The sequence below is a fragment of the Mycobacterium sp. MOTT36Y genome (assembly GCF_000262165.1).
Taxonomy (GTDB): Bacteria; Actinomycetota; Actinomycetes; order Mycobacteriales; family Mycobacteriaceae; genus Mycobacterium; species Mycobacterium intracellulare.
Window position 1 is genome coordinate 3,950,926 of the sequence record NC_017904.1, and the last position, 57,671, is coordinate 4,008,596.

44 protein-coding genes and 3 pseudogenes (2 of these 47 only partly in view) are annotated in these 57,671 nt (G+C 68.6%); 11 read left to right on the forward strand and 36 right to left on the reverse strand.

All coding sequences use genetic code 11. The annotated features are described in order from the left end of the window. The 4 genes from W7S_RS17790 to W7S_RS17805 form a co-directional block, all read right to left on the reverse strand. Positions 1 to 1,424, reverse strand: the 5' portion of a protein-coding gene (locus W7S_RS17790) for a molybdopterin-dependent oxidoreductase (protein WP_014712071.1). 67 nt of this gene lie to the left of the window's left edge; 1,424 of the gene's 1,491 nt are visible here — the first part of the coding sequence; it begins with the start codon at positions 1,422 to 1,424; the stop codon falls past the left edge of the window. A gap of 11 nt (positions 1,425 to 1,435) precedes the next feature. Continuing rightward, positions 1,436 to 1,936 (reverse strand): hypothetical protein, encoded by a 501-nt coding sequence (locus W7S_RS17795; protein ID WP_014712072.1) that lies wholly within the window; start codon positions 1,934 to 1,936, stop codon positions 1,436 to 1,438. Positions 1,937 to 2,075: 139 nt separating this feature from the next. Then, positions 2,076 to 3,053, reverse strand: coding sequence for a phosphatidylserine decarboxylase (locus tag W7S_RS17800; RefSeq protein WP_008258805.1), 978 nt, complete (start codon positions 3,051 to 3,053; stop codon positions 2,076 to 2,078). 343 nt (positions 3,054 to 3,396) lie between these two features. Continuing rightward, entirely contained in the window at positions 3,397 to 3,810 is a 414-nt protein-coding gene (locus tag W7S_RS17805) for a ChaB family protein (protein ID WP_008258806.1), read from the reverse strand. Positions 3,811 to 3,942: 132 nt separating this feature from the next. On the opposite strand from W7S_RS17805, the gene W7S_RS17810 reads away from it, so the two are divergent. Further along, positions 3,943 to 4,368, forward strand: a complete 426-nt coding sequence (locus W7S_RS17810) for a MarR family winged helix-turn-helix transcriptional regulator (RefSeq protein ID WP_008258807.1) — start codon at positions 3,943 to 3,945, stop codon at positions 4,366 to 4,368. Here the strand turns inward: W7S_RS17810 and W7S_RS17815 are convergent, their stop codons facing one another. Genes W7S_RS17815 through rpsB form a run of 3 tightly spaced genes read right to left on the reverse strand, consistent with a single transcriptional unit; the run spans position 4,369 to position 7,480 of the window. Next, positions 4,369 to 5,772 carry an amidase gene (locus W7S_RS17815; RefSeq protein WP_008258808.1) on the reverse strand — a complete coding sequence of 468 codons (1,404 nt, stop codon included), beginning with the start codon at positions 5,770 to 5,772 and terminating at the stop codon, positions 4,369 to 4,371. It abuts the gene before it with no gap. Between the two features lie 31 nt (positions 5,773 to 5,803). Continuing rightward, positions 5,804 to 6,631: a translation elongation factor Ts gene (gene tsf, locus W7S_RS17820; protein WP_008258809.1), complete on the reverse strand. Its 828-nt coding sequence runs from the start codon at positions 6,629 to 6,631 to the stop codon at positions 5,804 to 5,806. A 12-nt stretch (positions 6,632 to 6,643) separates the two neighbouring features. After that, positions 6,644 to 7,480 (reverse strand): 30S ribosomal protein S2, encoded by an 837-nt coding sequence (rpsB, locus tag W7S_RS17825; RefSeq protein ID WP_008258810.1) that lies wholly within the window; start codon positions 7,478 to 7,480, stop codon positions 6,644 to 6,646. A gap of 333 nt (positions 7,481 to 7,813) precedes the next feature. Between rpsB and W7S_RS17830 the strand changes: the two are divergent. After that, a pseudogene (locus W7S_RS17830) lies at positions 7,814 to 8,275 on the forward strand (M23 family metallopeptidase); the annotation flags it as partial. Positions 8,276 to 8,506: 231 nt separating this feature from the next. Here W7S_RS17830 and W7S_RS17835 read toward each other — a convergent pair. The 5 genes from W7S_RS17835 to W7S_RS27725 all read right to left on the reverse strand — a co-directional run bounded on the left by W7S_RS17835 (position 8,507) and on the right by W7S_RS27725 (position 22,964). Continuing rightward, on the reverse strand, positions 8,507 to 9,403 hold the full coding sequence (locus W7S_RS17835; protein WP_008258813.1) for a tyrosine recombinase XerC: 897 nt from the start codon (positions 9,401 to 9,403) through the stop codon (positions 8,507 to 8,509). A gap of 32 nt (positions 9,404 to 9,435) precedes the next feature. Continuing rightward, complete coding sequence (locus W7S_RS17840; RefSeq protein WP_014712074.1) at positions 9,436 to 10,596, reverse strand: lactate 2-monooxygenase; 1,161 nt, start codon at positions 10,594 to 10,596, stop codon at positions 9,436 to 9,438. Positions 10,597 to 10,621: 25 nt separating this feature from the next. Further along, positions 10,622 to 11,491 carry a siderophore-interacting protein gene (locus tag W7S_RS17845; RefSeq protein ID WP_008258817.1) on the reverse strand — a complete coding sequence of 290 codons (870 nt, stop codon included), beginning with the start codon at positions 11,489 to 11,491 and terminating at the stop codon, positions 10,622 to 10,624. Positions 11,492 to 11,658: 167 nt separating this feature from the next. Beyond that, positions 11,659 to 12,384 carry a hypothetical protein gene (locus W7S_RS17850; RefSeq protein ID WP_008258819.1) on the reverse strand — a complete coding sequence of 242 codons (726 nt, stop codon included), beginning with the start codon at positions 12,382 to 12,384 and terminating at the stop codon, positions 11,659 to 11,661. A gap of 248 nt (positions 12,385 to 12,632) precedes the next feature. Continuing rightward, positions 12,633 to 22,964, reverse strand: coding sequence for a PPE domain-containing protein (locus W7S_RS27725; protein ID WP_014712075.1), 10,332 nt, complete (start codon positions 22,962 to 22,964; stop codon positions 12,633 to 12,635). A gap of 591 nt (positions 22,965 to 23,555) precedes the next feature. On the opposite strand from W7S_RS27725, the gene W7S_RS17860 reads away from it, so the two are divergent. After that, positions 23,556 to 23,999 carry a hypothetical protein gene (locus tag W7S_RS17860; RefSeq protein WP_008258870.1) on the forward strand — a complete coding sequence of 148 codons (444 nt, stop codon included), beginning with the start codon at positions 23,556 to 23,558 and terminating at the stop codon, positions 23,997 to 23,999. 226 nt (positions 24,000 to 24,225) lie between these two features. On the opposite strand, the gene dprA is transcribed toward W7S_RS17860, so the two are convergent. Beyond that, positions 24,226 to 25,398: a DNA-processing protein DprA gene (gene dprA, locus W7S_RS17865; protein WP_008258871.1), complete on the reverse strand. Its 1,173-nt coding sequence runs from the start codon at positions 25,396 to 25,398 to the stop codon at positions 24,226 to 24,228. A gap of 113 nt (positions 25,399 to 25,511) precedes the next feature. Here dprA and W7S_RS17870 point away from each other — a divergent pair, with 113 nt between their 5' ends. Beyond that, positions 25,512 to 25,787 (forward strand): DUF4190 domain-containing protein, encoded by a 276-nt coding sequence (locus tag W7S_RS17870; RefSeq protein ID WP_008258872.1) that lies wholly within the window; start codon positions 25,512 to 25,514, stop codon positions 25,785 to 25,787. Between the two features lie 26 nt (positions 25,788 to 25,813). Here W7S_RS17870 and W7S_RS17875 read toward each other — a convergent pair whose 3' ends face one another. The 5 genes and pseudogenes from W7S_RS17875 to W7S_RS17895 form a co-directional block, all read right to left on the reverse strand. Continuing rightward, a complete protein-coding gene (locus tag W7S_RS17875) occupies positions 25,814 to 27,325 on the reverse strand; it encodes a YifB family Mg chelatase-like AAA ATPase (protein WP_008258874.1) in 1,512 nt (503 codons plus the stop codon). After that, positions 27,325 to 27,699 (reverse strand): YraN family protein, encoded by a 375-nt coding sequence (locus W7S_RS17880; protein ID WP_008258875.1) that lies wholly within the window; start codon positions 27,697 to 27,699, stop codon positions 27,325 to 27,327. Before W7S_RS17880 ends, W7S_RS17875 begins: the two co-directional genes overlap by 1 nt. Positions 27,700 to 27,822: 123 nt before the next feature. After that, a pseudogene (gene fdhD, locus W7S_RS17885) lies at positions 27,823 to 28,645 on the reverse strand (formate dehydrogenase accessory sulfurtransferase FdhD). Further along, on the reverse strand, positions 28,645 to 31,002 hold the full coding sequence (locus W7S_RS17890) for an FdhF/YdeP family oxidoreductase (protein ID WP_170320604.1): 2,358 nt from the start codon (positions 31,000 to 31,002) through the stop codon (positions 28,645 to 28,647). The pseudogene fdhD and the gene W7S_RS17890 overlap by 1 nt, the downstream one beginning before the upstream one ends. Positions 31,003 to 31,067: 65 nt before the next feature. Beyond that, complete coding sequence (locus W7S_RS17895) at positions 31,068 to 32,057, reverse strand: NAD-dependent epimerase/dehydratase family protein (protein WP_008258878.1); 990 nt, start codon at positions 32,055 to 32,057, stop codon at positions 31,068 to 31,070. A 191-nt stretch (positions 32,058 to 32,248) separates the two neighbouring features. Between W7S_RS17895 and W7S_RS17900 the strand changes: the two genes are divergently transcribed. Next, the gene (locus W7S_RS17900) at positions 32,249 to 33,019 is read left to right on the forward strand and encodes a GAF and ANTAR domain-containing protein (protein ID WP_008258879.1); all 771 of its coding nucleotides are present in this window, start codon (positions 32,249 to 32,251) and stop codon (positions 33,017 to 33,019) included. Between the two features lie 6 nt (positions 33,020 to 33,025). Here the strand turns inward: W7S_RS17900 and W7S_RS17905 are convergent, their stop codons facing one another. From W7S_RS17905 to rplS, 4 genes and pseudogenes are all read right to left on the reverse strand, one after another. Next, positions 33,026 to 33,331: a DUF2469 domain-containing protein gene (locus W7S_RS17905; protein ID WP_003875077.1), complete on the reverse strand. Its 306-nt coding sequence runs from the start codon at positions 33,329 to 33,331 to the stop codon at positions 33,026 to 33,028. Between the two features lie 15 nt (positions 33,332 to 33,346). Then, positions 33,347 to 34,118 (reverse strand): annotated as a pseudogene (locus W7S_RS17910) (ribonuclease HII). Positions 34,119 to 34,120: 2 nt separating this feature from the next. After that, complete coding sequence (lepB, locus tag W7S_RS17915) at positions 34,121 to 35,017, reverse strand: signal peptidase I (RefSeq protein ID WP_008258883.1); 897 nt, start codon at positions 35,015 to 35,017, stop codon at positions 34,121 to 34,123. Positions 35,018 to 35,119: 102 nt separating this feature from the next. Then, complete coding sequence (rplS, locus tag W7S_RS17920; RefSeq protein ID WP_007775353.1) at positions 35,120 to 35,461, reverse strand: 50S ribosomal protein L19; 342 nt, start codon at positions 35,459 to 35,461, stop codon at positions 35,120 to 35,122. 351 nt (positions 35,462 to 35,812) lie between these two features. Here rplS and W7S_RS17925 point away from each other — a divergent pair, with 351 nt between their 5' ends. Next, positions 35,813 to 36,799 (forward strand): hypothetical protein, encoded by a 987-nt coding sequence (locus W7S_RS17925; RefSeq protein WP_008258885.1) that lies wholly within the window; start codon positions 35,813 to 35,815, stop codon positions 36,797 to 36,799. On the opposite strand, the gene trmD is transcribed toward W7S_RS17925, so the two are convergent. The 5 genes from trmD to W7S_RS17950 form a co-directional block, all read right to left on the reverse strand. Continuing rightward, positions 36,796 to 37,491 (reverse strand): tRNA (guanosine(37)-N1)-methyltransferase TrmD, encoded by a 696-nt coding sequence (trmD, locus tag W7S_RS17930; RefSeq protein WP_008258887.1) that lies wholly within the window; start codon positions 37,489 to 37,491, stop codon positions 36,796 to 36,798. The genes W7S_RS17925 and trmD overlap by 4 nt on opposite strands. Before the next feature lie 11 nt (positions 37,492 to 37,502). Next, positions 37,503 to 38,018: a ribosome maturation factor RimM gene (gene rimM, locus W7S_RS17935; RefSeq protein ID WP_008258891.1), complete on the reverse strand. Its 516-nt coding sequence runs from the start codon at positions 38,016 to 38,018 to the stop codon at positions 37,503 to 37,505. 9 nt (positions 38,019 to 38,027) lie between these two features. Further along, positions 38,028 to 38,270 carry an RNA-binding protein gene (locus W7S_RS17940; protein ID WP_003878715.1) on the reverse strand — a complete coding sequence of 81 codons (243 nt, stop codon included), beginning with the start codon at positions 38,268 to 38,270 and terminating at the stop codon, positions 38,028 to 38,030. 8 nt (positions 38,271 to 38,278) lie between these two features. Then, the gene (rpsP, locus tag W7S_RS17945) at positions 38,279 to 38,800 is read right to left on the reverse strand and encodes a 30S ribosomal protein S16 (RefSeq protein ID WP_008258899.1); all 522 of its coding nucleotides are present in this window, start codon (positions 38,798 to 38,800) and stop codon (positions 38,279 to 38,281) included. A 219-nt stretch (positions 38,801 to 39,019) separates the two neighbouring features. Continuing rightward, entirely contained in the window at positions 39,020 to 39,439 is a 420-nt protein-coding gene (locus W7S_RS17950) for a nuclear transport factor 2 family protein (RefSeq protein ID WP_008258903.1), read from the reverse strand. 59 nt (positions 39,440 to 39,498) lie between these two features. Here W7S_RS17950 and W7S_RS17955 point away from each other — a divergent pair, with 59 nt between their 5' ends. Next, positions 39,499 to 40,386 carry a D-alanyl-D-alanine carboxypeptidase family protein gene (locus W7S_RS17955; protein WP_008258904.1) on the forward strand — a complete coding sequence of 296 codons (888 nt, stop codon included), beginning with the start codon at positions 39,499 to 39,501 and terminating at the stop codon, positions 40,384 to 40,386. Positions 40,387 to 40,470: 84 nt separating this feature from the next. On the opposite strand, the gene W7S_RS17960 is transcribed toward W7S_RS17955, so the two are convergent. The 4 genes from W7S_RS17960 to ffh form a co-directional block, all read right to left on the reverse strand. Then, positions 40,471 to 41,052: a TetR/AcrR family transcriptional regulator gene (locus W7S_RS17960; RefSeq protein ID WP_014712076.1), complete on the reverse strand. Its 582-nt coding sequence runs from the start codon at positions 41,050 to 41,052 to the stop codon at positions 40,471 to 40,473. Between the two features lies 1 nt (position 41,053). Then, the gene (locus W7S_RS17965) at positions 41,054 to 42,886 is read right to left on the reverse strand and encodes an amidohydrolase family protein (protein WP_008258907.1); all 1,833 of its coding nucleotides are present in this window, start codon (positions 42,884 to 42,886) and stop codon (positions 41,054 to 41,056) included. Positions 42,887 to 42,989: 103 nt separating this feature from the next. Further along, positions 42,990 to 44,072: an amidohydrolase family protein gene (locus tag W7S_RS17970; RefSeq protein WP_008258908.1), complete on the reverse strand. Its 1,083-nt coding sequence runs from the start codon at positions 44,070 to 44,072 to the stop codon at positions 42,990 to 42,992. Positions 44,073 to 44,091: 19 nt separating this feature from the next. Continuing rightward, complete coding sequence (gene ffh / locus W7S_RS17975) at positions 44,092 to 45,648, reverse strand: signal recognition particle protein (RefSeq protein WP_008258909.1); 1,557 nt, start codon at positions 45,646 to 45,648, stop codon at positions 44,092 to 44,094. 139 nt (positions 45,649 to 45,787) lie between these two features. Here ffh and W7S_RS17980 point away from each other — a divergent pair, with 139 nt between their 5' ends. The 4 genes from W7S_RS17980 (at position 45,788) to W7S_RS17995 (ending at position 49,329) form a co-directional block, all read left to right on the forward strand. Further along, the gene (locus W7S_RS17980; RefSeq protein ID WP_014712077.1) at positions 45,788 to 46,582 is read left to right on the forward strand and encodes an alpha/beta hydrolase; all 795 of its coding nucleotides are present in this window, start codon (positions 45,788 to 45,790) and stop codon (positions 46,580 to 46,582) included. A gap of 101 nt (positions 46,583 to 46,683) precedes the next feature. Beyond that, positions 46,684 to 48,447 (forward strand): DEAD/DEAH box helicase, encoded by a 1,764-nt coding sequence (locus W7S_RS17985; RefSeq protein WP_014712078.1) that lies wholly within the window; start codon positions 46,684 to 46,686, stop codon positions 48,445 to 48,447. A 61-nt stretch (positions 48,448 to 48,508) separates the two neighbouring features. Next, complete coding sequence (locus W7S_RS17990) at positions 48,509 to 48,937, forward strand: DUF6188 family protein (RefSeq protein WP_014712079.1); 429 nt, start codon at positions 48,509 to 48,511, stop codon at positions 48,935 to 48,937. A gap of 23 nt (positions 48,938 to 48,960) precedes the next feature. Next, a complete protein-coding gene (locus W7S_RS17995) occupies positions 48,961 to 49,329 on the forward strand; it encodes a VOC family protein (RefSeq protein ID WP_041297949.1) in 369 nt (122 codons plus the stop codon). An 18-nt stretch (positions 49,330 to 49,347) separates the two neighbouring features. Here W7S_RS17995 and W7S_RS18000 read toward each other — a convergent pair whose 3' ends face one another. From W7S_RS18000 to smc, 5 genes are all read right to left on the reverse strand, one after another. Then, on the reverse strand, positions 49,348 to 51,810 hold the full coding sequence (locus W7S_RS18000; RefSeq protein ID WP_081490125.1) for a [protein-PII] uridylyltransferase: 2,463 nt from the start codon (positions 51,808 to 51,810) through the stop codon (positions 49,348 to 49,350). Between the two features lie 45 nt (positions 51,811 to 51,855). Then, positions 51,856 to 52,194, reverse strand: a complete 339-nt coding sequence (glnB, locus tag W7S_RS18005; RefSeq protein WP_003878721.1) for a nitrogen regulatory protein P-II — start codon at positions 52,192 to 52,194, stop codon at positions 51,856 to 51,858. Beyond that, on the reverse strand, positions 52,191 to 53,612 hold the full coding sequence (locus tag W7S_RS18010) for an ammonium transporter (protein ID WP_008258928.1): 1,422 nt from the start codon (positions 53,610 to 53,612) through the stop codon (positions 52,191 to 52,193). The genes glnB and W7S_RS18010 overlap by 4 nt, the downstream gene beginning before the upstream one ends. 153 nt (positions 53,613 to 53,765) lie before the next feature. Further along, a complete protein-coding gene (ftsY, locus tag W7S_RS18015) occupies positions 53,766 to 55,091 on the reverse strand; it encodes a signal recognition particle-docking protein FtsY (protein WP_014712082.1) in 1,326 nt (441 codons plus the stop codon). Between the two features lie 62 nt (positions 55,092 to 55,153). Further along, positions 55,154 to 57,671, reverse strand: partial view of a chromosome segregation protein SMC gene (smc, locus tag W7S_RS18020; protein WP_014712083.1) — the 3' portion only. Its footprint extends 1,073 nt past the window's final position; 2,518 of the gene's 3,591 nt are visible here — the last part of the coding sequence; its start codon lies beyond the right edge, outside the window — the gene reads right to left on this strand; the stop codon is at positions 55,154 to 55,156.

The following is a 57,671-nucleotide window of genomic DNA, read 5'->3' on the forward strand; positions in this document are numbered from 1 at the left end:
CCGGAGTAGTCGTCGATGAACTCGATCTGGTTGATCCACTTCGCCATCTTGAAACCGACCTGGGTCTCCACCCGCAGCCGCAGCGGCGCCCCGTGCTTGATGGGCAGCGGCTTCCCGTTCATCTCGTAGGCCAGCAAAGTCTGTGGCTTGTAGGCGAGTTCGAGATCGATCACCTCGTAGAACTGGCCCTCCCCCTCCGCGCTGGGCTCGTCGCGGCCGGTGTCCTGCATGGTCAAAAAGCAGATGTACTTCGCCTGCGGGAGCGGACGCACATGATCGGCGAGTTGGGCCAGCGGAATTCCGCTCCACTGGCCGATGCTGGTCCACCCCTGCACGCAGTTGTGCATCACGCGTTGCGATTGCTGTTCGGCCAGGCCGCGCAGCGCGTCGAGGTCCAGCGTCACCGGGTTTTCCACCAGCCCGCCCACCCGCACGCGCCAATCGACGAAGTTGTGCACGGCCATCACCTTGTACTCGGCGCTGGTCGGCGGCTTGCCGTTGACCCGGTGCTCCTTGGACGTCATCCGCTCGGGGTAGTTCTGCCTCGAATTCAGCGGCCGCAACAGGATTTTGCGGGCGCGGGTGACCACGGCGCCGAGCACGCGGCGCACCTGAACGGGCCGGCGCAGGCTCCACACCGTCGCCGCGACGTGGACGGCGACGATGGCGGCGACGATCACCAGCGACAGGGCGGTGGCCCAACCGATGTTGCGCACGGAACCGAAGATCATCGACGCGGTGAGCTGGCCCCAACTCCAGAAGAAGATCATCGACAGGTGGATGACGATGAACACCACAAACGCGATCAGGCCGAGGAAGTGCAGGCTGCGCGCCCATTGCCGGCCGCCCCACATGCGCACATACCAGGGGAACGCGGCCTCGATGGCCGGTGACTGCGCGGCACCCGTCAGGATCTGGAACGGCGCCAGCACGAAGATGACCCCGGCGTAGGTCAGCTTCTGGATGGCGTCCAGTGGCTCGCCCGGCAGCAGCGGCGGCAGGTTGAAGCTCATGTAGGTGACGATGTCGTTCCACGCCTCACCGAAGATCGACCACGACGCCGGCCAGTACCGGTGCCACTGCCCGGTCGCGAACAGCAGGATGTAATACGAGAGGCCGACGAGGATCCAGCCGATCACCGAGAAGAAGTGCCAGTGGCGGCCCATGCCGAGTTTCTTGTGGCCGGGCAACGAGAACAGCGAGCTGTAGTCCTCCTCCTCGTCGAGGGTGTCGTAGAGCTTGTTGACCGGCATTTCCTTGACCGTGAAGCGCGCCCACTCGCTGCCGGGCCTGCTGTCGTCGTGCCAGTACAGCTTCGGGTGCGTGGACAGGATCTCGATGCCGCTGCGGATCACCAGCGTCAGAAAAAGGACATTGAGCCAGTGGTCGATGCGCAGCCACGCCGGATAGTCGAGCACTGTCATGTCGTCACCGTTCAGTCGCGCCAGTTCTGTCGTTGCGGATACGCCACGTTGATGCCGGACAGGACGGTGGTGTGCACGGCGATGAAGGCACCGGCCAACGCCATGGCAAACGTTCCCGGGGCCAGGTCCCACCGCCCGGTCACCGCCACCAGACCCGGCAGGCTGACAAAGCGGCTGACCAGATAGATCACCAGGAAGGCCGCGCACACCAGGCTGCCGGCGTACCAGCCCGCTTGCGGCACAAGGGGTTTGGCGGCAAAGGCCATCGCGGCGGCGACGGCCAGGCAGGCGGCGATCAGCGCGGCCAGATACACCCAGAAATACAGCGGCAGGCCGGGCCGGGTGGCCGCCAGGTAGGCGTGCACCGCCACCAGGCCCATGAGCAGCGATGTGCCCAACGCGGTTACGGTGCGCGGCAAGTCGAAGGCGACGTAGCCGTTGAGCGTGAGAAGGGGCGAGGACAGCACCTTGTGCCACGCCGTGAGCCACAGTCGCCCCAGGAGACCGGCCATTGCGGCTGACTACCCCGACTGATAGCCCCACAAACGATCGACCGAGGCGACCTCGAACGGCTCAATCCGCACCGTCGGAGAAGCCGCCTTGCCCCCCGCAGGCAGGGCTTTTACCCCTTGGGCGGCGTAATAATCACCCTCACTGCGGGTTTCGCGGCGCGGCGCAGCGCGCCACCGGCGAACCGACCAGCCGGAACTCCTCACTGCTGTCCAGCTGGGGATCGACCCCCTCCTGGAAGAGGATGATGATGTCCGAGCCGCCGAACTGGAAGTACCCGAACTCCTCCCCCTTGGCCATGTGTTTGCCGGGCACCGCGGTGAGGACGACCGACGACACGTGGGCCATGCCCACCGGGATGACCGCCACGATGCCGATGTCGCCGCAATCCGATTGCGAGGTGTCGACGGTGACCACGCCGCGGGTCTGGGAGAACTCGTACCCGCTGCTGGCGCTGTCGCTGGAGGCGAACTCGTGTTCTTCCAGGCCCACCCGCATGAAGACTTTCCCGTTGATCCGGAAGGACTCCTCGACCAGTCCCGCGACGGGCAGGTGATAGCGGTGGTAGGCATGCACGGGCAGCATGTAATGCACGAAGGTGCCGCGGGCGAAGCTCTCGCTGTATTGGCTTCCTTCGATGAGTTGCTTGATGTTGCCGTACTTTTCGTTCTTGACGGTGGTGGCGGGGATGCTCGAGTCGGCAGCGATGTCGTAGGCGTGCTGGTATTTGCAGTCGGCCGGTGAGGTCACCACCAGGTTGGTGGTCGGCTCGGCGATCGGGCGCAGCCCCCCGTTGATTTCCCGCGCGATGAACTGGTTGGCGGTCAGCCATCCGCTGGGCGCGTTCGGGGCACCGTCGACCAGCGACTCATGGATGCGGTACTCCGGCGCGTTGTCGATGAACGACTGCAGGGCTTCGGGGCTGAACGACTCCGGCGTGTCCAGGAAATTCCCCCACTGCCGGGCGAAGTCCGTCAGCCATTCCCGAAAGACACCGGAGCCCTGGGCCGGCTCGTCGCCCTGGTCGACCAGGAAGTAGAAGTGCGCCATGCGATCGCTGACCTCTTGAGCCTGCCGCTTTTCGTTCTTCCAGGCGTCCGCGTCCGACTCGTGGGGCACCCATCGGAGGAAGCGCTTCAGGTAGGCCTCGTACTCGCCGATGTCGCGCGGCCACTCGAGCGCCTCGTACAGCTCCGGGTTCAGCTCGGATTCGGCCCGCCCGCGCCTGATGCAAAGACCGCTCGAGCCGATCCGCGAGACCGGGCTCGTTGTTGAGCGTGTCGCGCAGATTGTGGATGACGGAATCCGGCTCGCTCATGTCACTGCTCCCTGGTGTCGTCTGTGCGCGAACGCTTCGCGACCACGGGCAGTCACGTACCCGCGGACTCGGGCGGCAAACGGCGCCGCATCGCCGCGGTGCGCACGCGAACGCAAAGGACCGCGGGGAGTTGGCGATTCCCGCTCAGCGTCCGCGGACGCGGCGATTGTGCTTCTTGATCGCGTCGACCAACTCCGCTTTGTTCATCGTCGATCGGCCCGGAACTTCGAGCCGGCGCGCCACGTCGAGCAGATGCTTTTTGCTGGCGTTGGCGTCGACGCCCTCGGCCGACTCGCCGGACGGTCGCAGCCCGCCACGCTCGGCGCGCTCGTCGGACGGCCCCTTCTTCTCCTTGGGTTCCCAGTGGTCGCCGACCTTTTCGAAACTGTGCTTGACGGCGGCGTAAGCCACCCGGTGGGCCCGTTCCTCGCTGCCGTACTCCTCGGCGGCCGCGTCGTGGGATTTCGCGAACGTGCGTTGCGCTTTGGCGTCGGAACGCCGCAAAGTGCTGGGCAGTTCGCTCTTCTTGGGCGCTCCGCCTTTCGTCGTCTTCGGCATCGAACCTCCTCGTGCGCCAAAAGCGGTGCGGGAAACCTGTTACCGCCGGTCGGTTACCCCGTTGCGGGCCGGGCAATCGCGGTCCGGCAAATGTGCGCCGCGGCCAGGCGAACATATGTCAACATGGTTGACATGAACCAGGACGACGCCCCGCTTGGCTATCTGCTGTACCGGGTGGGGACGGTGTTGCGGCCGGAGGTTGCCGCGGTGCTGAGTCCGTTGGACCTGGCCCTGCCCGAATTCGTTTGCCTGCGCATCCTTTCGATGCACCCGGGGATGTCGAGCGCCGAGCTGTCCCGCCACGCGGGCGTCACCCCGCAGGCGATGAACACGGTGCTGCGCAAGCTGGAGGACGTCGGTGCGGTGGAGCGGCCTTCGTCGGTGTCGTCGGGGCGGGCGCTGCCGGCCAACCTGACCGGCGCGGGCCGCGCCCTGCTCAAGCGCGCCGAAGCGGCGGTGCGCGGCGCCGACGCCCGGATCCTGAGCAAGCTCACCGAGACGCAGCAGCGCGAATTCAAAAGGATGCTCGAAAAACTCGGGTCCGACGAGCAGGCCTGATCACCCGGCCTGGATCCGCGCCCACGGCCGGGCCTCTTCGAGTTCGTAGGCGAGTTCGAGCAGCAGCGACTCCTGCCCCATACCGGTCGACAGCATCATGCCCACCGGCATGCCGTGGGCGGATTGGGCCAACGGCAGCGAGATCGCCGGTTCGCCGGTCACATTGTGCAGCGGGGTGAACGACACCCACTCGATCAGCCGGTTGATGACCTGCTGATAGTCGGTCGGCGCCAGGAACCCGATGCGGGGCGTCTCGTCGGCCAGGGTCGGCGTCAGCACCGCGTCGTAGGTGCCGTAGAACCGCGCGGTGCGCCGCCGCGCCCCGCGCAGGCGCATGATCGCCGCCGGGAGCCGGTGCAGGTGGCGGCCGGTGTGTCGCATGAGGCCCAGCGTCAGGCAGTCCAGCTTGGCGCGGTCGAACGTCTCGCCGAACATGTGCCGTCCGCCGCGCACCTGGGCCAGCGCCAAAAATCCCCAATACAGCACGAAGTCGTCGACGAAACTGGCCGCCACCGGCGGTTCGTCGACGTGTTCGACGCGGTGGCCCAGCTCTTCGAGCAAACCCGCGGATTTCAGCGTCAGCTCCCGCACCGCGGGGCTGCACTCGCGCTGGATCGAGCGGGTCAACACCGCGATCCGCAGCCGCTGCCGGCCGGGCCCGGTGACGTCCCCGACCGGGGCCAGCTTGGGGTTACGCCAGATCCGCTCGGCCTCCCGGTAGAACGCCGCGGTGTCGCGCACCGAACGGGTCACCACGCCGTTGACGACGACGCCGACCGGCATCCGGCGCAGCACCGCGTCCAGGGGCAACCGCCCGCGCGACGGCTTGAGGCCGACGAGCCCGTTGCAGGACGCCGGGATGCGGATCGAGCCGCCGCCGTCGTTGGCGTGCGCGATCGGCACCACACCGGCGGCGACGAACGCCCCCGATCCCGACGACGATGCGCCGGCGCTGTATTCGGTGTCCCACGGGTTGCGGACCGGGCCCAGCCGCGGGTGTTCGGCCGACGCGCTGAAACCGAATTCCGAAAGCTGCGTCTTGCCCAGCGAGGTCATCCCGGTGGCCAGGTACAGCTTCGTGAACACGCTGTCGGCGACGGCGTCGCGGCGTGTCCACGCGTCGGTGCCGTGCATCGACGGCTGGCCCGCGACGTCGACGTTGTCCTTGATGAACGTCGGGACGCCGGAAAAATAGCCGTCGGCCGCCTGCTCGGCGGCCGCACGCGCTTGCCGAAAACCCGCGTACGCCAACCCGTTCAGGGCCGGGTCGACGGCTTCGGTGCGGGCGATCGCCGCCTCGACCGCCTCGGCCCTGCCGACGCGTCCGGAGCGGATGGCCTCGGCGAGCCCGACCGCGTCGAGATCGCCGAGGGCGTCGTCGCCGAACGCGTGCACGTGCCGCATAGCAGTGACGCTAGCCGCTCACGCGCGCCGGCTACGCCTGACCCACCTCGAAGCGCACGAACCGCGTCACCGTCACACCGGCGTCGTCGAGCAGGGCCTTGACCGTCTTCTTGCTGTCGGACACCGACGGCTGCTCGAGCAGCACGGCGTCCTTGAAGAAGCCGTTCAACCGGCCCTCGACGATCTTGGGCAGGGCCTGCTCCGGCTTGCCCTCCGCCTTGGCGGTTTCCTCGGCGATGCGGCGCTCGCTGGCCACCACGTCCTCGGGCACGTCGTCGCGGGACAGGTAGCGGGCCTTGAGCGCGGCGATCTGCAGGGCGACCGCGTGCGCGGCCTCCTTGTCGGAGCCCTGGTACTCGACCAGCACGCCCACCGCCGGGGGCAGGTCCGCCGCCCGCCGGTGCAGGTACGCCTCGACGGTGCCGTCGAAGTTCGCGACCCGGCGCAGCTCCAACTTCTCGCCGATCTTGGCCGACAGCTCGGCGATCGCCTGCTCGACGGTCTTGGTACCCGAGGTTTGGTCAATAGAAGAAGCCTTGAGCGCGTCGACGTCGGCGGCCTTCGACGACACGGCCGCGGCCACGATCTGGTCGGCCAGCGCCTGGAACTCCGCGTTCTTGGCCACGAAGTCGGTCTCGCTGTTCAACTCGATGAGCGCGCCGCCCTGGGTGGCGACCAGACCCTCGGCCGTCGCCCGCTCGGCGCGCTTGCCGACGTCCTTGGCGCCCTTGATCCGGAGCGCCTCGACGGCCTTGTCGAAGTCGCCGTCGCTTTCGGCCAGCGCGTTCTTGCAGTCGAGCATGCCGGCACCGGTGAGTTCCCGAAGCCGCTTGACGTCGGCAGCGGTGAAGTTCGCCAATGTTCAGCCTTCCTAGGAGGATTCAGTGGTGGTTGGTTCGGGGGTGCCCGCAGCGGCGTCGGTGGGGGCGCTGGCAGCGGCGGAGGCGAGCAGCTCCTGCTCCCATTCGGGCAGCGGCTCGGCGGCCTCGGCCTCGGGCTTGCCGTCGCCGCGGCCGACCCCGGCGCGGGCCTGCAGGCCCTCGGCGACGGCGGAGGCGATGACCTTGGTCAGCAACGCGGCCGACCGGATCGCGTCGTCGTTGCCCGGGATCGGGTAGTCGACCTCGTCGGGGTCGCAGTTGGTGTCCAGGATCGCGATGACCGGGATGCCGAGCTTGCGGGCCTCGCCGACGGCGATGTGCTCCTTGTTGGTGTCGACGACCCAGATGGCCGACGGCACCTTGGCCATGTCGCGGATACCGCCGAGGCTGCGGTCCAGCTTGTTCTTCTCGCGGGTCAGCATCAAGATTTCCTTCTTGGTGCGGCCCTCGAAGCCACCGGTCTGCTCCATCGCCTCGAGCTCCTTGAGGCGCTGCAGCCGCTTGTGCACGGTGGAGAAGTTGGTCAGCATGCCGCCCAGCCAGCGCTGGTTGACGTAGGGCATGCCGACGCGGGTCGCCTCGGCGGCGACGGATTCCTGCGCCTGCTTCTTGGTGCCGACGAACAGGACGGTGCCGCCGTGGGCGACGGTCTCCTTGACGAACTCGTACGCCTGGTCGATGAAGGTCAGCGTCTGCTGCAGGTCGATGATGTAGATGCCGTTGCGGTCGGTGAAGATGAACCGCTTCATCTTGGGATTCCACCGGCGGGTCTGGTGCCCGAAGTGGGTGCCGCTGTCGAGCAGCTGCTTCATGGTTACGACGGCCATGGTTGTGCCTTACTTGTGTCGGTTGTCGCCTGGCATCGGGTGAAGCCGGGCCCTGGCGCCTGCTGCGATGCCGGACCCGTCCGGAAAACCCGGTCGGGACCGCCCGGCACGCGATTGCGTTCTCCTCGTGGAACCGGAGACGCGATGCGGACGCGCGAAGTCAGCCCGCGGACGAGCTGCGACCAGCAGTTTACACCGGTTCGGCGGGTGCTTTTGCCACGCTTCCCCAGGCGGCGTCGCCGTCCACAGTGCCGGTGCGGCCGGGTGGCGTCGCCGGGCGGGCCGCGCTGAACTGCCTGGATGCGGTGGATGGCGCTGACGTTGGGTGCGGCCCTGGTCAGCGCGGCGCCGGCGGCGGCCGACGACGATCGCCTGGACTGGCCGTTGCGCCCGCCGCCGGCCGTCACCCGGGCGTTCGATGCCCCCGTGCAGGATTGGCATCCCGGCCACCGCGGTGTGGACCTGGCCGGCGCCGCCGGTCAGCCGGTGTACGCGGCGGGCGCGGCCACCGTGGTCTTCGCCGGGCTGCTGGTGGGGCGGCCGGTGGTGTCGCTGGCGCATCCCGGGGGCTTGCGCACCAGCTACGAGCCGGTGCGGGCGGCCGTGCGGGCCGGGCAGTCGGTGGCGGCCGGGACCGTGATCGGGACGTTGATGGCCGGCCACCCGGGGTGCCGGGTCGCGGCGTGTTTGCACTGGGGCGCGATGTGGGGTCCGGCGTCGGGGGCCCACTATGTCGATCCGCTGGGCCTGCTGAGGTCGACGCCGATCCGGCTCAAGCCGCTGCGGCCGCCGGGCGACGCCGCGCAACATGGGTAACAGGCGCCACACGCGTCGCTGCGCGGGTGGACAGGCGCTGCGCCCACCTCCGAGCGACAATCTCGGGCGGGCCCATGACCTGCGAAAACGTGTTGTCGCTCGGAGGTGGGCACTCGCAGTGCGCCCTCCGCCAGCGCCTGGTGTGGCCGATGGGACTGGTGCGACGCGACGTGCGACGACGCCGGCCCGTCGCCCGGGCCGCGGCGGCGCTCAGGCGCGGGGGTGGGCTTGGTCGTGCACGGCGCGCAGCCGGGACACCGCGACGTGGGTGTAGAGCTGCGTGGTCGCCAGGCTGGAATGGCCGAGCAGCTCCTGGACGACGCGCAGGTCGGCGCCCCCTTCGAGGAGGTGTGTGGCCGCACTGTGCCGCAGGCCGTGCGGACCCATGTCCGGCGCGCCGTCCACCGCGGCGACGGTCTGGTGCACCACCGTGCGGGCCTGGCGGACGTCGATCCGGCGTCCCCGCGCGCCCAGCAGCAGCGCCGGGCCCGACGCGGCGTTCACCAGGGCGGGACGCCCGTCGGCCAGCCACGCGTCGAGCGCCTCGGCGGCCGGCGCCCCGAACGGCACGCTGCGCTGCTTGTTGCCCTTACCCAGGACGCGGACCAGCCGATGCCGGGTGTCCACGTCGTCGATGTCCAGGCCGCACAGCTCGCTGACGCGGATCCCGGTGGCATACAGCATCTCGACGATGAGCCGGTCCCGCAGGGCCATCGGCTCACCTTGCTGCGCACCGGATTTGGCGGCGGCCAGGGCGTCGAGGGCCTGGTCCTGGCGCAGCACCGCGGGCAGGGTGCGGTGCGCCTTGGGAACCTGAAGCCGCGCGGCCGGATCCGTGTCCAGCAGGCCACGCCGGACGGCCCAGGCGGTGAACGCCTTGACCGCCGAGGTGCGCCGGGCCAGTGTCGTGCGGGCGACGCCGGCCGCGGCCGCGGCGGACAACCACGAGCGCAGCAGCGGCAGGCTCAACCCGTCCAGGCCGACGCCGCGCTCCGCCGCGAAAGCGAGCAGCGAGCGCAGGTCGCCCAGGTAGGCGCGGCGGGTGTGCGCCGAACGCAGGCACTGCAAATCCAGGTATTCGTCGAACTCCTCGAGGATCGCCTGCACTCCCCCACGGTCGCAGGGCCGGCCGGGGCGCTCTAGCCGACGCGCCGCAGCGTGTCCGGGGTGAGATCTTTGAGCGTGGGATAGCCGTCGACGGCCATGATGAGGTCCGCCTCGGCGAGGATCGAGCGCAGCACGTGCACGATGCCGTCGTCGCCGCCGAGCGCCAGGCCGTAGGCGTAGGGCCGGCCGATACCCACGGCCGTCGCGCCCAGCGCGAGCGCCTTGACGACGTCGGCCCCGCTGCGCACGCCCGAATCGAACAGCACGGGCAGCCCGTCGGCCGCCTCGACCACGCCCGGCAGGCAGTCCAGCGCGGGCAGGCCGCCGTTGGCCTGGCGCCCACCGTGGGTGGAGCAGTAGATGCCGTCGACGCCGCCGTCCTTGGCCCGCCGGGCGTCGTCGGGATGGCAGATGCCCTTGATGATCAGCGGCAGCTCGGTCAGCGACCGCAGCCATTCGAGGTCGTCCCAGGTCAACGGGTTTCCGAAGGTCGTGATCCACTGCAGCACGGTGCCTTGCGGGTCCTCCTCGGGCGGGCGCTGCAGGCCGGCGCGGAAGATCGGATCGCTGGTGTAGTTGCTCAGGCAGAGCCCCCGCAACTGCGGGAAGTTGGCCGTGGACAGGTCGCGCGGGCGCCACCCGGGAATCCAGGTGTCGAGGGTGACGATGATGCCCTGGAAGCCGGCGGCTTCGGCCCGCCGCACGAGGCTGGCGGCCAGGTCACGATCCTTCGGCGTGTACAACTGGAAGAAGCCGGGGGTATCGCCGAACTGGGCGGCGACATCTTCCATCGGGTCGGCGGTCAGCGTCGAAACCACCATCGGCACACCGGTTTTCGCGGCCGCGCGCGCGGTGGCCAGGTCGCCGTGGCCGTCTTGGGCGCAGATGCCGATGACGCCGATCGGCGCCATGAACACCGGCGACGGCAAGGTCAGGCCGAACATCTGGACCGACAGGTCGCGGTCGGCGGCGCCGACGAACATGCGCGGGATCAGGCCCCAGCGATCGAACGCCTCCCGGTTGGCCCGCTGCGTGCGTTCGTCACCGGCGCCGCCGGCGACGTACGACCACACCGACGGCGACATCGCCCGCTCGGCGCGGGCCTCCAACTCCGCGAAGGCCATCGGCAGCGCGGGCGCGATTCCGCCCAGGCCCTTGAAGTAGATCTCGTTCTGGTAGTCCGCGAATGCCATGGAAAAGAGAATGCCAGTCGAGCCGTCAGGCGGACGAGTTCGCCGCCTCCGCCTCGGATTCTGACTGGGCGAGTTCTTTCTTCCACTGGCGGAACGTCTCCTCGGTGCGGCCGCGGCGCCAGTAACCCGAGATGGACGACGCCCATTTCGCGTCCACGCCCCGCTCCTTGCGGATGTAGGGCCGCAGGTTGTGCATGACCGCCTGCGCCTCGCCGTGGATGAACACGTGCACCTGCCCCGGCAGCCACGGGGCGCTGGTGACGGCCTCGATCAGCGGGGCGTGATCGCCGGCGCGGTCCTCGGGCACCAGGTCGGCGCGTCCGCCGCGATACACCCAGTGCACCTCGACGCCATCCGGTGCGGTCAGCGGGATCTCGTCCTCCGGCCCCGCCACCTCGATGAACGCCTTCCCGACCGCGCTGGGCGGCAACGCCTCCAGGGCCGCGGCGATGGCCGGCAGCGCCGATTCGTCGCCGGCCAGCAGGTGCCAGTCGGCGGCGGGGTCCGGCGTGTAGGCGCCGCCCGGGCCCATCAGGTAGATCGGCTGGCCGGGCTGGGCGGTGGCCGCCCACTGGCCGGCCGTCCCGTGCTCGCCGTGCACGACGATGTCCAGCGCGATCTGGCGGGCCTCGACGTCGACGTGCCGGACGGTGAGGGTGCGCACCGTGGGCCTCTTCTCCGGGGGCAGACCGGCGAAGCTGTCGAGGGTCAGCGGCTCGGGAAGACCGGCGACGTCCACGTCGTCGGCGACGAACGCCAGCTTGACGTAGGAGTCGGTGAACTTGCTGGGCACGAAGGCGTCAAAATTCTTGCCCCGCAGCACCACCCGCACCATGTGCGGGGTGAGCTGCTCGGTACCGACAACTTCGAAGCATTGCAGCGGTCGACCTGCCACGTGTCCTCCTGTCCAGCCCCTGACCCCCGTCGACTATACGAGTCGCGAGTCCTGAGAGCTTGGGCCGCAGCTTGGCCTGCGGCGACGCGACGGCGCCAGCGCCTATCGACGTGACTGCGAGCCGCCGAGTTGTGAACCCATCGAGACGTCGAACACCACGCCGCGCGTTATGAGCGCACCCGACCCGGCGAACGGGCGCCGTTGCAATACCCGAGTCGCGGGTACCGACGGGTGGTGACGGTGATCGTGCCTCCGGTGTTGGTGATGGTGACGCCCCCCGCGCCGACGGTGGCGGTGGCGGTGCGCAGGGCGGGGATGGTGACCTGGCCGACGTGTGGGCCGGTACCGGTAGTGGCGGAGCCGTTGATCAGTTCGATTTCGACCCGTGCACGGCGGTACTGGGTGAGGGTGAAGGCGCCGTAACTGCCAGCGAGTAGCCGCGTGTTGGAGGGGATGACGGCGCCGGCCGCGCGACACCGACCAAGGGTGGTGACAGTGCTGCCGTCGTTGACGGTAACGGGGACGTTCGCGACGCAGGCCCCAGCGCCTTCCACGCTGATGGAGCCGCGCTCAACGAGCATGGTGGTGCGTTCGCCGAGAGCGATGGTGCTGCCAACCGGGAGGGTGACGGTTTGGCCTTGCAGGATGCGGATGACGATTACGTGGTCCGCGGTCCGCACCGCGGTGTTGGTTGGCGTCTGGGCGACTGCGGACGCGGGATCAGCGGCTTTGCCGTCATGCGCGGTGGCGTCATCTCGGGCCCGAGTCTCGGCGCGGCGAACCCCGGCGTTGTCTGCGGTGCTCTTGCGGTGATCCGGTGAACGGGTCGCTGCAGAGATCGCACCCGGCCAGGTAAGCATTGCCATCAGCCCTTTGGAGTAGGTGCTCACCATTGGGTTTTCTACGGTGGGCCGAGGGGTGGCGTTACGACTGGCGACAGCCGACAGAGGCGAGGCCGTCTGGATCCGCGGGGCATCCGCGGACCAACTCGGCGGCACCGATAACGGCCCGCGCGCAATTGCCTTGCCCCGGCGCCCGGAGGCCTCGCTGGATCGCGACCGCGGCGCCTCCGGCGTCGTGGATTTCGAATCGCCTTCTCGTTGAACGCTTTCCATGATTTCTCCTGGCCCAACCGAACCCATCAATCAACCTCGCACGCGAGGAGGTCCCAGCAGCATTGACCTCCGTTTGCGTCTATATACCGGCAGCAGGATCCACCGTCCGATCCAGGCGCGCATAACATTGAATTGTCTTGTGGGGGTTGGATTCCGGAAAGCCCCGCCAGGCCGGCCAGGCCGGGGGAGGCAAGCCCGCCCGGAGGAATTCCGAACACCACATGGGACGGGACCGGCGGCACCGGCGTACCGGGGGCGATGGTGACGGGACCGATCACGCCGGTAGAGGTGTAACTGCCACCGGGGCCAATGGTGATGACCTCGCCGGGGCCGATAATGATGCTTCCGCCGTTGAGGATGGGGACGATGCCGCCGGGATCGACAGTGAAGGTGCTGCCGGACCCGACGGTGACGATACCGCTGTCGGCCAGGGTGCCGCCGACCGTGACCGTGCCACCGTCGGTCAGCGCGCCACCCACGCTGACCGTGAATGTGCCGCTGTCGGTGAGCGTGCCACCCACGCTGACTGTGAACGTACCGCCGTCGGTCAACGTACCGCCACCGATGACGGTCACGGTCCCGGAATCCGTCAGCGTGGCACCGGCATTGATGGTCAATGTGCCGCCGTCCGTCAGGACGCCGCCGGCGCTGACCGTCACAGTGCCACCATCGGTCAACGTCCCACCCGAACCCAACAGCCCTCCACCACCGACGGTGACGCTGCCGCCATCGGTCAACGTGCCCGCGGAACCGACCGTCAACGAACCCCCAGAACCAACCACCGAGCCACCATTGACCGACAGAGCACCACCATCCGCAACCGTCAAGGCACCGCCGTCAGTCAAGACCCCACCCGAACCCAGCACCGACCCACCATCAACCGACAAGACACCACCATCGGCCACCGTCACACTGCCGTCATCAACAAGACTGCCCGCAGGAACCAAAACCGACCCACCATTGACCGTGACAGTCCCACCATCGGTCAACACCCCACCACTAGACACCGTCACCGTGCCACCATCGGACAACACACCCGTGGAATGGATGGTCACGACACCACCGTCGGTCAGCGTCGCACCCGAATCCACCGTCAGCGCACCGCTATCGGTCAACATCCCACCGGTATCTACGGACAGCACACCGGCGTTGGTCACCTCAACAACACCATTGTCAGTCAAGTTTCCGCCGACCGTCACCACCCCACCGTCGGTCAACGTCCCACCACTAGAGACGGTGACCGTCCCAGAATCGGTCAGCGTGCCACCAGCATTGATGGTCAACGTACCAGCATCGGTCAGGCTGCCACCCGAGCTGACAGTGACGCTGCCGCCATCGGTCAACACCCCACCCGAGCTCACCGTCACCGTGCCGCCATCGGTCAACGAGCCAGTGACGGTCACCGTCCCGCCGTCCGTCAAGACACCAGTCGAACCAACGGTGACGGTACCGCCATCGGTCAACACCCCACCCGAGCTCACCGTCACCGTGCCGCCATCGGTCAACGTGCCACCACCGGAGACCGTCACCGTCCCGCTATCGGTCAACAGGCCACTCGAGCTGACCGTCACAGTGCCGCTGTCGGTCAGGGTGCCACCTGACCCAAGAACCCCACCGCTACTTACGGTTACGGTGCCTTCATCGGTGAGCACCCCACCCGAACCGACCGTCAAAGTGCCACCAGAGCCGACCACCGACCCCCCATTGACCGACAAGGTGCCCCCGTTCGCGACCGTCAAGGTCCCGCTGTCAGTAACAAGTCCCCCAGAGCCAAGAACCGCACCGCCATCCACCGACAGGGTGCCCCCGTTCGCGACGGTCAGGGTACCGCCATCAGTCAGGGTGCCGCCCGAACCCAACACCGCACCCCCATTAACCACGACCGTCCCACCATCGGTCAGCGTCCCCGCCGAATCGATCGTCACGACACCACCATCAGACAACGTCCCCGTCGCACCGATGGTCAACGTGCCGCTATCCACATTCACCACACCCGTGGAACCCACATCAATCGTGCCCGCAACACTGGTGCCACTATCGATATTGAGCGTGCCGCCATCGACCAACGTCACACCCGAATCCACAGTGAGCGAACCACTATTCGTCAACACACCACCCGAATCAATGGTCAACGCACCACCATCGGTCAACGAACCACCACTGGCGACAGTCACGGTGCCGCTGTCCGTCAACGAACCACCACTAGAGACCGTCACCGTCCCACCATCAGTCAACGTGCCACCAACATTGACGGTCAAAGCCCCACCACTGTCCACGTTGAGCGCACCCGTGGAACCCACATCAATCGTGCCAGAAAGGCTGACGCCGCTATCGATGTTGAGCGTGCCATCGTCTACCAGGGTGACACCGGAATCGATGGTGAGAGTCCCACTATCGGTCAACACACCACCCGAATTGACCGTCAGTGCACCACTATCCGACAACGTGCCACCACTAGAGACCGTCACCGTCCCACCATCGGTCAACGAGCCACCACTAGCGACCGTCACGGTCCCACTATCCGTCAACGTGCCACCCGAACCCACGGTCACCGAGCCGCTATCAGTCAACGTCGCACCACTGGAGACAATGACGGTCCCGCTGTCCGTCAGAGTGCCCCCGGCGTTGACGGTCAGCGTGCCGCTATCAGTGAAGGTGACACCAGGACTCACGGTCAAGGTGCCGCTATCGGTACCGCCAGTACTGACGACCAACGCCCCACCCGTGTTAGTCAGCGTGCCGCTATCGGTCAATACCCCGCCACCCGTGACGGTCACCGTGCCGCCATCGGCCAGGCTGCCACCAGCACTGACCGTCACAGTGCCACCATCGGTCAAGGTGCCACCCGACCCCAACAGCCCACCGCTACTTATAGTTACGGTGCCTTCATCGGTGAGCACCCCACCCGAACCGACCGTCAAAGTGCCACCGGAGCCGATCACCGACCCCCCATTGACCGACAACGTGCCCCCGTTCGCGACCGTCAAGGTCCCGCTGTCGGTAACAAGTCCCCCGGAGCCAAGAACCGCACCGCCATCCACCGACAGGGTGCCCCCATTCGCGACGGTCAGGGTACCGCCATCAGTCAGGGTGCCGCCCGAACCCAACACCGCACCCCCATTAACCATGACGGTCCCGCCATCGGTCAGCGTCCCCGCCGAATCGATCGTCACGACACCACCATCAGACAACGTCCCCGTCGCACCGATCGTCAACGTGCCGCTATCCACATTCACCACACCCGTGGAACCCACATCAATCGTGCCCGCAACACCGGCACCACCACTGACATTCAGTGCACCGTTATCGACCAACGTCACACCCGAATCCACAGTGAGCGAACCACCATTCGTCAACACACCACCCGAATCAATGGTCAACGCACCACTATCGGTCAACGAACCACCACTGGCGACAGTCACGGTGCCGCTGTCCGTCAACGAACCACCACTAGAGACCGTCACCGTCCCACCATCCGAAACGGTGCCACCAACATTGACGGTCAAAGCCCCACCACTGTCCACGTTGAGCGCACCCGTGGAACCCACATCAATCGTGCCAGAAAGGCTGACGCCGCTATCGATGTTGAGCGTGCCATCGTCTACCAGGGTGACACCGGAATCGATGGTGAGAGTCCCACCATCGGTCAACACACCACCCGAATTGACCGTCAGGGCACCACTATCGGTCAACGTGCCACCACTAGAGACGGTCACCGTCCCACCATCGGTCAACGAGCCACCACTAGCGACCGTCACGGTCCCACTATCCGACAACGTGCCACCCGAACCCACAGTCACCGAGCCGCTATCAGTAAGCGTGCCACCAGAACTAACCATCAAGGTGCCACTATCAGCACCACCAGTACTGACAACGATGGACCCGCCCATATTGGTCACGGTGCCCCCATCGGTAAGCACCCCGCCCCCAGTCACGGTGACGGTTCCACCGTCCGTCAGGGTGCCACCGGAGCTAACAGTCAAAGCACCGCTGTCCGTCAGGGCGCCGCCGGTGTCGACAGTCAGGGTGGCGCCCGAACTCACGGTCACAGTGCCGCCGTCGGTCAGCGTGCCCCCCGAACCCACAGTCACAGTGCCGCCATCGGCAAGCACACCACCGGAGCTGATCGTCAGAGTGCCGCTGTCGGTCACGGTGCCACCCGAGCCCAGAACCGCTCCGGCATTCACGTTGAGGGCGCCGCCGTCGGTGACGGTCAGAGTGCCGGCGTCAGTCAGGGTGCCACCCGAGCCCAGCACCGCACCCCCGTTAACGGTGACAGTCCCACTATCGGTCAACACCCCACCCGAATTGACCGTAACCGCACCGCTGTCGGTCAACGTGCCAGTGGAACCGACGGTCAGCGAGCCCCCGCTATTGACGTTGAGCGCACCACTGGAGCCCACGTTGATCGTGCTGCCATTCAGACTCACACCACTGTTCACGTTGAACGCGCCGTTATCAATCACCGTGACACCGGAATCCATGGTGAACGTACCGCTATCGGTCAACACACCACCCGAATCAACCGACAGCGCACCACTATCGGTCAGCACACCACCCGCATTCACCGTGACCGCACCACCATCGGTCAACATCCCACCACTAGAGACGGTGACGGTCCCAGAATCGGTCAGCGTGCCACCGGCATTGATGGTCAACGTGCCAGCATCGGTCAGGGTGCCACCCGAGCTGACAGTGACACCGCCGCTATCAACCAGGCCGCCACCCGACTCGACCGTGACCACACCGCTATCGGTCAATACCCCGCCACCCGTGACGGTCACCGTGCCGCCATCGGCCAGGCTGCCACCAGCACTGACCGTCACAGTGCCACCATCGGTCAAGGTGCCACCCGACCCCAACAGCCCACCGCTACTTATAGTTACGGTGCCTTCATCGGTGAGCACCCCACCCGAACCGACCGTCAAAGTGCCACCGGAGCCGATCACCGACCCCCCATTGACCGACAACGTGCCCCCGTTCGCGACCGTCAAGGTCCCGCTGTCGGTAACAAGTCCCCCAGAGCCAAGAACCGCACCGCCATCCACCGACAGGGTGCCCCCATTCGCGACGGTCAGGGTACCGCCATCAGCCAAGGTGCCACCCGAACCCAACACCGCACCCCCATTAACCATGACGGTCCCGCCATCGGTCAGCGTCCCCGCCGAATCGATCGTCACGACACCACCATCAGACAACGTCCCCGTCGCACCGATCGTCAACGTGCCGCTATCCACATTCACCACACCCGTGGAACCCACATCAATCGTGCCCGCAACACTGGCACCACCACTGACATTCAGTGCACCGTTATCGACCAACGTCACACCCGAATCCACAGTGAACGAACCACCATCGGCCAGCACACCACCCGAATCAATGCTCAACGCACCACTATCGGTCAACGAACCACCACTGGCGACAGTCACCGTGCCGCTGTCCGTCAACGAACCACCACTAGAGACCGTCACCGTCCCACCATCAGTTAACGTGCCACCACTGGCGACCGTCACGGTCCCACCATCCGTCAACGTCCCCCCGGCGTTGACACTCACCGTGCCGCTATCAGTGAACGTGACACCAGGACTCACGCTCAACGTCCCGCTGTCGGTGAGCGTCCCCCCCGAATTCACCGTCAGCGCACCGCTATCCGTCAACACACCACCCGAATCGACCGTGACCACACCACCATCGGTCAACGTCCCACCACTCGAGACAATGACGGTCCCACCATCCGTCAACGTCCCCCCCGCGTTGACACTCACCGTGCCGCTATCAGTGAACGTGACACCAGGACTCACCATCAAAGTGCCGCTATCACTACCACCACTACTGACAACCAGGGCCCCACCCGTATTGGTCAGCGTGCCGCTATCGGTCAACACCCCACCACCCGTAACCGTCACCGTGCCGCCATCGGCCAGGCTGCCACCAGCGCTGACCGTCACAGTGCCGCTATCGGTCAACGAACCACCCGAACCCAACAGCCCTCCACCGCCGACCGTAAGGGTGCCGCCATCAGTCAACGTCCCACCCGAACCCACGGTCAACGTCCCACCGGACCCCAAAACTGTTCCGCCGTTGACGGAAAGAGCACCACCATCCGCAACAGTGAGACTGCCGCCAGAACCCACCGACGCAGTACCACCAGAGCCCAGTACCGCTCCGCCGTTCACCGCCAGATCGCCGCCACTCGACACCGTTATGGCCCCGCCATCGGTGAGGATGCCACCAGAACCCGCCACCGCACCCCCATTGACCATGACAGTCCCGCTATCAACCAGCGTCCCAGCCGAATTGACCATCACGACACCGCCGTCACTCAACGTGCCAGTGGCGTCGACGGTGAGTGTGCCGCTGTTGACGTTCAGGGCGCTTGCGGAGCCCACGTTGATCGTGCCGGCAATGCTGGCGTCACTGTTGATGTTGAGCGTGCCGTTATCGGCCAATGTGACACCGGAACCCACAGTGAAGGAGCCACTGTTCGTCAACACGCCATCCGAATTGACCGTCAGCACACCACTATCGGTCAACACACCACCCGAATTCACGGTGACGACACCGCTGTCGGTCAGCGTACCGGCGGAGCCGACGGTCAGCGAGCCCCCGCTGTTGACGTTGAGGGCACCAGTGGAGCCCACGTTGATCGTGCTGCCGGTCAGAGTCACGCCGCTGTTGACATTGAGCGTGCCGTTGTCCGCGACCGTGACACCAGAACCCACGGCAAAGGAGCCGCTATCGGTCAACACACCACCCGAATTGACCGTCAGGGCACCACTATCGGTCAACACACCACCCGAATTGACCGTCAGGGCACCACCATCGGTCAACACACCACCCGAGCTGATCGTCACAGCGCCGCCATCGGTCAGGGTGCCACCAGTGCTGATCGTTACGGTGCCGCCATCGGTCAGGGTGCCACCCGCGCTGATCGTCACAGCGCCGCCATCAGTCAAGGTGCCACCCGAGCCGAGAAGCCCTCCGCTGCTGACGGTGATGGTTCCACCGTCGGTCAGCGTGCCACCCGAGCCGACGGTCACGGTTCCCCCGGACCCGACAATCGATCCGCCGTTGACGGACAGCGCGCCGCCATTCGCGACAGTGAGAGTGCCGCTGTCGGTCACGGTGCCACCCGAGCCCAGAACCGCTCCGGCATTCACGTTGAGGGCGCCGCCGTCGGTGACGGTCAGAGTGCCGGCGTCAGTCAGGGTGCCACCCGAGCCCAGCACCGCACCCCCGTTAACGGTGACAGTCCCACTATCGGTCAACACCCCACCCGAATTGACCGTAACCGCACCGCTGTCGGTCAACGTGCCAGTGGAACCGACGGTCAGCGAGCCCCCGCTATTGACGTTGAGCGCACCACTGGAGCCCACGTTGATCGTGCTGCCATTCAGACTCACACCACTGTTCACGTTGAACGCGCCGTTATCAATCACCGTGACACCGGAATCCATGGTGAACGTACCGCTATCGGTCAACACACCACCCGAATCAACCGACAGCGCACCACTATCCGTCAGCACACCACCCGCATTCACCGTGACCGCACCACCATCGGTCAACGAGCCAGTCGGACCCACAGTGACCGTCCCACTATCCGACAGAGTCCCACCGACGTTGACAGTCACTGCACCGCCATCAGTAAGAGTGCCACCCGAATTGACCATGACGGCACCGCCGTCGGTCAACGTGCCGGTCGGGCCGACAGTGAGCGCGCCGTTGACGGTCAGGTTGCCACCGGTGTTGACGGTCACGGTGCCGCTGTCGGTGAAGGTCACGCCGGAGCCCACGGTCAGAGTCCCGCTATCGGTGCCGCCGGTGCTGACAACGACGGTCCCGCCGGTGTTGGTCAGGGTGCCGCCGTCTGTCAATGTGCCACCGCCAGTGACGGTCACGGTGCCGCCGTCCGTCAGGGTGCCGCCCGAATTGATGGTGACAGCACCGCCGTCGGTCAACGTGCCACCCAGACCGGTGGTGAGCGTGCCGCCGCTGTTGACATTGAGCGCGCCCGTGGGGCCCACATTGATTGTGCTGCCGGTGAGGCTGACAGCGCTGTTGAGGTTGAGCGTGCCGTTATCGACGACCGTGACACCTGTACCTACGGTGAACGAGCCGCTATCGGTGAACACACCGCCCGAATTCACGGTCAATGCACCAGAATCCGTCAAAGTGCCACCGCTCGCGATGGTGACCGTACCGCCGTCTGTCAACGTGCCACCGCTGGTGATGGTCACGGTGCCCCCGTCGGTCAGGGTGCCACCCGAGCCCACGGTCACGGTGCCGCTGTCGGTGAAGGTCACGCCGGAGCCCACGCTCAACGTGCCGCTGTCGGTGCCGCCGGTGCTGACGATGACGGTCCCGCCCGTGTTCGTGAGGGTGCCGCCGTCGGTGAGCACGCCGCCGCCGGTGACGGTGACGGTGCCGCCGTCGGTCAGCGTGCCACCCGAACTGACGGTCAAGGCGCCGCTGTCGGTCACGGCGCCGCCCGAGTGGACGACGAGGCTGCTGCCGGAGCTGATGGTCAGGCTGCCACCGTCGGCCAGCGTGCCGCCCGAACTGACCGTCACGGTGCTGCCGTCGACGAGCACGCCGCCGGAACCAATGGTCAATGTCCCGCCGTTGGTCAGGGTGCCGCCGGAGCCGAGAAGCCCTCCGCTGCTGACGGTGATGGTGCCACTGTCGGTGAGGACACCGCCGGAGCTCACGGTCACGCTGCCTCCGGCGCCCACAACCGATCCGCCGTTGACAGTGACCGTGCCGCCGCTCGCGACGGTCAGGGTGTTGCTGACGGTGAGGGTGCCGCCGTCGGCGACAAGCGCGCCGCCGTTGACGGTAACGGCGCCGCCATTCGCGACGGTGATGACGCCGCCGTCGACCAGGCTGCCACCGGAACCGAGCGTTCCACCGTCGATGGTGAGGGTGCCGTCCACAGTGAGGGTGCTGCCGGAGTCGGCGATGAGGCTGGCACCGGGGTCGATGGTGACGGTGTTGCCGGCCAGGATGACGTAGTCATTTCCGGCGGTGAGGTGAGTGGTGCCGGTGACGTCGCCGGAGAGGGAGATCGGGTCGACACCGTTGATGATGACGTGAGTTTCGGTGAGCCCTTGGGAGACAGTGGTCGACGCCGCCTGCTGCGTCACCGCACTCGAGCTGAGCTGCTGGGTGGCCGCGGACGAGCTGAGCTGCTGCGTCACCGCACTCGAGCTGAGCTGCTGGGTGGTCGCCGACGAGCTGAGCTGCTGCGTCACCGCACTCGAGCTGAGCTGCTGGGTGCCCGCTGACGAGCTGACCTGCTGAGTGGCCGCCGTCGAGCTGAGCTGCTGCGTGGCCGCGCTCGAGCTGACCTGCTGAGTGGCCGCCGTCGAGGCCGACTGCTGTGACACCGCGGTGGCGGCCGGCTGGTTCGACGCCGCGGGTGAGGCCACCTGATAGGCCGTGGTCGTGGTCGGCTGCGGGGAGACGGCGCTCGGCGCTGACTGGGGCGACACAGCGGTCGAGCCAAGCTGCTGGGACAAGGTCGGCGACACCGCCTGCTGAGACACCGTTGTCGCGCCCGGCTGCGAGGAGACAGCGTTCGACGCGGACTGCTGAGACAACGCAGACGCGCTGAGCTGTTGAGACGCCGCGAACGAGCTGGCCTGCTGGGACACCGCAGTCGAACCAGACTGCTGGGACACCGCAGTCGAGGCAGACTGCTGGGACACCGCAGTCGAACCAGCCTGCTGCGAGGCGGTGGGCGAGCTCAGCTGCGTGAGGGATTGGATTCGGGCGCTGGTGGAGTCGCCGACGGCCCGGACCATCGCGCCGGCGCGAGCTCCCTGCCCGGCAGGGTTCGTGGTCCGCGGCGGCTCCCCGAATGGGGTAAGGGCGCTCGCGGCCACCGACGCAGCCTCGTACCCGTACATGACGGCGGCGTCCTGGGCCCACATCTCCGTGTACAGGGCTTCGGTAGCCATGATCGCCGGCGTGTTCTGCCCCAGGAAATTGGTCGCGACCAACGCCGCCAACTGCGCGCGATTCTCGGCGACCGCCGGCGGGGGCACTGTCGCGATGAACGCCGCCTCGTAGGCCGCCGCCGCGGCATACGCCTGGGCGGCGGTTTGCGCGGCCTGAGTGCCCGTGGTCGCCAGCCACTCCGCATAGGGGGCCGCTGCAGCCACCATCGCCAGCGACGCCGGCCCCAACCACACCTGGCCTGCCAGCTCCGACACCACCGAGACGTAGCCACTGGCGGTGGACGCCAGTGTCGCGGCCAGCGCGTCCCAAGCCGCCGCGGCCGCCAGAATCGGCCCCGCCCCGGGGCCGCTATACATGCGCGTGGAATTGATCTCTGGGGGCAGCTCAGCAAAATCCATAGCCTTCTCACCGCGTCGTTTGAGTGACGACACCCAAAGTCAGATGACTCTTACTGCCCCCGTGGAGTATTGACCTTGATGGCTTCTATTATGCGCATGTAAGACTGATTCGGGTATACGTTAGAAAATTTGGTTGGCCGCATCAACCGAAGTTTCCACCGGCCTGGGAATCGAACGGTAGCGCAGAATGGCCGGGGCGGACTTGCGGTGAACTGCCAACGCGCGACGGCCGCCGGGAACCGGGCCTGAACTCGGCTTTTGTCCCGATCGGCAATGAGGTCGAGCTGAGCGCCGAGCCGGCCTCGTCGCACTAGCGGATGGGCATTCGGACCGTCGACGGAACTCGATGAATTCAAACGCCTTTCGCCGCGCTGCGGATAGGTGGACCTGACGCGCCGGTGCGGCGTCGCTTGCCCCGGTCACCACAGCTGCCGCCAACCTTGACCGCGAATCGACGTCTGGCCTCTGAACAGCAGAAAAGCATCGGTCAGCGAAATCCGTTGAGTACCCGTCATTCGGTCACAGGGCGGCTTGGCGATCGATATTGCCAATTACTCACTGCGGTAAGGCTTTCTGCGTACTGTTCTCGACATGGAGTTGACAGCAATCTTGTGTAACCACGCTGAGGCGCAAAACAACTTGTTGTACATCTCGGCGGGAGGCATAGACCAGGTCCACATTCCGGCCGGGCACCCGGTGCCCTTTACGGTCTCGGTGGGCCTCGGAATTGTCGTCGAAGTACCGCGGACGGCGAGCGACCGAGAGCACACGGTCGACATTGAACTACTGGACTCGGACGGGCGTGCAGTTGAGGTTCAAAGCGGTGTGGACGAATACGAACCGTTCCGCACCCAATTTAAATTCAACATCGGCAAGTCGAACCGTCACGAGGTCGACGAAACCCAGTCAGTTGCCTTCGCAGTCAACATTCCGGTACTTCGGTTGGAGAAGCTGGGCTCGTATGTCTTCACCGTCAGCGTCGATGAGACCGTTCAGCGCCGCCTCCCTTACCGGCTGGTTGGACAGGCGGCGTGACCGGTCGACCAACGTTCTCCTGTCGGCTTCCGGCCCCGGCCGACCACACGAGCCTCAGTATTCCCACAGACTGACTGGCAATTAGCCCGACCATGCGCGCATGACAAGTGGTTTGTCCTGCGATGTGATTCGTTCAGCGCCTCGCAATATCTGGATCCCGTCAGCGCGCAACGAGCTGCGCGGTTGTGCTTCCCCGGCGCACGAGCGGCTCTCCGGCCGATCCCGTTCAGGAAGGCAGCACCGTCGCCGCGGCGCCGTGTGCGCGCACGATTCGCCAGCGCCCGTCCTGGCGCCGCAGCAACCCGGCCAGCTCCAGCATCGCCAGCGGTCCCAGCACCTGCTCGGGCATCAGCCCGGACGCGGCCGCGATCTCGTCGACGGTGGCGCCGCCGCGGCCCGGTAACGCCTCGTATACCCGGTGCTCGGTGTCGCTGAGGCCGTCGAGAGGCGTGACCGGGCGGGGCTCGTCGGAGGCCAGTTCGCCGATGTGGCCGATGAGTTCGACGATGTGGTCGGCCCGGGTAACCAGCTCGGCACCGTCGCGCAGCAGCGCATGGCAGCCCGCCGACGCCGACGATGTCACGGGTCCGGGCACCGCGGCCACCACTCGCCCCAACGCCCGCGCCCAGGCCGCGGTGTTGGCCGCCCCGCTGCGCAGACCGGCTTCCACCACCACCGCGGCCCCGGCGGCCGCGGCCACCAGCCGATTGCGGGTCAGGAACCGGTGGCGCGCGGGGCGGACGCCGGGCGCGTATTCGGTGAACACCAGCCCGTGCTGGCCGATGCGGTGCAGCAGCGCGGTGTGCCCGCTCGGGTAGGGGACGTCGAGCCCGCCGGCGAGGACCGCCACGGTGATCCCGTCGCACTCCAGCACGGCCCGGTGAGCGGCGCTGTCGATGCCGTAGGCGCCGCCGGAGACGACCGCGACGTCACGCTGCGCCAGGTCGGCCGCCAGTTCGCCGGCCACCCGCTCGCCGTACGACGTCGACGCGCGCGTCCCGACCACGGCGGCCGCCCGCTGCGCGACGTCATCGAGTCGGGCCGGCCCCTGCGCCCACAACACCATGGGCGGAACCATCGGCGGACCGCCGCGCCGTCGCGGCTCGGCACCGTGGAACCCGGCGAACGGCAGCAGCGGCCACTCGTCGTCGTCGGGGGTGATCAACCGCCCGCCCCGGCGAGCGATCATCTCGAGATCGGCCGCTGAGGTGTCGATGTCGCGCCTGGCCCGGGTGTGGCGGGCCAGGTCGTCGTCAACCGATCCCCGCCGGACCCGCTCGGCCGCCTCGACCGGGCCCACACATCGCACCAGGGCGGCCAGCCCGGAACAGGGCGGTTCGGCCACCCGGGACAGATAGGCCCACGCCCGCAGGGCGGCGCCGTCGGCCGTGGCGCTCATCGCCGCGCTCCCGGCCCCAAGGATTCGCCAAGGATCCGTCCAGCCGCCCGGGCGAACGTGTTGTCGTCAGCCGCCGGCCGCCGCACGCCGGCCCGCACCGAACGGAGCGAACGATGATGCTCGACCTGTCGATGGCGTGCCCGGCCTCCGAGCGCCCCAAAAACCCCTGGGCGGTCTCGGCGTTCGTGCTGAGTATGGTCAGCTGGATCGGGTTTCCCATCCCCCTCATCAGCATCGGCCTGGCCTGCGTCGCGCTGCGCGAGATGGAACACCGTCGCGAAAGCGGGCGTGCCATGGCACAATTCGCCCGCGCGTTCGCGATCCTGGTGAGCGTCGCGATCGCGGTGCGGGGCGGGCACACCGATTGGCTGACGATGGCGCGCTGGTGACCCGGGCTGCCGGTCGGCCGCGGCGCTCATCGCTGCGCCCCGGGCTGGCGGAAGCTGAGCGCGGCGGCGACCTCGTCGAGCCCGGGCGATGTGCGGCCGGCCAGGTCCGCCAAGCTCCACGCGACCCGCAACGTGCGATCGAGGCCGCGGATGCTGAGCAGCCCATGATCCAGCGCCTTTTGCAGCGGCTCCATCACCGCGTTGCCGGGGCGGAACTTTCGCCGCAGCAGCGTCCCGCTGACCTCGGCGTTGGTGCGGCAACCGTGCGGCAGCCAACGCTGCGCGGCGGCCTCACGCGCGGCCGCCACCCGCTGACGGACCTGTGCCGTGGATTCGCCGTCGCGACGCGAGAACGCCTTTGCCCGCACCGGATCCATCTGCACCCGGAGGTCCACGCGATCCAGCAGCGGCCCGGACAACTTGCCCAGGTAGCGGCGTTTGGTCGCCGCCGGGCACATGCAGTCCTGCGGATCGGCCGGCGCGCAGGGGCACAAGTTGGCGGCCAGCACCAGTTGGAACCGGGCCGGATAGCACGCCACGCCGTCGCGGCGGGCGAGGCGAATTTCGCCGTCCTCCAACGGTGTTCGCAGGGCCTCCAACGCGCTAACCCGGATCTCGGCGCACTCGTCGAGGAAGAGCACCCCACGATGAGCCCGGCTGACAGCGCCCGGGCGGGCCATCCCGGAGCCGCCGCCGACCAGCGCCGCGACGCTGGAACTGTGATGCGGCGCCACGAACGGCGGCCGGGTGATCAACGGCGTGTCCCCCGACAGCAACCCGGCCACCGAGTGGATCGCGGTGACTTCCAGCGACTCGCTCTCCGTCAACGGCGGGAGCAGGCCCGGAAGGCGTTGCGCGAGCATCGTTTTGCCCACTCCCGGCGGGCCGGTAAGCATCAGGTGGTGCGCCCCGGCGGCGGCCAGCTCCACCGCGAACCGCGCTTGCGCCTGTCCGATCACGTCGACCAGATCCACCACCGGTTCCTCAGCCGTGCCGTCCGCATGGATCCGGTTGTCCAGGACGCCGGTGCCGCCGAGCCATTTCTGCAACTGACCCAGGGTCCGCACGCCCCACACATCGATGCCGTCCACCAGGCTCGCCTCGGCGAGGTTGTCCATCGGGACCACCACGGCCGGCCATCCGTCCCGTTTGGCGGCCAGCACCGCGGGCAGCACTCCGCGCACCGGCCGGACCCGTCCGTCCAGCGACAGCTCGCCCAGCAGCACCGTTTTCTCCAGTCGGTCCCACGGGTTCTTCCGCTGCGCCGACAGCACCGCGGCGGCCAGCGCGATGTCGTAGACGGACCCCATCTTCGGCAACGTCGCCGGCGACAACGCCAATGTGAGCCGGGCCTGCGGCCAGGCGTTGCCGCAATTGGCGACCGCGGCCCGGACCCGGTCGCGCGACTCCTGCAGCGCGGCGTCGGGCAGGCCCACCAGGTGCACGCCCGGCAGTCCGGAAGCGATGTCGGCCTCGATTTCCACGATCTCCCCGTCCACGCCGCGCACCGCGACGGAGAACGCGCGCCCCAGCGCCATCAGCCGATCCCTTGCAGATGGGTGATCTCGGGGGTGCGGCGGCGCCCGACCCGCACCCCGATCACATCGATGCGGATCGCCGCCCATCGCCGATCCTGGCCGGCCAGCCACAGCCCGGCCAGCCGGCGCAGCCGCCGGACCTTGCGCGGGGTGACGGCATGAGCCAGCCCCCCGTAACCGTCACCGGTGCGGGTCTTGACCTCGACGAACACCGCCGTGCCGGCGTCGTCGCAGGCGATGATGTCGAGTTCGCCGTAGCGGCAGCGCCAATTGCGGTGCAGGATCCGTAATCCCGCCCGCGTCAGATGATCCACGGCGAGCGCCTCGCCCATCGCCCCCAGCTGGATCCGGGTCATCGTCGTTTCGGTCGTCATGCGAGCCACCGTGCCCGGCGGCCCCGACGGAGCGGGCCGCCACCGGCGCCCGCACCCGCCCGCACCGGCCGGTTATCCCCAGTGCGGCATCCATCCACAGCCGATGGCGCGGCACCCATCGGGTTACGTGATGCGGTCGGCCCGGGTGTAGATGTTCATCGAATCCTCCCGCAAAAACGCCACCAGCGTGATGCCGGACTCCTCGGCCAGCGAAACCGCCAGCGACGACGGCGCGGACACGGCCGCCAGCACCGGAATCCCCGCCATCACGGCCTTTTGGGTCAGCTCGAACGACGCCCGCCCACTGACCAGCAGCACGCAGGCCTGCAGCGGTATCCGCTGATGCTCCAACGCCCAGCCGATCACCTTGTCGACCGCGTTGTGCCTGCCGACGTCCTCGCGCACCACCAGCATCTCGCCGTCGACGCCGAACAGCGCCGCCGCGTGCAGCCCCCCCGGTGCTGTCGAAAACCTTTTGTGCGGAACGAAGTTGGCCGGGCATCGTTTTCAACATGCTCGCCGCGACAGTGGCGGGATCGGCGCCCGGAGTGAACCGGCTGACCAACCGCACCGCATCCAGCGAAGCCTTGCCGCACACCCCGCACGACGAGGTGGTGTAGAAGTTGCGGGTGACATCGAGGTCCGGTTTGGGAACACCGGGCGCCAGCGTCACGTCCAGCACGTTGTACGTGTTCGCGCCGTCATCGCCACGCCCGGCGCAGTAGCGGATGGTGTGCACGTCGTCACGGCCACCGATGACCCCCTCGGTGAGCAGAAAGCCTTGGGCGAGTTCGATATCCGATCCCGGCGTGCGCATCGTCACGGTGACCGCCACCCCGTCGACCCGGATCTCCAAAGGCTCCTCGACCACCAGGGTTTCCGCCCGGGTGGTCGCCTTCTCGGCCCTCAGATGCGTCACCCGGCGACGCGACGTTACGTGCCCCACTACGCCATTTCACCGCCGGTAGCCGGCAACGCGGCCGTCGCGGGCTCCACCCTGATGACGACGGCTTTCGACACCGGCGTGTTCGATTTCGCCGCCGTGTGATCCAGTGGAACAAGCGAATTGGTCTCCGGGTAGTAGGCCGCGGCATTACCGGCCGGAGTGGAATACGCAACCACCAGAAAGTCTTTCGCGCGCCGCTCCTGAAGCCCGCCGTCGGCGTCCGTCCACTCCGACACCAGGTCGACCCGCTCGCCCTCGGTCAGGCCGAGGGCTTCGATGTCGGCGGGGTTGACGAACACCACCCGACGCCCGCCCTTGACCCCGCGGTAACGGTCGTCGAGGCCGTAGATCGTGGTGTTGTACTGGTCGTGGCTGCGTATCGTCTGCAGCACCAGTCGGCCCGGCGGCACCGGCACCCACTGCAGCGGGTTGATCGCGAAGTTGGCCCGCCCCGTGCTGGTGTGGAATTCACGTGTGTCTCGCGGCGGGTGCGGGAGCTGGAACCCGTCGGGCTGACGCACCTTGCGATTGTAATCGGTGCAGCCGGGGACCACCGCGGCGATCGCGTCGCGGATGGTGTCGTAGTCGGCCGCGAAGCTTTCCCACGGAACCGGGTGCGCCGCACCGAGAATCGTTAGGGCCAGCTGGCAGACGATTTCCACCTCGCTGCGCAGCTGGTCGCTCGGTGGGCGCAGCCTGCCGCGTGACAAGTGCACCATTGACATCGAATCCTCAACCGAGACAACCTGTTTCCGACCGTCACGAATGTCACGGTCGGTGCGCCCGAGTGTCGGCAGGATCAGCGCGGTGTTCCCGTGCACCAGGTGGCTGCGGTTGAGTTTGGTCGAGATCTGCACGGTCAGCGCGCAATTGCGCAAGGCGGCCTCGGTGACGACGGTATCGGGGGTGGCCGACGCGAAGTTACCACCCATACCCACGAACACCTTGGCCCGCCCGTCGCGCATCGCCCGGATCGCAGCCACGGTGTCATACCCGTGCTTGCGGGGAGTGGTGATGCCGAACCGACGATCCAGGGCGGCCAGAAACTCCTCGGGCATCTGCTCCCAGATGCCCATCGTCCGATCGCCCTGCACATTGGAATGCCCACGGACGGGGCAGACTCCCGCGCCCGGCTTGCCGATCATGCCGCGCAGCAGCAGCACGTTGGTGATCTCGCCGATGGTGGCGACCGCGTGGGCGTGCTGGGTCAGGCCCATCGCCCAGCACACCACCGTGCGCCGCGACGCCATCAGCATGGCGGCGACGCGGTCGAGCTGCCGGCGCTCGATCCCGGTGGCGGCGAACACGTCGTCCAGGTCGATGTCGACGGTCCGACGCCGGTACTCGTCGAACCCGGCGCAGTGCGCCTCGACGAACGCGGTGTCGATGACGGTTCCCGGGGCGCGGTCGTCGGCCTCGAGCAGCAGCCTGCCCAGCCCGGCGAACAGCGCCATGTCACCGCCGAGACGGATCTGCACGAATTCGTCGGCGATCGGGATGCCGTGGCCGACGACGCCGCGCACCTTCTGCGGGTCTTTGAACCGGATCAATCCGGCCTCGGGCAGCGGGTTCACCGCAATGATCTTGGCGCCGTTGGCCTTTGCCTTCTCCAACACCGACAACATCCGCGGGTGGTTGGTGCCCGGGTTTTGTCCGGCGATGACGATCAGGTCGGCAAGCTCGACGTCCTCGACGGTGACCGAGCCCTTTCCGATTCCGATCGACTCGGTGAGCGCCGAGCCCGAGGACTCGTGGCACATGTTGGAGCAGTCCGGCAGGTTGTTGGTGCCGAAGCACCGGACCAGTAGCTGATAGCAGAACGCGGCCTCGTTGCTGGTGCGGCCCGACGTGTAGAACACCGCCTCATCGGGGCTGCCCAGGCCGGCCAACTGATCGGCGATCAAGCGGTAGGCGTCGTCCCAGCCGATCGGCCGGTAGTGGTCGTCGCCGGGGCGCAGCACCATGGGCTCGGTGAGCCTGCCCTGTTGGGACAGCCAATACTCGGGCTTCGCCGACAGCTCGGCGATCGAGTGCCGGGCGAAGAATTCCGGCGTGACAGTACGTTTCGTGGCCTCCTCGGCGACGGCCTTGGCGCCGTTCTCGCAGAACTCGGCCACCTTGCGCCCACCCGGCTCCTCGGGCCACGCGCAGCCGGGGCAGTCGAAGCCGTTGCGCTGGTTGAGCCGGGCCAGCGCCGCGGCGGTGCGCAGCGCGCCCATCTGCTCGAACCCCCGCTGCAACGAGACCATCACCGCCCGAACGCCCGCCGCCTCGCGCTTACGCGGCGTGACGGTGACCGCGTGTTCGTCGTAATCGGCGGCGGCAGGCCTAGACACGGCCGAACGGTGAGACCTCACAGCAACAAATTACCGCCTGGCGGCCCGGCGGCGCGCTCTCCGGTCCCAGACCGGCCCAGACCGTCTCAGACCGCACCGGCCAGCGCCGCCAAGGCCTGCGCCGAGGTGTGAACGGGCCGCCAGCCCAGCTGGGTCTTGGCCTTGGTGGTGTCCATGACCATCGACGTGCGCGCGGTGTGCAGCCATTCCAGCATGGACGGCACCAGCGGAACCCGCGAGATCGCCGCCGACGCCGCTGAAGCCGCGACGGCGGGGACCCGTACCGGCCGCCCGCCCAACGCCTTGGCCACGTCGGCCACCGACACCACGCCGTCACCGGCGATGTTGTAGGCCCCCGGCGGCGCCGGGGCGGTCGCCGCCAGCGCGATCGCGGACGCGACATCGTCGTGGTGAACCAGTTGCAGCGGGAAACCCGGATCCGGCACCACCGGCTTCAGCATCGGAACGGCCTTGAGTGCCTTGACAATGGCGCGCAGCGGGCCGGGCAGCTGATTCCACGGCATGGCGTCGGCGAGGGCGGTGGCGTTGGACCCGGCGACCACACACGGGCGCAAGACGAAGATCTCCAGCGCCGAATCCTTCGTGATGTCTGCGAGCATCGCCTCGCACGCGGCCTTCTGTGCGGAGTAGTAATGCTCGGCGGACCCCCGCACCGGCACGTCCTCGGTCAGCGGGACGGGGTTGTCGGAGTGGTAGCCGTAGGCCGCCACCGACGAGGTGTACACCAGGCGCCGCGGCCGCTCGGCGGCCACCGTCGCTTCGAAGACGTTGCGGGTCCCTTGCAGATTGACGCGGGCGCTCTCGTCGCGCGAGCCCATGATGATGAAGGCGAGATGGATCACCACGTCGGCCCGAGCAACCAGGGCGTCGACGGCCTGGCGGTCCAGGATGTCGCCCTGCTGATAGGTGGTCTTCAGCCAGCCTCGTGACGACGGGTCAAACGGCCGGCGGGCCATCCCGATCACGGCGTCGACGGCGGGTTCGCGCTCCAGCGCCGTCACCGCGGAGATCCCGATCTCGCCGGTGGGTCCGGTCACCGCGACGGTCACACCCATTCAGACGTCCTTCCCGTCCGCGGCCAGCCGAAACTCCGCCCGGGGAACGTCACACCGGTCGACGGCGGCCGGCAGCATGCGCCGATCCGCTGCAACCGGACCAAACCGCGTGTAAGGGTTGGGTCGGCGGCCGATAATCTACCGCGATCGACAGGCTACGCCGTCGACACCGCAAGAAACGAGGCAACAACATGGCGGAGGACCCGAAAGCCCGCGCGGGGGCGCTCCCGACTGGTGGGGAGAAAGCCGACCCCGCGACGGTTTTCGCAGCTCTGGCCGAAATCATCTACCGGGGCTCGGATGCCAACGAGATGTACGCGGCCATCTGTGTCGCCGCCACCCTGGCCATCCGCGGCTGCGACCACGCCAGCCTGATGGTGCGCGAGAACGACCGGTACGTCACCGTCGGCGCCAGCGACCGGCTGGCGCAGCAGGTCGACGAGCTGGAACGCCGCGCCGGCGACGGCCCGTGCATCGATGCGATCGAGGAGGAGACGCCCCAGATCGAGCCCGACCTCACCACGCCGTCGATGTGGCCCAAGCTGGCGGCGGTGCTGGTCGCGGAGACACCGGTGCGGGGGGCGATGGGATTTCGGCTCCTGGTCGACAAACGCAAAGGCGCGGCGCTCAACCTGTTCAGCGATACCCCGAACATGTTCGACGCCGAGGCCGCCGGGCGGGCGGCGGTGCTGGCGGCCTTCGCGAGCGTCGCCATCAACGCGGTCGCCAAGGGGGAAGACGCCGCCAGCCTGCGCCGGGGGCTGCTCAGCAACCGCGAGATCGGCAAGGCGGTCGGCATGCTGATGCTGCTGCACGACATGAGCGAGGACGACGCCTTCGACCTGCTGCGCCGCCATTCCCAGGCGCTGAACATCAAGCTGGCCGAGGTCGCCCGCGCGGTGATCGAGCAACGCGGCCAGCTGCCCGCCCTCGCGGAAAACCAGCTGCCCCCGAACGCCTGAACGGCGCTATTCGGGGAGCCGCAGCTCGGGCTTCTCGACCTCTTCGATGTTGACGTCCTTGAAGGTGACCACGCGCACCTGCTTGACGAACCGCGCCGGCCGGTACATGTCCCACACCCAGGCGTCCGACAACCGCAGCTCGAAGTAGACCTCGCCGTCGGCGTTGCGCGGCGTCATCTCCACGCTGTTGGCCAGGTAGAAGCGCCGTTCGGTTTCCACGACGTAGCTGAACTGGCCGACGATGTCCTTGTATTCGCGGTACAGCGAGAGCTCCATCTCGGTTTCATACTTTTCGAGATCTTCTGCACTCATCTGCCACTCATCCGCTCAGACGTCCTTCTCCCACATGGTGTCCCCGGGACCCTGGTCCCATCTTTCCTCACCGATATCCGTCGCGCTGCAGCGGTGGGTCCGGATCGCAGTCGGCCACCAGCCTGGTGCCCGATCCGTTCGCGACGCGCCGCACGTTGATGAACGAATAGCGGTGCTCCGGGCAGGGGCCCAGCCGCGCCAGCGCCGTGCTGTGCGCCGGCGTGCTGTAGCCCTTGTGCAGGGCGAAGCCGTAGCCGGGGTGATCGGCCTCCATGGCCACCATCAGCCGGTCGCGGCTGACCTTCGCCAGCACGCTGGCCGCCGCGATGCACGCCGCGACCCCGTCGCCACCGATGACCGGCAGCGACGGGACCGCCAGGCCGGGCACCCGGAAACCGTCGCTGAGGACATAGCCCGGCCGCACGGACAGCCCGGCGACGGCGCGGCGCATCCCCTCGATGTTGGCGACGTGCACACCGCGCCGGTCCACCTCGGCGGGCGGGATGAACACCACGTGGTAGGCCAACGCGTAGCGGCGGATCAGGGGGAACAACTTCTCCCGGGCGGCCTCGGTGAGCTTCTTGGAATCATCAAGCGCGGCAAGGCTTTCCATTCGCCCCGGGCCGAGCACACAGGCGGCCACCACCAGCGGGCCCGCGCAGGCGCCGCGGCCGACCTCGTCGACGCCGGCCACCGGGCCCAGCCCGTTGCGGTACAGCGCCGACTCCAGGGTGCGCAACCCTGACGACTTCCGGATCACCGTGCGCGGCGGCCACGTCGTGGCCATGGTTACCGAGTCTGCTGCGGGTTCACCGACTCCACGCCACCCCACCGGGACGGCGGCCACACGATGAACCTGGCCTTGCCGATCACATTGGACACCGGCACGGTCCCCGTGGTGGGGTCGCCCGTGCACAGCACGCCCTTGAGCGCCTCGGCGGGCACGCTGGTGCAGTGGGCGCGCGAATCCGCCGAGTGCGTCCGGTTGTCGCCCATTACCCACAATCGCCCGGCCGGGACGGCGACCGGCCCGAACTCGCTGCCCAGGCACGGGTAGACCGACGGGTCGGCCGCCATGGTGTTGCGATCCAGGTACGGCTCCTTCAGCGGCTTGCCGTCGACCGTCAGCCCGGTCTCCGCCCGGCACGCCACCGTCTGCCCGCCGACCGCGATGACCCGCTTCACCAGGTCGTTTTCGTCCGGCGGGACGAAGCCGATGAACGACAGCGCGTTCTGCATCCAGCGCAGCACGGTGTTGTTGGACCGGATCGACTTGTAGCCGAGGTTCCACGGCGGCGGCCCCTTGAAGACGATGACGTCGCCGGGGCTCGGCGCGCTGAACCGGTAGCTGATCTTGTCCACCATGATCCGGTCGCCGACGCAGCCGGTGCAGCCGTGCAGCGTGGGCTCCATCGATTCCGACGGGATCAGGTAGGGCCGCGCGACGAACGTCAACATGACGTAGTAGAGCGCGACGGCGATCACCGCCAGCAGGGCGAATTCGCGCAGCGTGGAGTGCTTGGCGCCGGCGGGCTCGGACGCCTGGTCCGGTTGACCTGGTTCGGGGACCGGCCGGTCGGCCGCGTCGGCGTCGTCGGGGCGCGTCTCCGGATTGCGCGTAGAGACCTTCGGATCTGATTCGCCAGCGTGGGACTGGGGGTTAGATGAATCCGCGGTGTCGGTCACGTGATCAGCGTAGCCAGCACAGGTTGTCGCCCGGCAAGCCGGCGAGTGATCCGCTTCGGAAACCCGTAAGGCGAATCACCAGCGCCGCCAAGGCGTCCCGGCTCAGCGCTTCTCCTTGATCTTGGCCTTCTTGCCGCGAAGCTCCCGCAGGTAGTACAGCTTGGCGCGGCGGACATCACCACGGGTCACGACCTCGATGTGGTCGATGTTGGGCGAGTGCACCGGGAAGGTCCGCTCGACGCCGACGCCATAGCTTTCCTTGCGGACGGTGAAGGTCTCGCGGATGCCACCGCCCTGGCGGCGGATCACCACGCCCTTGAACACCTGGATGCGCTCCTTGGCGCCCTCGATGACCTTGACGTGCACGTTGATGGTGTCGCCCGGGCCGAAAACCGGGATGTCGTCGCGCAGCGACGCCTGATCGACGAAGTCCAGCCGGTTCATCTGAGAGACACTTCCTTGAGGTCGCGGCCGACGGCAGCTACCCACACGTAGGTGTGAGGCGGTCGCCGAGCCGATGGGCTTTCTGGCGTATCTCGCAGCGGGCGGGAAATGGCGCAGGCGGCCTGCAGCCGCTGGAGACAACTGGTCAATTGTGCCAGACGGTGCGCGTGCCGCGAAAATCACACGAAGTAGGCGGTTCGCTGCGAGCCGAATGCGCTGGTGAATGGTACATATGACTGGGGTCGGAACGCGCTACCCGCACCATTGCGTGACGGCCGGTACGGGTGGCGCGAGGGATCCCGCCGTTGCACTGTGTCCAAGTCACGTCCGAAGTCGCGCGGAAGGAGTGGAATGCGGGTACGGCCGCTGACGCTGCTCACCGCCACCGCGGCGGTGACGTTGGTGGTCGCCGCCGGTTCCGAGGCGTTGGTTCAGGCCAAGGTGTACAGCCTGCCGGTCAACGCGCCCGTTCGGGTCATCCCGCAGCGGCCGGCACCCGCACCACCGCAGTCGGCGGCGCTGATGCTCGAGGCCGCCACACCGCCGCAGGAGCCCCAGCCGCCCCAGGCGCTGCCGGTCGCGGGGTCGGCCCCGCTACAGGCCCGCGTCCAGCAGGCCACCGAGGAGGCCGCCGCGAGCGGCGCCGCGCTGTCGGTGGCCATTCTCGATCGCCGCACCCACCAGCTGGTTTCCAACGGCAACGGCCAGGTCGTGGGCACCGCGTCGGTGGCGAAGCTGTTCATCGCCGACGACCTGTTGCTGCACCAGGCCGAGGGCAAGGCCGCTTTGAGCGCCGAGGACCGCCAGGCGCTCGACATCATGCTGCAGTCCTCCGACGACGGCGCCGCCGAGCGGTTCTGGGGGCAGGGCGGCGGGTCCGCCATCATCTCCGAGGTGGCCGCCCGGTACGGCCTCGCGTCCACCACCCCGCCCAGCGACGGGCGCTGGTGGAACACGATGAGCTCGGTGACCGACCTGATCCGCTACTACGAGATGCTGCTGGACGGCTCCGGGGGCCTGCCCGCCGACCAGGCCAAGATCATCGTCAACGACCTGGCCCAGTCCACCCCCAACGGCGTCGACGGCTACCCGCAGCGGTTCGGCATCCCGGACGGCCTGTACGCCGAACCGGTCGCCGTCAAGCAGGGCTGGATGTGCTGCATCGGCAGCGACTGGATGCACCTGTCGACGGGCGTGATCGGGGCCGACCGCCGCTACATCATGGTGGTCCAGTCCCTGCAGGCCTCCGACGACGCCACCGCGCGGGACACCATCACCCGCGCGGTCAAGACGATCTTTCCCGAGGGCCGCATCGACGCGGTGGCGCGCGGCCTCTAGTCCCCTGGGTCCAGCAGCTCCGGGCGGCGTTCGCGGGTGCGCTGCAGCGAGATCTCCCGTCGCCACGCGGCGATCCGCGCATGATCACCGGAGAGCAGGACCTCGGGGACCTGCAACCCCCGCCAGCTCGGCGGCCGGGTATAGCTGGGGCCCTCCAGGCGGCGATCCAGCGCCGGCGAGTGCGAATCATCATGGCGCGACGCGGGATTGCCCAGGACGCCGTCGAGGAGCCGCAGCACGGCCTCGATCATCACGACGGCAGCCGACTCGCCGCCCGGCAACACGTAGTCGCCGATGGAGACCTCTTCCACCCGCATCCGCCGCCCGGCGTCCTCGATGACGCGCTGGTCGATGCCCTCGTAGCGGCCGCACGCGAACGCCAGGTGCTTCTCGGCGCTCCAGCGCGCGGCGGTGGCCTGCGTGAACAGGGCGCCGGCCGGCGTCGGGACCACCAAAAGCGTTTCGCCGGAGCAGATCTCGTCGAGGGCATCACCCCACACCGGCGCCTTCATCACCATCCCCGGGCCGCCGCCGTAGGGGGCGTCGTCGACCGAGCGGTGCACGTCGTGCGTCCACCGCCGCAGGTCGTGTACCGCCAAATCGACGAGCCCGGACTGAATCGCCTTGCCCGGCAACGATTGCCGCAGCGGGTCCAGGTAGGCGGGAAAGATCGTGACGACGTCGATTCTCATCTTTCAAGGCCCTACAGATCCAGGAGGCCTTCGGGCGGATCGATCTCGATGGTGCCGTCGTCCAGCGACACCGACGTCACGATCGCGGTCACGAACGGCACCAACGCCTCCCCGGATTCGCGCCGCACCGCCAATAACTCCCCCGCGGCGGTGTGCAGGACCTCGGCGACGACACCGACGTCGTGTCCCGTGATCGTCCGCACGTGCAGGCCTTCGAGTTCATGATCGTAGTAGGTGTCGGCCTCGTCGATCGGCGGCAAATCGTCGGAATCGACGACGAACAGGGTGCCGCGCAGCGCGTCGGCGGCGTCGCGGTCGGTGATGCCGGCCAGCCGCACCAGCAGCCGCCCGCCGTGTTCACGCGCGCTCTCGACGACGAAATCCCGCTCCCCACCACCGCGAGAAGCCTTGCCGCGCAACGTATTACCCGGCGCGAACCGGGCGTCCGGGTCGTCGGTGCGGATTTCGACGACGATTTCGCCGCCGATCCCGTGCGCTTTGACGACGCGCCCGACGGTCAGTTCCACCGGGGTTCTCTACTGGTCGGTGTCCACCACGTCGACGCGGATGCCGCGACCGCCGATACCGGCGACCAGCGTGCGCAGCGCGGTCGCCGTGCGACCGCCGCGGCCGATCACCTTGCCCAAGTCGTCGGGATGGACGTGGACCTCGACCGTCCGCCCCCGGCGGCTGGTCACCATGTCCACCCGGACGTCGTCGGGGTTGTCAACGATCCCGCGAACCAGGTGCTCAACAGCGTCAACGACAACCGTACTCATCGCCGCGATCAGCTCTCGGTGGTCGACTCGGCCTGCTCGCCGCCCTCGGCGGGCGCCTCGGCCGGCTTCGTCTCGGCGGTCTGCGCGGCGCCCTCGGACTCGGCCTTGGACTCGCCCTCGGCGGCCTTCGCGGTCTTCTTCGCCGGGGACTTCTTCTTCGGCTTCGCGGCCTCGGTGGTCGGTCCGCCCTCGGCCTCGGCCAGCGCGGCGTTGAACAGCTCCAGCTTGCTGGGCTTGGCGGGCTTGACCTTCAGGCGGCCCTCGGCGCCGGGCAGACCCTTGAACTTCTGCCAGTCGCCGGTGATCTGCAGCAGCTTGCGGACGGGCTCGGTGGGCTGGGCGCCCACGGACAGCCAGTACTGGGCGCGCTCGGAGTCGATCTCGATGAGGCTCGGCTCTTCCTTCGGGTGATACCGGCCGATGACCTCGATGGAGCGACCGTCGCGCCGGGTCCGCGCGTCGGCGACGGCGATGCGGTACTGGGGATTGCGGATCTTGCCAAGCCGGGTGAGCTTGATCTTGACAGCCATGGTTGAGCGACTTCTCCTGTGTGTGTCACGCTGCAATTCAGCGATCGGGGCGGGAATGCCCGGATCCGGTTTTGCCTCGCGTTTCTGACCGGCCGGCGATGCGTGATCGCTCGGCGGACAGCCGCCTATTGTGCCAGACCAGGGGCGGCGATCAGAAATCGTGGCGATCGCACGCGCGGCCCGGCCGGGCGCGGCGGGTGGCCACCATCCGGTCGAGCCTCACATCACCTTCTGGAAGACCTTGGTCTCCGCGCGCCGGGTCATCCGCCAGCCCTCGGGGGTGCGCGCGAACTCGTCGTCGTACCAGAGGCCGCAGAACAGCACCTGCTCGTTATCGCCACCGAGCACCATCGGGTTGAAGCAGATCACCCGCGACGACGCCGTGTCCCCGTCGATGCGCACCGAGAAATTGCCGAGCATGTGGGCATACACCGGGAAGTTGGGCAGCACCTCGGCCAGCCACTTCTTGACCTCGGGATAGTGCCCCTCGATGCCGCCCAGCGCCGTGTAGTCGATGTAGGCGTCCGGGGTGAACACCCGGTCCAGGTCGTCGAAGCGGCGATTGTCGATGGCGGTGGAGTAATCCACCAGAAGCTGCTGGATCTCAAGGCGGTCGGATATCTCGGCCAGGCTCAACATGCATCGGACAGTAGACGAAAATCCGCGCCGACAAGGGCCGGAAGTTAGACTCTCGGCCCATGCGGAAGCTCGTGGGCTCGGTGTCCGGGATGGCCGCGGCGCTGCTCGCCGTCGTCGCGTTCGGTGCCCCTGTCCCCCTCTCGCGCGCCGACAGCAGCCAACCGATCGGCTCGATCCCCATCCCCGACGGCCCGGCGCAGACGTGGATCATCGCCGATCTGGACAGCGGTCAGGTGCTCGCCGGCCGCGACCAGAACGTGGCCCACCCGCCGGCGAGCACGATCAAGACGCTGCTGGCCCAGGTGGTCCTGGATTCGGTGAACCTGGATTCCACCGTCGTCGCCGATGTCGCCGACACCCAGGTCGAATGCAACTGCGTCGGCATCAAACCGGGCCGCACCTACACCGCGCGCCAGCTTCTCGACGGCCTGCTGCTGGTCTCGGGCAACGACGCCGCCAACACGTTGGCCCACATGCTGGGCGGCCCCGACGTCACCGTCGCCAAGATGAACGCGAAGGCGGCCTCGCTGGGCGCCACCAACACGCACGCGGCGACGCCGTCCGGCCTCGACGGCCCCGGTGGGTCGGGCTCGTCGACGGCGCACGACCTGGCCGTGATCTTCCGCGCGGCGATGGCCAATCCGGTGTTCGCGCAGATCACCGCCGAGCCGTCGGCGATGTTCCCCGGCGATAACGGCGACCGGCTCATCACCAACCAGGACGAACTGCTGCAGCGCTACCCCGGCGCGATCGGCGGCAAGACAGGGTTCACCAACGCCGCCCGCAAGACCTTCGTCGGCGCCGCCGCGCGCGGCGGCCGCCGGCTGGTGATCGCCATGATGTACGGGTTGGTGAAAGAGGGCGGGCCGTCGTATTGGGATCAGGCGGCGACGTTGTTCGACTGGGGATTCGCGCAAAGCCCGCAGGCCGGCATCGGCTCGCTGTAGTACCGCTCGCCCGAGCGCCGCGAGCAGACACAAAAGCACCCAATTTCCCGGCGTGTCGCGTGCTTTCGCGTCTGCTCGCGCAGCTCAATCCGGCAGCGCGGCGGTCAGCAGCGCCATCAGCACCGGGATCCGCTGGGCCGCGATGTCCGGTTGCGGCAGCACGCCTTCCACCACGGCGGCGCCGTCGAACACGTTGGTCATCAGCGCCACGAACACCGGGAAGGTGTCCTCGGGGAAGCGTTCGGCGCCCGGGAGCGCCCGGGCGGCGTCGTGGATCTTCGCCGCATACTGCCCGAGCTCGTGTTGCAAAGTCTCCCTGAGCTTTTCGTCGGTGCGGGCGGCCACCAGCAGTTCATAGATGACGGCGTTGGCCGGACCGCTGGTGATGTCACGCAGGATCCCCAGGGCCGGCCGGTCGGCGGGTATCTCGGCGACCCCCTTGGTGAACGACTCCAGCTGACGGCGCAGCACCTCCGACGCCGTCGCCGCCATGAAGTCGCCCATGGTGTCGAAGTGCCGGAACAGCGCGCCCACCGACACCCCGGCCCGCTTGGTGATCACCGCGGCCGACGCCCGGGCGTAGCCGACCTCGATGATGGTGGCGATGCAGGCGTCAATGAGCCGTCCGACGGTTTCCTCGCGGCGCTGTTGCTGGGTTCTGGCCATGTCACGCGCTCTGGGCCAGGGCGCCCTGTGGTCGGCGGGCGCGCTCGCCGGCCCGCAGGTAGCGGCCCGACGTCACGGTTTGCCCGTAGCCGTCGCGGAATCGGCCCCCGCCGAACACGACGACGCCGCCCACGCCGGTCGCGACGACGGCCTGGTCGTTGCGGTTGACCATGCGGCGCAGGCCGCCGTAGAACGGCACCGCTTCCTCGTGGTAGCGGTCGACGGATTCGTCGAGACCGGCCGGGTCGATGACCACGAAGTCCGCGCGGTCGCCGACCCTGAGCGTGCCGGCGTCGATGCCGAACCACTCGGCCAGTTCGCCGGTGAGCCGGTGCACCGCCTGCTGTATCGACAGGAAGGGCGCCCCGGCCCGGTGCGCGTCCTGGGTGCGCTTGAGCATGCGCAGTGCAAAGTTGTAGAACGCCATGTTGCGCAGGTGCGCGCCGGCGTCGGAGAAACCCATGTGGATGCTGGGGTCGGCGGCGAGCTTGTCGAGCTGCTTGGGCCGGTGGTTGGCCACGATGGTGGTCCACCGGACGTTGCGCTCGCCGTTTTCGACGAGCACGTCGAGGAACGCGTCCAGTGGGTGCAGGCCACGCTCGTCGGCGATCGCACCGAAACTCTTGCCGATCAACGACGCATCGGGGCATTCGACGATGACCGCGTCGTGAAAGTCGCGGTGCCACAGCGACGGCCCGAGCTTGATGCGGTCGAACTCGCGGCGGAACCGACGACGATAGGCCTCGTCGGCCAGAAGTTCGTTGCGCTGCAACTGATCCCGCAGGTGCAGCGCTGCGGTGCCCGCCCCGAACTCCTCGAACACCGGCAGATCGATTCCGTCGGAATACAATTCGAACGGCACCGGCAGGTGCTGGAACCGCACGGCCGAGCGCAGCAGGGTGTTGAGCACCCGGGTGCCGAGCCCGAACGTGTGCACGGCGAGCGGCATCGACTTGGCGTCCGCGGAGACCAGCATGCTCATCCGGACTCCCTTGCCGCGCCCGAAGATTCGGCTGCTGGTCAAGAAGAACATCAGCGACAGGATCGGGTTCTGAAGATTCGGTGCGCTCTGCAGGATCCGGCCGCGCTTGCGCAGGACTTTGATGAGTTTGCGCCGTTCCCGCCAGGTCGCGAAGGTGGACGGCAGCGCGCGGGACCGGAAACGTTCGCCGTCGAGTTTGTCGATGGCCGCGTCCATCCCGGACATGCCGAGCAGCCCGGCGTCCAGCGCCTCGTCGAGCAGCGCCGCCATCTTTTTCAGCTCGTCGTCGGTGGGCCGAATCGTCGGGTCGGTGGCCCGTTCCAGTCCGAGCACCGCGGTGCGCAGGTCCGAATGACCAAGCAGCGAACCGACATTGGGGCCCAGCGGCAGGGCGTCGATCGCCTTGACGTATTCCGCCGCCGTCGACCACGTCCGGCCCGAACTCAGCGCGCCGAAGACGTATTCGCGCGGAACCGCCTCCACTCGGCTGAACAGATCGGCGGCGTCCTCGGAATCGGCATAGACGGTCGACAACGAGCAGTTGCCCAGCAGCACGGTGGTGACACCGTGGCGCACCGACTCGCGCAGGCCGGGGTCCAGCAGCACTTCGGCGTCGTAGTGGGTGTGCACGTCGAGGAAGCCGGGCACGACCCATTTGCCGGCCGCCTCGATCACCTCGGGGCAACCGGTCTCGTCCAGCGCCTCGGCCGAGACGGCGACCACGACACCGTCGCGGATGCCCAGTGTGCGGGTGAGCGGCGCGGCGCCGGTGCCGTCGAACCACAATCCGTCGCGAATGATCACGTCGTAGGCCATGGCGTCCTTCCGGTCATCGTTGCCGAACGCTAACATAGATAGCAAGCACTCGCAATCTTTCTTCGGCGCAGCGTGGCGGTGCCCGGAAGCGCTGGTTAGTCTGCGTCACCGAGCGGCCGCGGCGACCGCGACGCGCCGGCTACGCCGGTGAACGGAAGATCTTGCCGCGCAACATGATCAGATCGGGATTGTTCAGCACGGCGGGCCCCGACCGCGGGTCGCGGGCGAAGCACAGCAGGTCCGCCGAGGCGCCGTGGTCGAGGCCGGGGCGGCCGAGCCAGCGGCGCGCGTCCCAGCAGGCCGCCCCCAGCGCCTGCGTCGGGCTCATGCCGATGCCCTTGAGCGCTTCGACCTCGTCGGCGATGCGACCGTGCGCGACCATGGTGCCGGCGTCACTTCCGGCATATATCTGCACGCCGGCTTCCCGCGCCGCGGCGATACGCGACGGGCCGCGCGCGTGCAGGTCGCGCATGTGGGCGGCGTAGGCCGGATACTTCGCGGCGGCCTCGGCGATGCCGGGGAAATTCTCGAGGACGTTGACCAGCGTGGGAACCAGCACGGTGCCGCGGGAGGCCATCAGCTCGATGGTGTCGTCGTCCAGGCCGGTGCCGTGTTCGATGCAGTCAATGCCGGCGTTGATCAGGCCGGGCAGCGCGTCCTCGCTGAAGACGTGCGCGGTGACCCGGGCGCCGTGGGCGTGGGCGGCCTCGATCGCGGCCGCCAGGACGTCGTCGGACCACAGTGGCGCGAGGTCGCCGGCGCCGCGGTCGATCCAGTCGCCGACGAGCTTGATCCAGCCGTCGCCGCGGCGCGCCTCCTCGGCGACCGCGTCCGGCAGCTGCCACTCGTCCTCCAGTTCGCGCGAGAACCCCGCCGCGTAGCGCTTGGGTCTGGCCAGATGCCTGCCGGCGCGGATGATGCGGGGCATGTCGTCGCGGTCGTCGAGGCTGCGCGTGTCGGTGGGCGATCCGCAGTCCCGCAACAACAACGCCCCGACGTCGCGTTCCGTCTCGGCCTGGGCGATCGCCTCGTCGAGCGGGATCTCGCCGTGATGGCCCAGGCCGACGTGGCAGTGGGCGTCCACCAGCCCGGGCACGATCCATCCGCCGTCGAAGACGGTGTCGGCGCCGGCGACCGGTTCGGTGCTGATGCGGCCGTCGACGATCCACAGTTGGATCTCGGTCTCGTCGGGCAGTCCCACGCCCCGCACGTGCAGCCGCACGGCGGCTAGTTTCTTCCGGTCACGACTTGCCCGGGAACTTCAGCTTGGACAGATCGAAGTCGGCCAGCCCGGGCGGCAGCTCGTTGAGACCCTCGGGCATCTGCGACAGGTCGGGGAACCCGGCCGGCATCCCGGCGGCCAGGGGGTTTCTCGCCTTGGGTGGCGTCGGGCCCCGCCCCCCCTTCTTCCCCTTCTTGCCCGCCTTGCCCTTGGCGCCCTTGGCCTTTCGCGTCGCGGACTTGCGGCCCATCCCCGGGATGCCCATGCCGCCGAGCATGGACGACATCATCTTGCGGGCCTCGAAGAAGCGGTCGACCAGCTGGTTGACCTCCGACACCGAGACGCCCGAACCGTTGGCGATGCGCAGCCGCCGCGAGGCGTTGATGATCTTCGGATCGGCGCGCTCGGCGGGCGTCATGCCGCGGATGATGGCCTGCAGGCGGTCGAGTTGGCGGTCGTCGACCTGGGCCAGCGCGTCCTTCATCTGCCCGGCCCCGGGCAGCATGCCCAGCAGGTTGCCGATCGGGCCCATCTTGCGGATGGCGAGCATCTGTTCCAGGAAGTCCTCGAGCGTGAGCTCGCCGGTGCCGATCTTGACCGCGGCGGCCTCGGCCTGTTCGGCGTCGAAGACCTGCTCGGCCTGCTCGATCAGGCTCAACACGTCGCCCATGCCCAGGATGCGGCTGGACATCCGGTCGGGATGGAAGACGTCGAAGTCCTCCAGCTTTTCGCCGGTGGAGGCGAAAAGGATTGGGACACCGGTCACTTCGCGGACCGAGAGCGCCGCGCCACCGCGGGCGTCGCCGTCGAGCTTGGTGAGCACCACCCCGGTGAAGCCGACGCCCTCGCGGAACGCCTCGGCGGTGGTGACGGCGTCCTGACCGATCATCGCGTCCAGGACGAACAGGACCTCGTCGGGATTGATGGCGTCGCGGATGGCCGCGGCCTGCGCCATCAGTTCGTCGTCGATGCCCAGCCGGCCGGCGGTGTCGACGATGACGACGTCGAAGTGCTTGGCGTTGGCCTCGGCGATCCCCGCCGCGGCGACCGCGACCGGGTCGCCGGGTCCGGACCCCGGGGATTCGCCCGGGTGCGGCGCGAACACCGGCACCCCGGCCCGCTCGCCGACCACCTGCAGCTGGTTGACCGCGGCCGGGCGCTGCAAGTCGCACGCCACCAGCAGCGGCGTGTGGCCCTGCCCGCGCAGCCAGGCCGCTAGCTTGCCGGCCAGCGACGTCTTACCGGAACCCTGCAGGCCGGCGAGCATCACCACGGTCGGCGGCGTCTTCGCGAACGCCAGCTGGCGGGTCTGTCCGCCCAGGATGCCGATGAGTTCCTCGTTGACGATCTTGACGACCTGCTGCGCCGGGTTGAGGGCACCCGACACCTCGGCGCCCTTGGCGCGGTCCTTAATCCGGGTGACGAAGGCGCGCACGACGGGCAACGACACGTCGGCTTCCAGCAGCGCCAGCCGGATCTCGCGGGTGGTGGCCTCGATATCGGCGTCGGTCAGTCGACCCTTGCCGCGTAGCCCCGCGAGGGCGCCGGTCAATCGGTCGGACAGCGATTCAAACACCCCGCCAGCCTAGTGGAGCACGTTGGGGCGGACTCGGCGCCGCCCGTCGACGCGACACTGCAACGACGCACACGACACGCCGGTAACGGTGTACGTCGTTTCAGTCTCGCAGGGACGGCGAGCGGGTTTGAATGGTCGAATGCTCGAGCTGATCGACAAAGGGTCCTGCACTGCCGAGCACCCGGTGCCCCTGCTCTTCGTCCACGGCGGGTGGCACGGCGCGTGGTGCTGGGAACACTTCCAGGACTTCTTCGCCGGCGCCGGCTACCGCACGGTCGCGGTGAGCCTGCGCGGGCACGGCACCAGCCCCACCGCGAAGCCGTTGCGCAAGGTATCCATCGCCGACTACATCGAGGACGTCCGCTCGGTGGCCGACGACCTCGGTGGCGCGCCGATCCTGATCGGGCACTCCCTGGGCGGGTTCGTGATCCAGCGCTACCTCGAAGAGCGCAGCGCCCCGGCCGCGGTGCTGGTGGGCTCGGTGCCGCCGCAGGGCGTGCTCAGATTGGCGTTGCGCGTCTGGCGCCGCCGGCCGTCGATGACCATGGAAGCCTGGAACGATCCCACGCTGCTGAAATTTTTGGCCACCCCGGCGCTGGCCCGCGAGTACCTCTTCTGCGCCGACACACCCGAGGACATCGTCGAGGCCTGCCGGCAACAGGCCGGGGCCGAGAGCGTGCGCGCCGCCATGACCGATCCGATGGTCCGCCGCGTCCGGACCCGGCGGGTGACGACGCCGATCCTGGTCCTGGGCGCCGAGCACGACGGCTTCGTCAGCCCCGGCGACGTGCGCGCCACCGCGCGGGCCTACGGCACCGAGCCGGAATTCTTTTCCATGGGCCACAACATGATGCTCGAGCCGGGCTGGGCCGACGTCGCCGAACGCATCCGCGACTGGCTGCAGACCCACGAAGCGGTGACCCACGCGCGATAGCGAGTCGAGTCGCTCCAACATCGAAAAGCGTTGGCGTGCTAGATTTCACAGCCGCCACTCAACCGAGCTGGCCGTGTCGAACAGCAACGATTGGGGGGCCTGTGTCGATGCCGGCCAGCAGCATCCAAGCGCGGACCGACACCGACCACGGCGACGACAGCGGCACCGCCGTGCTGCGCGGCTGGCAGCGCAGGGCGCTCGTCAAATATCTGGCCGGCCAGCCGCGCGACTTCCTGGCGGTGGCCACCCCCGGGTCCGGCAAGACGACGTTCGCGCTGCGGGTGGCGGCCGAACTCCTCGGCCAGCGCGCGGTCGAGCAGGTCACCGTCGTGGTGCCCACCGAGCATCTCAAGGTGCAGTGGGCGCAGGCCGCGGCGCGGCACGGCATCGCCCTGGACCCGAGATTCTCCAACGCCAACCCGCGGATCGCGCCGGAGTATCACGGCGTCATGGTCACCTACGCTCAGGTCGCCGCGCATCCCACGCTGCACCGGGTCCGCACCGAGCAGCGCAAGACGCTGGTCGTCTTCGACGAGATCCATCACGGCGGGGACGCCAAGACCTGGGGCGACGCCATCCGCGAGGCGTTCGACGACGCCACCCGCCGGCTCGCGCTGACGGGCACGCCCTTTCGCAGCGACGACAGCCCCATCCCGTTCGTGACCTACGAGGCCGGTCCCGACGGGATACGGCGGTCGCAGGCCGACCACACCTACGGCTACACCGACGCCCTGGCCGACGGCGTGGTCCGGCCCGTGGTCTTCCTCGCCTACTCCGGGGAGGCGCGGTGGCGCGACAGCGCCGGCGAGGAGCACGCCGCCCGACTGGGTGAGCCGCTGTCCGCCGAGCAGACCGCGCGGGCGTGGCGCACGGCGCTGGATCCCGCCGGCGAGTGGATGCCCGCCGTGATCACCGCCGCGGACCTGCGGCTGCGCCAGCTGCGCACGCACGTGCCCGACGCCGGCGGCATGATCATCGCCTCCGATCAGACCGCGGCCCGCGCCTATGCCACCCTGCTGACGAAGCTGACCGGCGAGGCGCCGACGCTGGTGCTCTCCGACGACCCCGGCTCGTCGGCGCGCATCAGCGAGTTCGCGGCGAGCGCCAGCCGCTGGCTCGTCGCGGTGCGCATGGTCTCCGAGGGTGTCGACGTGCCGCGGCTGTCGGTCGGGATCTACGCCACCAGCGCCTCGACCCCGCTGTTCTTCGCCCAGGCCATCGGCCGGTTCGTGCGGTCGCGGCGCCCGGGCGAGATCGCCAGCATCTTCGTGCCGTCGGTGCCCAACCTGCTGCAGCTGGCCAGCGAGCTGGAGGCGCAGCGCAACCACGTGCTCGGCGAGCCGCACCGGGAATCCGAGGGCGATCCCCTCGACGGCGATCCCGCCACCAAGACGCAGGACGAGAAGAGCGACCTCGACAAGGGGTTCACCTCGCTGGGCGCCGACGCGGAGCTCGATCAGCTCATCTTCGACGGATCATCGTTCGGCACCGCCGCGCCGGCGGGCAGCGACGAGGAGGCCGACTACCTCGGCATCCCGGGCCTGCTCGACGCCGAGCAGATGCGTGCGCTGCTGCACCAGCGCCAGGACGAACAGCTGCAGCGGCGGGCCCGGCTGCACCAGGAGGCCGGATCGCCGGGTGCCGTCGAATCCCCGTCGGCCACGGTGCACGGCCAGCTTCGGGAGCTGCGCCGCGAGCTCAACGCGCTCGTCTCGATCGCCCATCACCGGACGGGCAAGCCGCACGGCTGGATCCACAACGAACTGCGGCGCCGCTGCGGCGGGCCCCCGATCGCCGCAGCGAGCCGCGAACAGCTGCGGGCGCGCATCGACGCCGTGCGCCGGCTCAACGCCGAGACCTCGTGAGCCGGTACGGCATGGCCCACCACGGTTGTGCATGTGCCAAATTGGGGCCAGAGTGGAATCTATGACCGAACAGAAAGTGATCGAGCAGTGGCTCGAGGGCTGTGCGGTTCAGCGGATCATGTTCCGCGACGGCCTGGTGCTGAATTTCGAGGACTACAACGAGCTGGTGATCACGGCACCGATGCGTCTGACCCTGCCGGCCATCGAAACCTCACCCGCCGAAGTGATCGCCATCGACCCGAACCACCCGGCGGGTCAACTGCGTCCACTCTTCGACTTCGCCGGATCGAGCTGCACGAGTGCCGTCTGGTCCGACACCGGAGATCTCCACCTCGAGTTCTCCGACGATCACAAGATCGACGTGCCGTCGAACGACAACGCCATCGCGTGGGAGCTCTACAGCAAGCACCACGGTTACGCTGCCTGCCTCGCGCACGGCGAATTGCGGGTCGTTCGCCTCGATACGGCTCGGGCCGACGGCGACCGGTGAGCTAGCACGCGCCGAGGTGTTTCATGCGTCGCGTGGACTACGTCATCCACTATGTGGAGTCGCTCACGAGGTCGGTGACGTTCTACCGCGACGTGATCGGGCTGCAGGTACGGATCGAAGGCGACGGCTACGTCGAGTTCGCGACGGCCAACACCAAGTTCTCGCTTTTCGAGCGGTCGAAGCTGCCGGAGCTCATCGGCCGCGAGGGCGGCGACCCGCCGTGCGGCGAGATCGGTTTCCTGGTTGACGACGTGGACAGCGAGGCGGAACGGTTGCGGCACCTCGGTGTCGAGATCCTCACCGGACCGGTGGACCGGCCCTGGCGTGAAAGGACGCTCCACATCGCCGACCCGGACGGCCACATCATCGAATTCGCCCAGAAGTTGCGGTGATCGCCGGCGTCATCGGGGCTAGTCGCCAACGGGTTCCTCGAGAACCTCGACCGCCGGCCCACCGAGCGCGGCGAGCAGGCTCTGCTCGACCGCGTCCCGCCCGGCTTGCCCGCCGGAGGCGGCCGTCACGCAAAAGACGTCGGCCGCCGTCGACCCGAACGTGTTGACCTTGGCCCAGACGATGTCGGTTCCGGCCCGCTCCAGCGCCCGGGTCAGCATCGCGAGCAGCCCCAGGCGGTCCATGGCGCGGACCTCGACGATCAGCTGGCCGGCGGTGGCCGTATCGACCCACAGGATGCGGGGCGGGGCGGTCGAGCGCGTCACCGGCACCCCGACCTGAACCTCGCCGGCCCGCGTGGACCCCGCGCCGGCGGCGTCGCTGTCGCGTTTCTCCAGCGTGCCCAGCACGTCGACGTCACCGGCGAGCGCGCCGGTGAACTGCTGGCGCAGCAGGCCCGCCTCCGGCGGCGAACCGAACAGCGGCGACACCACGAATTCGACGACCGCGAAACCCGCGTCGGTGCTGGCCGACGCCGAATGGATGCGCAGCGAGTTCAGCGCCAGCACCGCGGCGGCCTTGGACACGAGCCCCCGCTGATCCGGGGCGGCCATCACCACGTCCAGCCGCTCACCGCCGCTGGGCTTGATCTCCACGTGGACCGCGCGTTGAGCGGCCAACGAAAGATATTGGGGTGCAGTCGGTTCGGCCTCCGGAAGCGGCTCCCCCGCCATCACCAGCCGGCAGCGGCGGACCAGCTCCTCGATCAGGGACGCCTTCCATTCGCTCCACACCCCCGGCCCGGTGGCCTTGGAGTCGGCTTCGGTGAGCGCGTGGAGCACTTCGAGCAGCAGCGGATCGCCGCCGAGCGATTTCGACACGCGCTCAATGGTTTTGGGGTCGTTCAGGTCGCTGCGGGTCGCCACGACCGGCAGCAACAGGTGGTGGCGGACCAGCTGCGCGAGCGTCTCGGAGTCGGCGGGCGAGATCCCCAGTCGCGGCCCAATATCCAGGGCCAGGCCCGCGCCGAGCACGCTGTGGTCGACGCCGCGGCCCTTGCCGATGTCGTGCAGCAGCGCGCCGAGCGCGAGTAAGTCGGGCCGCGCCACGCGGGTCGCCAGCGGCGCGGCGTTGACGGCCGTCTCGATGACGTGGCGGTCCACCGTCCATTTGTGCGCGACGTCGCGCGGCGGAAGGTCGCGGATCGCGTCCCATTCGGGCAGCAGCCGGCCCCACAGCCCGGTGCGGTCGAGCGCCTCGATGGTGGCCACGGTCGTCGGGCCGGCGGACAGCACAACCAGTAAGTCGTCCAACGCTTCCCGCGGCCAGGGCACCGGCATCTCGGGTGCGCCGGCGGCCAGGCGGCTGAGCGTGGCGGCGCCGATGGGCAACCCGGTGTCGGCCGACGCGGCGGCCACCCGAAGCACCAAACCCACGTCGGTGTCGGGTCGCGCGTCGCGGGCGAGCACGATCTCTCCGCCGTATTCGACGACGCCCTCGTCGAGGGGGCGGCGCTTGGGCCGGCGCACCAACGCCGAGACGCCGCGGCGCGGCAGGGCGTTCTCGGCGGTGCGCAGCCCCGTCTCGGCGTGGTAGGCGATGGTGCGCCCGGCGTCGGATAGCTTGCGGGCCAAGTCGAATCGGTCACCGATGTGCAGCGCGGCGCTGAGTTCGTCGCCGTATTGGGCCAGCAGCTGATCGCGTCCGCGCCCGGACACGCGGTGCAGCTCGGTGCGCACGTCGAGCAGCGTCAGGTGGGCGTCGTCCAGCGAGCCGCCCGGCGACTCCGGGCGGGCCATGCCGTGGCGGTCGATGAGCTGGGCCACGCCGAGCGCGTCGAGCAACTGCACATCGCGCAGGGCGCCCCGGCCCGATTTCAGGTCCGGTTCGGCCCGCTGCGCGATCCGCCCGCAGCGCTCCCAGCGGGCCTGCGTCATCGCGACGAGCTCATCCATCCGGGAGCGAATTGCGCTGCGCCACTGGCGTCGCGCGCCCGCGATCAGTTCCTCGGACAGCCGCGCGTCGCCGGCGATGTGGCGTGCGTCCAGCATGCCCAGGGCCGCGATCATGTCGGCATTGGCCACGCCCAGGGCGCCGGACACGGTCCGCACGCTGTGGTCGAGGCGAACGTTGGCGTCCCACAACGGATACCACAACCCGTCGGCGACCTTGCCCAGCACGTCGTCGGACTTGTTGTCGTGCAACAGCATCAGGTCCAGGTCGGAATACGGCAGTAGCTCGTGGCGGCCCAACCCGCCGATGCCGACGATCGCGAAGCCGCTGTCGTCGTCGATCCCGATCTCGGCCGCCTTGGCCATCAGCCATGATTCGTGCAGATCCAGCCAGGCGTGCCGCAGTTCGGCGGCGTGTAGCTTGCTGCCCTCGGACAGCAGTTGGCGCCGCGAGGCGGCCAAATCGACTGCCCCGCCGGCGCTTCCTGTCCCCGCTGGGTGCCCGGGCGGATCGAAGCCGTTCGGGGTCATGCCCTCGCGGCCCGCCCGGGGCGAATCAGCAATTGACGAAACGCGTCATAGCGCATCGGTTCCGCGCTCGCCGGTGCGCACGCGCACAATGGTTTCCACGGGACTGACCCACACTTTCCCGTCGCCGATCTTGCCGGTACGCGCCGCCCGGACGATGCTGTCCACGACCTTGTCGACGATGGAGTCGTCGACGACGACCTCGATCCGCACTTTGGGCACGAAGTCGACGGAGTATTCGGCACCGCGGTAGACCTCGGTGTGCCCCTTCTGCCGCCCGTAGCCCTGGATTTCGCTGACCGTCATCCCCAGGACGCCCGCGTCCTCGAGACTGGTCTTCACGTCATCGAGCGTGAACGGCTTCACGATCGCGGTGATCAGCTTCATGACTGCTCTGCCTCCACTTTGTCGCCCACTCGGTCCTCCTTCACGCCGTTGCGGGTGTCCGCGACAGCGACCCGGGGCGGGAGCACCGAGCCGGTAGCCACCGCGAAATCGTAACCACTCTCGGCGTGCTCGGCCTCGTCGATACCCGTGGCTTCCGCTTCCGGGTTGAGGCGAAGCCCGATGGTGTACTTCAGGATCAAAGCCAGGATCAGCGTAACCACCCCGGAGTAGGCGAGGACGCTGAACGCGCCGATCGCCTGCCGCTCGAGCTGAGCCCAGCCGCCGCCGTAGAACAATCCCTTCGACACCCCGACCACGCCGTTGATCGCCGGGCTTTCCGGGGCGGCGAGCAGGCCCACCAGCAGCGTGCCGGCCAGGCCGCCGACCAGGTGCACCCCGACCACGTCGAGCGAGTCGTCAAAGCCGAGCTTGAATTTCAGGCCGACGGCCAGCGCGCACAGCACCCCGGCGACCAGGCCCACGACCAGCGCGCCCAGGACGTTGACCGACGAGCAGGACGGGGTGATGGCGACCAGGCCCGCGACGATGCCCGACGCGGCCCCCAGCGTCGTCGCCTTGCCGTCGCGGATGCGCTCGGTCAGCATCCAGCCCAGCATCGCGGTGGCCGTCGCGACCGTGGTGGTGACGAACGTCGTCCCGGCGACGCCGTTGGAGCTGGTGGCCGACCCGGCGTTGAACCCGTACCAGCCGAACCACAGCAACCCGGCGCCGAGCATCACGAACGGCAGGTTGTGCGGGCGGAACAACGTGGTGGGCCAGCCGCGCCGCTTCCCCAGCACGATGGCCAGCATCAGGCCCGCCACACCGGAGTTGATGTGGACGGCGGTCCCGCCGGCGAAGTCGATCGCGTGCAGCTTGTTGGCGATCCAGCCGCCGTGCTCGGAGGCGAAGCCGTCGAACGCGAAAACCCAGTGGGCGACCGGGAAGTAGACGAACGTCGCCCACAGGCCGGCGAACACCAGCCAGGCGCCGAACTTCAGGCGGTCGGACACCGCGCCGGAGATCAGCGCGACGGTGATGATCGCGAACATCAGCTGGAACGCCACGAACACCGTGGCGGGCAGGGTGCCGGCGAGCGGAATGTCCGTCGCCGCAGTGCCTTTGCTGGGGTCGGCGGCCACCGCGTTGACGCCGATGAGGCCCTTGAGGCCCCAATAGGACGTCGGCTTGCCCATGAAGTTGCCGACGTCGTCGCCGAACGCGACCGAATAGCCGTACAGCACCCACAGCACGGTGACCACGCCCATCGCGCTGATGCTCATCATGAGCATGTTCAGCACGCTTCGGGCGCGCACCATACCGCCGTAGAAGAACGCCAGACCCGGCGTCATCAACAGCACCAGCGCGGAACTGGCCAGCATCCAGGCGGTATCGCCGGTGTTGGGCTGGCCCAGCATCGGGTATGTCACTCGCAATCTCCTCCGGTCGGGCCGCAATGGGACGTCGGACATGCGTCCGATGACCTGCGAGAAGATTGCGCAATGGTTGTTTCGGCGATGGTGCCGTCGTGTTTCGGCGGGATTAACGTCCCGCGCGCCGCTGCGGTGGTGTCAGCCGAGCAGCGCGTCGACGAACGCGGCCGGTTCGAATGGCGCGAGGTCGTCGGGGCCCTCACCGAGCCCGACCAGCTTGACCGGCACGCCGAGCTCCTGCTGGACCCTAAAGACGATGCCGCCCTTGGCCGTTCCGTCCAGCTTGGTCAGGACGGCCCCGGTGATCTCGACGACCTCGGCGAACACCCGGGCCTGGGCCAGGCCGTTCTGCCCGATGGTGGCGTCGAGCACCAGCAGCACCTCGTCGACCGCGGCGCGCCGGGTCACCACGCGCTTGACCTTGTCGAGTTCGTCCATCAGCCCGACCTTGGTGTGCAACCGGCCCGCGGTGTCGATGAGCACGACATCGACGCCGGCGGCGATGCCCTTGTCGACGGCGTCGAACGCCACCGACGCCGGGTCGGCGCCTTCGGCCCCGCGCACCACCTCGGCGCCCACCCGCGACGCCCAGGTCTGCAGCTGATCGGCGGCCGCGGCCCGGAAGGTGTCGGCGGCGCCCAGGACGACGCGCCGCCCGTCGGCGACCAGGACGCGGGCCAGCTTGCCGACCGTGGTGGTCTTCCCGGTGCCGTTCACGCCGACGACCAGCAGCACCGAGGGATGGTCGGCGTGCGGCAGCGCCCGGATCGACCGGTCCATGCCGGGCTGCAGCTCCTTGATCAGCACGTCGCGCAGCACGGCCTTCGCGTCGGCCTCGGTGCGCACGTCGCTGCCGGCCAGCCGGGCGCGCAACTGGGCGATGACCGATTCGGCGACGACGGGGCCCAGGTCGGCGACGAGCAGCGTGTCCTCGACGTCCTGCCAGGCGTCTTCGTCGAGGTCGCCGCCGCCGATCAGGCCCAGCATGCTGCGGCCGAACGCGGTTTGCGAACGGGCCAGCCGGCCGCGCAGCCGTTCCAGGCGGCCCTCGGGCGGCGCGATCTCCTCGATCTCGGGGGCGGCCGGCGTTTCGGGCGCCGGGGTCTCGGGCGCCGGGGTTTCGGGTGGCGCGGCGGGGATCGGTGGCGGCGCGACGGTCTCCGGTTCGGGGAGGTCGACGTCGGAGATGGTGCGCCGCGGCGCGTCGCGCGGGATGGTGGCGTCGTCGCCCACCCCGGGCAGCCCGGTGGTGTCGAGCCGCTCGGGCGGCGCCACGGTCGGCGTCTGGCTGAAGGTGATGCCGGACGATGTGGTGTATCCGCCGGAGCGGTCGATCGCCCCGGGTTCGGCGCGCGTCGAGAAGCTGATCCGCCGCCGGCGGTACCGCAGCAGGCCCAAGACCAGCGCGACCAGGACGACGAGAGCTATCAGGACCGCGAGCGCGATCCAAAGACCTTGGGACACGCTGACATTGTTTCAAGCGGTCCGGTGCCGGTCGGTCACCGGGGCGTGCCCCGGCCCGCCGATCAGGTCGTGACCAACTGCTCCACCTGCTGGCCGCGCATCCGCTGGGAGATCACCGCGGTGATGCCGTCGCCCTGCATGGTCACGCCGTAGAGCGCGTCGGCGACCTCCATCGTCGGCTTCTGGTGGGTGATGATGATGAGCTGCGAGCGCGCCCGCAGCAGCTCGAACAGCGAGATCAGGCGCCGCAGGTTGGTGTCGTCGAGGGCGGCCTCCACCTCGTCCATGATGTAGAACGGCGACGGGCGGGCCCGGAAGATCGCCACCAGCATCGCCACCGCCGTGAGCGCCTTCTCGCCACCGGAGAGCAGCGAGAGCCGGGTGACCTTCTTGCCCGGCGGACGGGCCTCCACCTCGATGCCGGTGGTCAGCATGTCGCCCGGATCGGTCAGCCGCAGCCGGCCCTCGCCGCCGGGGAACAGCACGGTGAAGACCTCGGTGAATTCGCGCTCCACGTCGGCGTAGGCCTCGCTGAACACCTGCAGGATGCGGGCGTCGACCTCGTCGACCACCCCGAGCAGGTCCTTGCGGGCGGCCTTCACGTCCTCGAGCTGGGTGGACAGGAAGTTGTAGCGCTCCTCGAGCGCGGCGAACTCCTCCAGCGCCAGCGGGTTGACCCTGCCCAGTTCGGCCAGTTCGCGCTCGGCCCGCTTGGCCCGACGCTCCTGGGTGGCGCGGTCGTAGGGAATGGGGGCCGGCGCGAAGACCTGCTCGCCGCGCTCCTTGGCCTGCTCGTATTCGGCCATCTCCAGGTCGGTCGGCGGCAGCTCGTTCTGCGGGCCGTACTCGGCGATCAAATCCTGCGGCGCCATGCCGAACTGCTCGAGCACCATCTGCTCGAGCTGCTCGATCCGCAGCGCCGCCTGGGCGTTGGCCACCTCGTCGCGGTGCAGCGAGTCGGTCAGGGCGGCCACCCGGGCGCCCAGCGCGTTCACCTCGTCGCGCACCGCCGCCATCGCCGTCGCGCGCTGCTGGCGTTCGGCGGCCAGGGCGTCACGGATCTTGGACGCCGAGTCGACGACCCCGTTCAACCGCTGCGCCAGCAGCCGGCCGGAGTCGGCCACCGCGGCGGCCACCGCGGCCGCCCGCAGCCGCGCCTCACGTGCTTGCTGGGCCCGCACCCGGGCTTCGCGTTCGGCGGCGGCCGCGCGGCGCAACGAATCCGCCCGCCCGCGCACCGCGTTCGCGCGCTCCTCGGCGGTGCGCACCGCGAGCCGGGCCTCCACTTCGACGCTGCGCGCGGTCTCGGTGGCGGCGGCGATCTGCTGGCGGTCCACCGGTTCCTCCGCCGGCGCCTGCTGGGTCTCCTGCGCGTTGCGCAGCCGGGTTTCCAGTTCGGTGACTTCGCCGACGGTCTGCGTCCGGCCCGCTTCGAGCTCCTCGCGTTGCCGCAGCAGCCTGCTCCACTCGTCCTCGGACGTGCGGGCTTCCTGGCCGAGCCGGCCGAGCTGTTCGTACATTCCCGAGATGGCGCTGTCGGATTCGTTGAGGGCGGCCAGCGCCTGCTCGGCGGAGTCCTGGCGGGCGGCCTGCTCGGTCAGCGCGCCGGACAGCGCCGCGCTCAGCTGGGCCACCTGGGCCTCCGCGGCGGTCAACTCGGCGCCGGCCTTGTCGATCTCGGAGGTCACCTCGAGCGTGGACAGCTTGCGATCGGAGCCCCCACTCACCCAGCCGGCGCCCACCAGGTCGCCGTCGAGGGTGACCGCGCGCAACCGGGGATGCTCCGCGACCAGGGCGAGCGCCCGGTCCAGGTCGTCGACCACCGCGACGCCCGAGAGCATCGCCGTGATCGCGCCGCGCAGCCGCTCGGGAGCGTCGATCAGGTCGAGCGCCCACAGCGCGCCCGCCGGGGCGGCCTGCGGGGCGGGGTGATCGGCGGGCCAGTCTCCGAGCACCAGCGCGGCCCGGCCGCCGTCGGCCTGTTTGAGCGCGGCGACCGCGGACCGGGCCGCGCCGAAGCTCTCGGCGGCCAGCGCGTCGGCCGCCGATCCCAGCACCGCGGCCAGCGCCGCCTCGTAGCCGGAGCGGACCTTGACCAGCTTGGCCATCGGACCCAAAAGCCCTGTGCCGGAATGGTTTTGGGTAAGCCAGGCGGCACCGTCCTTGCGTTCGAGGCCGACGGCGAGCGCGTCGATGCGGGCGCGCAGCGAGGCCACCTGGCGTTCGGCGTCCCGCTCGGCGGACTGCAGTTCGGCGACCCTCGCGTCGGCCAACCGCAGCGCGGCCACAGTGCGCTCGTGGTGCTCGTCGAGTCCCATCTCGCCCTGGTCGAGTTCCCCGACGCGACCCTGCACGGTTTCGAATTCGGCCTTGGCCTGCTGGGCGCGGGCGGCGGCGGCTTCGATGCGTTCGGACAGCCGCGCGACGCTGTCGTCGATCGACTCGACGCGCGCCCGCATCGTCTCCACCTGACCGGCCAGCCGCGCCAGCCCTTCGCGCCGATCCGCCTCGGCGCGCACCGCCGCCATGTGCGCCCGGTCGGCCTCGGCGGCCTCGCGCTCGCGCTCGGCCAACTCGGCG

Bases quoted from the DNA above. Each gene is read 5' to 3' on its own strand.
- W7S_RS17795 (WP_014712072.1), bottom strand. From the start codon at position 1,936: ATGGCCGGTCTCCTGGGGCGACTGTGGCTCACGGCGTGGCACAAGGTG.
- W7S_RS17805 (WP_008258806.1), bottom strand. From the start codon at position 3,810: ATGCCGAAGACGACGAAAGGCGGAGCGCCCAAGAAGAGCGAACTGCCC.
- W7S_RS17810 (WP_008258807.1), top strand. From the start codon at position 3,943: ATGAACCAGGACGACGCCCCGCTTGGCTATCTGCTGTACCGGGTGGGG.
- W7S_RS17815 (WP_008258808.1), bottom strand. From the start codon at position 5,772: ATGCGGCACGTGCACGCGTTCGGCGACGACGCCCTCGGCGATCTCGAC.
- rpsB (WP_008258810.1), bottom strand. From the start codon at position 7,480: ATGGCCGTCGTAACCATGAAGCAGCTGCTCGACAGCGGCACCCACTTC.
- W7S_RS17840 (WP_014712074.1), bottom strand. From the start codon at position 10,596: ATGGCATTCGCGGACTACCAGAACGAGATCTACTTCAAGGGCCTGGGC.
- W7S_RS17850 (WP_008258819.1), bottom strand. From the start codon at position 12,384: ATGGTGAGCACCTACTCCAAAGGGCTGATGGCAATGCTTACCTGGCCG.
- W7S_RS27725 (WP_014712075.1), bottom strand. From the start codon at position 22,964: ATGGATTTTGCTGAGCTGCCCCCAGAGATCAATTCCACGCGCATGTAT.
- W7S_RS17860 (WP_008258870.1), top strand. From the start codon at position 23,556: ATGGAGTTGACAGCAATCTTGTGTAACCACGCTGAGGCGCAAAACAAC.
- dprA (WP_008258871.1), bottom strand. From the start codon at position 25,398: ATGAGCGCCACGGCCGACGGCGCCGCCCTGCGGGCGTGGGCCTATCTG.
- W7S_RS17870 (WP_008258872.1), top strand. From the start codon at position 25,512: ATGATGCTCGACCTGTCGATGGCGTGCCCGGCCTCCGAGCGCCCCAAA.
- W7S_RS17875 (WP_008258874.1), bottom strand. From the start codon at position 27,325: ATGGCGCTGGGGCGCGCGTTCTCCGTCGCGGTGCGCGGCGTGGACGGG.
- W7S_RS17880 (WP_008258875.1), bottom strand. From the start codon at position 27,699: ATGACGACCGAAACGACGATGACCCGGATCCAGCTGGGGGCGATGGGC.
- W7S_RS17895 (WP_008258878.1), bottom strand. From the start codon at position 32,057: ATGGGTGTGACCGTCGCGGTGACCGGACCCACCGGCGAGATCGGGATC.
- W7S_RS17900 (WP_008258879.1), top strand. From the start codon at position 32,249: ATGGCGGAGGACCCGAAAGCCCGCGCGGGGGCGCTCCCGACTGGTGGG.
- W7S_RS17905 (WP_003875077.1), bottom strand. From the start codon at position 33,331: ATGAGTGCAGAAGATCTCGAAAAGTATGAAACCGAGATGGAGCTCTCG.
- rplS (WP_007775353.1), bottom strand. From the start codon at position 35,461: ATGAACCGGCTGGACTTCGTCGATCAGGCGTCGCTGCGCGACGACATC.
- W7S_RS17925 (WP_008258885.1), top strand. From the start codon at position 35,813: ATGCGGGTACGGCCGCTGACGCTGCTCACCGCCACCGCGGCGGTGACG.
- trmD (WP_008258887.1), bottom strand. From the start codon at position 37,491: ATGAGAATCGACGTCGTCACGATCTTTCCCGCCTACCTGGACCCGCTG.
- W7S_RS17940 (WP_003878715.1), bottom strand. From the start codon at position 38,270: ATGAGTACGGTTGTCGTTGACGCTGTTGAGCACCTGGTTCGCGGGATC.
- rpsP (WP_008258899.1), bottom strand. From the start codon at position 38,800: ATGGCTGTCAAGATCAAGCTCACCCGGCTTGGCAAGATCCGCAATCCC.
- W7S_RS17950 (WP_008258903.1), bottom strand. From the start codon at position 39,439: ATGTTGAGCCTGGCCGAGATATCCGACCGCCTTGAGATCCAGCAGCTT.
- W7S_RS17955 (WP_008258904.1), top strand. From the start codon at position 39,499: ATGCGGAAGCTCGTGGGCTCGGTGTCCGGGATGGCCGCGGCGCTGCTC.
- W7S_RS17960 (WP_014712076.1), bottom strand. From the start codon at position 41,052: ATGGCCAGAACCCAGCAACAGCGCCGCGAGGAAACCGTCGGACGGCTC.
- W7S_RS17965 (WP_008258907.1), bottom strand. From the start codon at position 42,886: ATGTTAGCGTTCGGCAACGATGACCGGAAGGACGCCATGGCCTACGAC.
- W7S_RS17980 (WP_014712077.1), top strand. From the start codon at position 45,788: ATGCTCGAGCTGATCGACAAAGGGTCCTGCACTGCCGAGCACCCGGTG.
- W7S_RS17990 (WP_014712079.1), top strand. From the start codon at position 48,509: ATGACCGAACAGAAAGTGATCGAGCAGTGGCTCGAGGGCTGTGCGGTT.
- W7S_RS17995 (WP_041297949.1), top strand. From the start codon at position 48,961: ATGCGTCGCGTGGACTACGTCATCCACTATGTGGAGTCGCTCACGAGG.
- W7S_RS18000 (WP_081490125.1), bottom strand. From the start codon at position 51,810: ATGACCCCGAACGGCTTCGATCCGCCCGGGCACCCAGCGGGGACAGGA.
- glnB (WP_003878721.1), bottom strand. From the start codon at position 52,194: ATGAAGCTGATCACCGCGATCGTGAAGCCGTTCACGCTCGATGACGTG.
- W7S_RS18010 (WP_008258928.1), bottom strand. From the start codon at position 53,612: ATGCTGGGCCAGCCCAACACCGGCGATACCGCCTGGATGCTGGCCAGT.